54 protein-coding genes (1 of these 54 running past the window's edge) are annotated in these 57,671 nt (G+C 35.6%); 29 read left to right on the top strand and 25 right to left on the bottom strand.

Annotated elements, in window-relative coordinates; genetic code table 11:
* Both LS65_RS01905 and LS65_RS01900 read right to left on the bottom strand, forming a co-directional pair.
* Positions 1 to 636, bottom strand: partial view of a DNA polymerase III subunit gamma/tau gene (locus LS65_RS01905; protein WP_034362935.1) — the start only. It extends 1,128 nt beyond the left edge of the window; 636 of the gene's 1,764 nt are visible here — the first part of the coding sequence; it begins with the start codon at positions 634 to 636; its stop codon lies off the left edge, out of view.
* Between the two features lie 72 nt (positions 637 to 708).
* The gene (locus tag LS65_RS01900) at positions 709 to 1,332 is read right to left on the bottom strand and encodes a trimeric intracellular cation channel family protein (RefSeq protein WP_034362936.1); all 624 of its coding nucleotides are present in this window, start codon (positions 1,330 to 1,332) and stop codon (positions 709 to 711) included.
* A gap of 152 nt (positions 1,333 to 1,484) precedes the next feature.
* On the opposite strand from LS65_RS01900, the gene flgG reads away from it, so the two are divergent.
* Positions 1,485 to 2,273 carry a flagellar basal-body rod protein FlgG gene (gene flgG, locus LS65_RS01895; protein WP_034362937.1) on the top strand — a complete coding sequence of 263 codons (789 nt, stop codon included), beginning with the start codon at positions 1,485 to 1,487 and terminating at the stop codon, positions 2,271 to 2,273.
* Positions 2,274 to 2,280: 7 nt separating this feature from the next.
* Here the strand turns inward: flgG and LS65_RS01890 are convergent, their stop codons facing one another.
* The 8 genes from LS65_RS01890 to rpsB all read right to left on the bottom strand — a co-directional run bounded on the left by LS65_RS01890 (position 2,281) and on the right by rpsB (position 10,111).
* Complete coding sequence (locus LS65_RS01890; protein WP_034362938.1) at positions 2,281 to 3,501, bottom strand: GDSL-type esterase/lipase family protein; 1,221 nt, start codon at positions 3,499 to 3,501, stop codon at positions 2,281 to 2,283.
* Between the two features lie 20 nt (positions 3,502 to 3,521).
* Positions 3,522 to 4,784 (bottom strand): SGNH/GDSL hydrolase family protein, encoded by a 1,263-nt coding sequence (locus tag LS65_RS01885; protein ID WP_034362939.1) that lies wholly within the window; start codon positions 4,782 to 4,784, stop codon positions 3,522 to 3,524.
* Entirely contained in the window at positions 4,784 to 6,196 is a 1,413-nt protein-coding gene (locus LS65_RS01880; protein ID WP_034362940.1) for an MBOAT family O-acyltransferase, read from the bottom strand. Before LS65_RS01880 ends, LS65_RS01885 begins: the two co-directional genes overlap by 1 nt.
* Positions 6,197 to 6,256: 60 nt before the next feature.
* Positions 6,257 to 6,829 (bottom strand): DedA family protein, encoded by a 573-nt coding sequence (locus tag LS65_RS01875; RefSeq protein ID WP_034362941.1) that lies wholly within the window; start codon positions 6,827 to 6,829, stop codon positions 6,257 to 6,259.
* Between the two features lie 89 nt (positions 6,830 to 6,918).
* Positions 6,919 to 7,560: an ABC transporter ATP-binding protein gene (locus LS65_RS01870; RefSeq protein WP_201274310.1), complete on the bottom strand. Its 642-nt coding sequence runs from the start codon at positions 7,558 to 7,560 to the stop codon at positions 6,919 to 6,921.
* Between the two features lie 148 nt (positions 7,561 to 7,708).
* A complete protein-coding gene (locus LS65_RS01865; RefSeq protein ID WP_138129738.1) occupies positions 7,709 to 8,236 on the bottom strand; it encodes a hypothetical protein in 528 nt (175 codons plus the stop codon).
* A 5-nt stretch (positions 8,237 to 8,241) separates the two neighbouring features.
* Entirely contained in the window at positions 8,242 to 9,309 is a 1,068-nt protein-coding gene (gene tsf, locus LS65_RS01860; RefSeq protein WP_034362944.1) for a translation elongation factor Ts, read from the bottom strand.
* A gap of 1 nt (position 9,310) precedes the next feature.
* A complete protein-coding gene (gene rpsB / locus LS65_RS01855; protein WP_034362945.1) occupies positions 9,311 to 10,111 on the bottom strand; it encodes a 30S ribosomal protein S2 in 801 nt (266 codons plus the stop codon).
* A gap of 383 nt (positions 10,112 to 10,494) precedes the next feature.
* On the opposite strand from rpsB, the gene flhF reads away from it, so the two are divergent.
* From flhF to fliY, 6 genes are read left to right on the top strand one after another with little or no spacing between them, the layout of a single operon-like run.
* Positions 10,495 to 11,982, top strand: a complete 1,488-nt coding sequence (flhF, locus tag LS65_RS01850) for a flagellar biosynthesis GTPase FlhF (RefSeq protein WP_034362947.1) — start codon at positions 10,495 to 10,497, stop codon at positions 11,980 to 11,982.
* A gap of 30 nt (positions 11,983 to 12,012) precedes the next feature.
* Positions 12,013 to 12,882 (top strand): MinD/ParA family protein, encoded by an 870-nt coding sequence (locus LS65_RS01845; RefSeq protein WP_201274309.1) that lies wholly within the window; start codon positions 12,013 to 12,015, stop codon positions 12,880 to 12,882.
* A gap of 18 nt (positions 12,883 to 12,900) precedes the next feature.
* Positions 12,901 to 13,248 carry a membrane protein gene (locus tag LS65_RS01840; protein ID WP_034362950.1) on the top strand — a complete coding sequence of 116 codons (348 nt, stop codon included), beginning with the start codon at positions 12,901 to 12,903 and terminating at the stop codon, positions 13,246 to 13,248.
* Between the two features lie 9 nt (positions 13,249 to 13,257).
* The gene (locus LS65_RS01835; protein ID WP_034362952.1) at positions 13,258 to 13,965 is read left to right on the top strand and encodes an RNA polymerase sigma factor FliA; all 708 of its coding nucleotides are present in this window, start codon (positions 13,258 to 13,260) and stop codon (positions 13,963 to 13,965) included.
* Positions 13,958 to 15,022, top strand: coding sequence for a flagellar motor switch protein FliM (gene fliM, locus LS65_RS01830; RefSeq protein WP_034362954.1), 1,065 nt, complete (start codon positions 13,958 to 13,960; stop codon positions 15,020 to 15,022). Before LS65_RS01835 ends, fliM begins: the two co-directional genes overlap by 8 nt.
* Positions 15,019 to 15,855 carry a flagellar motor switch protein FliY gene (gene fliY, locus LS65_RS01825; RefSeq protein ID WP_034362956.1) on the top strand — a complete coding sequence of 279 codons (837 nt, stop codon included), beginning with the start codon at positions 15,019 to 15,021 and terminating at the stop codon, positions 15,853 to 15,855. The genes fliM and fliY overlap by 4 nt, the downstream gene beginning before the upstream one ends.
* A gap of 76 nt (positions 15,856 to 15,931) precedes the next feature.
* Here fliY and LS65_RS01820 read toward each other — a convergent pair whose 3' ends face one another.
* Positions 15,932 to 16,135 carry a YgaP family membrane protein gene (locus LS65_RS01820; protein ID WP_034362958.1) on the bottom strand — a complete coding sequence of 68 codons (204 nt, stop codon included), beginning with the start codon at positions 16,133 to 16,135 and terminating at the stop codon, positions 15,932 to 15,934.
* A 98-nt stretch (positions 16,136 to 16,233) separates the two neighbouring features.
* Here LS65_RS01820 and LS65_RS01815 point away from each other — a divergent pair, with 98 nt between their 5' ends.
* The 3 genes from LS65_RS01815 to LS65_RS01805 all read left to right on the top strand — a co-directional run bounded on the left by LS65_RS01815 (position 16,234) and on the right by LS65_RS01805 (position 18,751).
* Positions 16,234 to 16,857: a Crp/Fnr family transcriptional regulator gene (locus tag LS65_RS01815; protein ID WP_052061140.1), complete on the top strand. Its 624-nt coding sequence runs from the start codon at positions 16,234 to 16,236 to the stop codon at positions 16,855 to 16,857.
* Positions 16,858 to 17,338: 481 nt separating this feature from the next.
* Positions 17,339 to 18,079, top strand: coding sequence for a hypothetical protein (locus LS65_RS01810; protein ID WP_034362962.1), 741 nt, complete (start codon positions 17,339 to 17,341; stop codon positions 18,077 to 18,079).
* Positions 18,080 to 18,175: 96 nt separating this feature from the next.
* Positions 18,176 to 18,751, top strand: a complete 576-nt coding sequence (locus tag LS65_RS01805) for a hypothetical protein (protein WP_034362963.1) — start codon at positions 18,176 to 18,178, stop codon at positions 18,749 to 18,751.
* Here LS65_RS01805 and ccoS read toward each other — a convergent pair.
* Positions 18,748 to 19,935: a cbb3-type cytochrome oxidase assembly protein CcoS gene (ccoS, locus tag LS65_RS01800; RefSeq protein WP_084707958.1), complete on the bottom strand. Its 1,188-nt coding sequence runs from the start codon at positions 19,933 to 19,935 to the stop codon at positions 18,748 to 18,750. The genes LS65_RS01805 and ccoS overlap by 4 nt on opposite strands.
* A 164-nt stretch (positions 19,936 to 20,099) precedes the next feature.
* Here ccoS and LS65_RS01795 point away from each other — a divergent pair, with 164 nt between their 5' ends.
* The 3 genes from LS65_RS01795 to LS65_RS01785 all read left to right on the top strand — a co-directional run bounded on the left by LS65_RS01795 (position 20,100) and on the right by LS65_RS01785 (position 25,252).
* On the top strand, positions 20,100 to 21,773 hold the full coding sequence (locus LS65_RS01795; RefSeq protein WP_138129737.1) for a methyl-accepting chemotaxis protein: 1,674 nt from the start codon (positions 20,100 to 20,102) through the stop codon (positions 21,771 to 21,773).
* A 59-nt stretch (positions 21,774 to 21,832) separates the two neighbouring features.
* Positions 21,833 to 22,444, top strand: coding sequence for an ATP-dependent dethiobiotin synthetase BioD (bioD, locus tag LS65_RS01790; protein WP_034361438.1), 612 nt, complete (start codon positions 21,833 to 21,835; stop codon positions 22,442 to 22,444).
* Between the two features lie 231 nt (positions 22,445 to 22,675).
* Complete coding sequence (locus LS65_RS01785; RefSeq protein WP_034361436.1) at positions 22,676 to 25,252, top strand: ATP-dependent Clp protease ATP-binding subunit; 2,577 nt, start codon at positions 22,676 to 22,678, stop codon at positions 25,250 to 25,252.
* 86 nt (positions 25,253 to 25,338) lie between these two features.
* Here the strand turns inward: LS65_RS01785 and LS65_RS01780 are convergent, their stop codons facing one another.
* Positions 25,339 to 26,655 carry an adenosylmethionine--8-amino-7-oxononanoate transaminase gene (locus LS65_RS01780; protein ID WP_034361434.1) on the bottom strand — a complete coding sequence of 439 codons (1,317 nt, stop codon included), beginning with the start codon at positions 26,653 to 26,655 and terminating at the stop codon, positions 25,339 to 25,341.
* A gap of 81 nt (positions 26,656 to 26,736) precedes the next feature.
* Between LS65_RS01780 and LS65_RS01775 the strand changes: the two genes are divergently transcribed.
* From LS65_RS01775 to LS65_RS01765, 3 genes are read left to right on the top strand one after another with little or no spacing between them, the layout of a single operon-like run.
* Positions 26,737 to 27,879, top strand: coding sequence for an aminotransferase class I/II-fold pyridoxal phosphate-dependent enzyme (locus tag LS65_RS01775; RefSeq protein ID WP_034361432.1), 1,143 nt, complete (start codon positions 26,737 to 26,739; stop codon positions 27,877 to 27,879).
* Positions 27,876 to 28,556 carry a pimeloyl-ACP methyl esterase BioG family protein gene (locus tag LS65_RS01770; protein ID WP_034361430.1) on the top strand — a complete coding sequence of 227 codons (681 nt, stop codon included), beginning with the start codon at positions 27,876 to 27,878 and terminating at the stop codon, positions 28,554 to 28,556. The genes LS65_RS01775 and LS65_RS01770 overlap by 4 nt, the downstream gene beginning before the upstream one ends.
* A complete protein-coding gene (locus LS65_RS01765) occupies positions 28,544 to 29,266 on the top strand; it encodes a methyltransferase domain-containing protein (protein WP_034361429.1) in 723 nt (240 codons plus the stop codon). Before LS65_RS01770 ends, LS65_RS01765 begins: the two co-directional genes overlap by 13 nt.
* A 10-nt stretch (positions 29,267 to 29,276) precedes the next feature.
* Here the strand turns inward: LS65_RS01765 and LS65_RS01760 are convergent, their stop codons facing one another.
* Together LS65_RS01760 and glyS are read right to left on the bottom strand one after the other, a co-directional pair.
* The gene (locus tag LS65_RS01760; protein WP_034361428.1) at positions 29,277 to 30,398 is read right to left on the bottom strand and encodes an ABC transporter permease; all 1,122 of its coding nucleotides are present in this window, start codon (positions 30,396 to 30,398) and stop codon (positions 29,277 to 29,279) included.
* Entirely contained in the window at positions 30,395 to 32,470 is a 2,076-nt protein-coding gene (gene glyS / locus LS65_RS01755) for a glycine--tRNA ligase subunit beta (RefSeq protein WP_236096588.1), read from the bottom strand. The genes LS65_RS01760 and glyS overlap by 4 nt, the downstream gene beginning before the upstream one ends.
* A gap of 104 nt (positions 32,471 to 32,574) precedes the next feature.
* Between glyS and LS65_RS01750 the strand changes: the two genes are divergently transcribed.
* Positions 32,575 to 33,297 (top strand): hypothetical protein, encoded by a 723-nt coding sequence (locus LS65_RS01750; RefSeq protein ID WP_034361427.1) that lies wholly within the window; start codon positions 32,575 to 32,577, stop codon positions 33,295 to 33,297.
* A gap of 27 nt (positions 33,298 to 33,324) precedes the next feature.
* Here the strand turns inward: LS65_RS01750 and LS65_RS01745 are convergent, their stop codons facing one another.
* The 8 genes from LS65_RS01745 to hemH form a co-directional block, all read right to left on the bottom strand.
* Complete coding sequence (locus LS65_RS01745) at positions 33,325 to 34,035, bottom strand: di-trans,poly-cis-decaprenylcistransferase (protein ID WP_034361425.1); 711 nt, start codon at positions 34,033 to 34,035, stop codon at positions 33,325 to 33,327.
* Positions 34,032 to 34,508, bottom strand: a complete 477-nt coding sequence (locus LS65_RS01740; protein WP_034361424.1) for an acyltransferase — start codon at positions 34,506 to 34,508, stop codon at positions 34,032 to 34,034. The genes LS65_RS01745 and LS65_RS01740 overlap by 4 nt, the downstream gene beginning before the upstream one ends.
* Before the next feature lies 1 nt (position 34,509).
* Positions 34,510 to 36,201, bottom strand: a complete 1,692-nt coding sequence (locus LS65_RS01735; protein WP_052061045.1) for an N-6 DNA methylase — start codon at positions 36,199 to 36,201, stop codon at positions 34,510 to 34,512.
* A 27-nt stretch (positions 36,202 to 36,228) separates the two neighbouring features.
* Positions 36,229 to 37,059, bottom strand: coding sequence for a flagellar hook-basal body protein (locus LS65_RS01730; RefSeq protein ID WP_034361423.1), 831 nt, complete (start codon positions 37,057 to 37,059; stop codon positions 36,229 to 36,231).
* A 65-nt stretch (positions 37,060 to 37,124) separates the two neighbouring features.
* Entirely contained in the window at positions 37,125 to 39,170 is a 2,046-nt protein-coding gene (locus tag LS65_RS01725) for a hypothetical protein (protein ID WP_034361422.1), read from the bottom strand.
* A gap of 26 nt (positions 39,171 to 39,196) precedes the next feature.
* The gene (ccsA, locus tag LS65_RS01720) at positions 39,197 to 42,010 is read right to left on the bottom strand and encodes a cytochrome c biogenesis protein CcsA (RefSeq protein ID WP_034362042.1); all 2,814 of its coding nucleotides are present in this window, start codon (positions 42,008 to 42,010) and stop codon (positions 39,197 to 39,199) included.
* A gap of 6 nt (positions 42,011 to 42,016) precedes the next feature.
* A complete protein-coding gene (locus tag LS65_RS01715) occupies positions 42,017 to 42,652 on the bottom strand; it encodes a SoxW family protein (protein ID WP_034361420.1) in 636 nt (211 codons plus the stop codon).
* Positions 42,653 to 42,664: 12 nt separating this feature from the next.
* Positions 42,665 to 43,687, bottom strand: coding sequence for a ferrochelatase (hemH, locus tag LS65_RS01710; protein WP_084707893.1), 1,023 nt, complete (start codon positions 43,685 to 43,687; stop codon positions 42,665 to 42,667).
* 16 nt (positions 43,688 to 43,703) lie between these two features.
* On the opposite strand from hemH, the gene LS65_RS01705 reads away from it, so the two are divergent.
* The 6 genes from LS65_RS01705 (at position 43,704) to LS65_RS01680 (ending at position 50,579) form a co-directional block, all read left to right on the top strand.
* The gene (locus LS65_RS01705) at positions 43,704 to 44,132 is read left to right on the top strand and encodes a hypothetical protein (RefSeq protein WP_034361418.1); all 429 of its coding nucleotides are present in this window, start codon (positions 43,704 to 43,706) and stop codon (positions 44,130 to 44,132) included.
* Positions 44,133 to 44,855 carry a 16S rRNA (uracil(1498)-N(3))-methyltransferase gene (locus tag LS65_RS01700; RefSeq protein WP_034361416.1) on the top strand — a complete coding sequence of 241 codons (723 nt, stop codon included), beginning with the start codon at positions 44,133 to 44,135 and terminating at the stop codon, positions 44,853 to 44,855. It begins immediately after the preceding gene.
* Positions 44,856 to 44,871: 16 nt separating this feature from the next.
* Complete coding sequence (locus tag LS65_RS01695; protein WP_034361414.1) at positions 44,872 to 45,720, top strand: prephenate dehydrogenase; 849 nt, start codon at positions 44,872 to 44,874, stop codon at positions 45,718 to 45,720.
* Positions 45,721 to 45,917: 197 nt separating this feature from the next.
* Positions 45,918 to 48,155: an outer membrane protein assembly factor BamA gene (gene bamA / locus LS65_RS01690; protein WP_034361413.1), complete on the top strand. Its 2,238-nt coding sequence runs from the start codon at positions 45,918 to 45,920 to the stop codon at positions 48,153 to 48,155.
* Positions 48,156 to 48,171: 16 nt separating this feature from the next.
* Complete coding sequence (locus LS65_RS01685) at positions 48,172 to 49,248, top strand: dehypoxanthine futalosine cyclase (RefSeq protein WP_034361411.1); 1,077 nt, start codon at positions 48,172 to 48,174, stop codon at positions 49,246 to 49,248.
* Positions 49,245 to 50,579: a M16 family metallopeptidase gene (locus tag LS65_RS01680; protein ID WP_236096587.1), complete on the top strand. Its 1,335-nt coding sequence runs from the start codon at positions 49,245 to 49,247 to the stop codon at positions 50,577 to 50,579. Before LS65_RS01685 ends, LS65_RS01680 begins: the two co-directional genes overlap by 4 nt.
* Positions 50,580 to 50,651: 72 nt before the next feature.
* Here the strand turns inward: LS65_RS01680 and LS65_RS01675 are convergent, their stop codons facing one another.
* Together LS65_RS01675 and LS65_RS01670 are read right to left on the bottom strand one after the other, a co-directional pair.
* The gene (locus tag LS65_RS01675; RefSeq protein ID WP_034361409.1) at positions 50,652 to 51,635 is read right to left on the bottom strand and encodes a Gfo/Idh/MocA family protein; all 984 of its coding nucleotides are present in this window, start codon (positions 51,633 to 51,635) and stop codon (positions 50,652 to 50,654) included.
* A 77-nt stretch (positions 51,636 to 51,712) separates the two neighbouring features.
* Positions 51,713 to 52,090 (bottom strand): hypothetical protein, encoded by a 378-nt coding sequence (locus LS65_RS01670; protein ID WP_034361407.1) that lies wholly within the window; start codon positions 52,088 to 52,090, stop codon positions 51,713 to 51,715.
* A gap of 286 nt (positions 52,091 to 52,376) precedes the next feature.
* Here LS65_RS01670 and LS65_RS01665 point away from each other — a divergent pair, with 286 nt between their 5' ends.
* From LS65_RS01665 to LS65_RS01640, 6 genes are all read left to right on the top strand, one after another.
* Entirely contained in the window at positions 52,377 to 52,928 is a 552-nt protein-coding gene (locus tag LS65_RS01665) for a hypothetical protein (RefSeq protein WP_034361406.1), read from the top strand.
* Between the two features lie 128 nt (positions 52,929 to 53,056).
* Positions 53,057 to 53,764, top strand: a complete 708-nt coding sequence (locus tag LS65_RS01660; RefSeq protein ID WP_236096586.1) for an indole-3-glycerol phosphate synthase — start codon at positions 53,057 to 53,059, stop codon at positions 53,762 to 53,764.
* A 55-nt stretch (positions 53,765 to 53,819) separates the two neighbouring features.
* A complete protein-coding gene (locus LS65_RS01655; protein WP_034361402.1) occupies positions 53,820 to 54,071 on the top strand; it encodes a YfhL family 4Fe-4S dicluster ferredoxin in 252 nt (83 codons plus the stop codon).
* Complete coding sequence (locus LS65_RS01650) at positions 54,071 to 55,543, top strand: Ppx/GppA phosphatase family protein (RefSeq protein WP_034361400.1); 1,473 nt, start codon at positions 54,071 to 54,073, stop codon at positions 55,541 to 55,543. Before LS65_RS01655 ends, LS65_RS01650 begins: the two co-directional genes overlap by 1 nt.
* A 27-nt stretch (positions 55,544 to 55,570) precedes the next feature.
* Positions 55,571 to 56,608: a lipopolysaccharide heptosyltransferase I gene (gene waaC / locus LS65_RS01645; protein ID WP_034361399.1), complete on the top strand. Its 1,038-nt coding sequence runs from the start codon at positions 55,571 to 55,573 to the stop codon at positions 56,606 to 56,608.
* Positions 56,609 to 56,661: 53 nt separating this feature from the next.
* Positions 56,662 to 57,576, top strand: a complete 915-nt coding sequence (locus LS65_RS01640) for a lipid A biosynthesis lauroyl acyltransferase (RefSeq protein ID WP_201274301.1) — start codon at positions 56,662 to 56,664, stop codon at positions 57,574 to 57,576.
* Positions 57,577 to 57,671 lie beyond the last annotated feature (95 nt).

Genomic DNA, 57,671 nt, shown 5'->3' with positions numbered 1-57,671 from the left:
TCCCGCACCACTACGCGCAATAATATCAAGTGCTTGCACTTCATAGCTTACATTTTCTTTATTTAAAATATTGCTGATATGCTCCACAACAAGCCTATGGGGGATTTGTTTGAATCGAAAGTGCTGTGTGCGACTTAAAATTGTCGCAGGGAGTTTGAGCGGGTCTGTGGTTGCAAGGATAAATTTTACAAACTCTGGCGGTTCTTCAAGCGTTTTAAGCAAAGCATTAAAAGCTTCTTTGCTCAACATATGCACCTCATCGATGATAAAAATTTTGTATCGTGCAAAGCTTGGGCTATATTTTGTTTGTTCAATAACTCGTTTAATATCATCAATTCCTCTTGAGCTTGCAGCGTCCATTTCGATAATATCCATATGTCTATTTTGCAAGGCTTCTACACAACTTGCACAGGTTCCACAGGGTGTGCTTGTTGGTCCAGATTCACATTGCAGTGCGCGAGCAAAGATTCTTGCAGAACTTGTTTTTCCACTTCCACGCAATCCACTAAAAAGATAAGCGTGTGAGAGATGTTTAGAATCTAATGCCAAAGAGAGTGTTTGAGAAATCGCATTTTGTCCTACTAAATCACTAAAGCAAGTAGGGCGATACTTTAAGGCTAAGGCAGTAGAACTCATCATCTATCCTCACAAAACAAACTTGAAGTTATATTGTATAAAAAAAATCTAAAAACTTGCATATAAAAAAGCCTACTCTTTCTTGTCTTCTTCATAATTAAATACAGGCAAGGAGAGTTTATAAAAAATTGCCAAAAGCCTTGCACTCACACCAATAACTAAGGTAATAAGTGTTACAAGCATAATATCTAAATGTGCATATTCAAGTAAGACATAATAGAGAGCACCAGAAAGCAGAGCAATGCCAGCATAAATTTCTTTTTGAAAGACAAGAGGGATTCGCATACATAAAATATCGCGTAAAATGCCCCCAAACACTCCTGTAATCACTGCTGAACTTACAGCGATAATGAATCCATAGCCTTTATCAAGAGCCACTTGTGCGCCTAAAATGCTAAAAACAACTAAGCCTATGGCATCAAGAGTTAAAAAGACATTTTCACTTCGTGCAACTACGCGGGGCACTCGTGTTGTGAGGAGAGCAGCTATACAAATAAGCACAACATATTGAGGATGAGCCACCCAAGTAAGCGGATAATGCTCAAGCAAAATATCTCGGATTGAACCCCCACCAATGGCAGTAACAAGTGCAATAAATATCACGCCAAAGAGGTCCATTTTATGCTTACCAGCAGCAAGCGCACCTGTCATTCCTTCAGCAGTAATAGCAATGATATAGAGCATAGTGAGGAGCATTTGTATCCTTAAAGATTTTAATATATAAAATACAAAGGGATATTTTAGCCATTATGAACTTATAGAATCTATAAAATTGAAGTTATGGAATTAGTTTTGCTTGAATATGTCTAAATACGCACATTGCGGATTCTATTTACAAAGGATAAAGAATGATGAGAGCTCTTTATACTGCCACTACGGGTATGTTAGGGCAGCAACTTCAAATTGACAATACCTCCAACAATATTGCTAATGTCAATACCACAGGCTATAAAAAGCAGAGAGCAGAATTTGCAGATTTGTTTTATCAAGTTTTGCAATATGCAGGAACAAGCACGAGTGAAACGACTATATCTCCTACGGGCATTGAAGTAGGTATTGGTGTGCGTCCTGTGGCAATACAAAAGATGTTTTCTCAAGGACACCCAAAAGAAACCGAAAATAATCTTGACATTGCTATTACTGGCAATGGATTCTTTCAAATTGAGCTTCCTGATGGTAATATCGCCTATACGCGTGCAGGAAGTTTTAAGCTAGATAATAATGGTAATGTTGTCAATGCAGAGGGTTATCGTCTTATCCCAGAGCTTACAATTCCAGAGGGTGCTACACAAATTAATATTGGCACAGATGGCACGGTGAGTGTAATTGAGGGCAATCAAACAGAGGTTAATGTATTAGGGCAGATTGAAATAGTCAATTTCATTAATCCTGCAGGGCTTCATTCTTTAGGTGATAATTTGTTTATTAATACAAATGCTTCAGGCGATCCTGTGGCTGGTGTGCCTGGACTTGATGGATTTGGGCAGTTGAGACAAGGATTCTTAGAATTAAGCAATGTGAAACTTGTAGAAGAAATGACAGACCTTATCACCGGTCAAAGGGCTTATGAGGCAAGTTCTAAGACAATTCAAACTGCAGATTCTATGTTGCAGACGGTGAATGGATTAAAACGATAGTTTGAATCTACTTAAGTTTTTGTAACTCATAATAGAGTTTATCCGCAATAAGTTTGTAGCCATTTGGGAGTAAATGCACATCAGGTTTTGCAAGATTTGCTTTCTCCCATTGCGCTTTTCCTCCGCTTTCTTGTATAAAATCTTCCATATTAAAGAGTAGCGCGTGTTTTTCTTCAGCAAGTTTAGCAATAGCAAGTTGTGTAGGCTTGGCATTTTTAGTTATCTTATATACAGCCTTTTTGCGTTTTGTAGCATTTGAGACTTTTTTTACCACAGGGGGTGGGGTGAGGAGCAAGATACTTGCTTGAGGATTTGCTTCCCTAATGTTGTCAATTAAATTACCATAATTTTTTAAAAAGTTTTTTTCATCAAAATTATCAAAAAGTGCATCATTTGAGCCATAGCATAAAATATACAAATCTGCTGGGAGAATACGCATTTGTTGCAGAGCTAGTTCTTTATTCCATTTAAGCCACAAATCAGAACGCGCACCATTAATGCCAAGATTTTCGATAATATTATGTTTATCTTTTTCTTTAGTAATAAAGAATCCTCCAAAAAGCACCTCTTCATTGAGGGCATTAATTGTTATTGGAAATTGCAAATTAAGTGTAAGAATCTGCCATACATTTGGACGCTTAGCATTAATGAGAAATTTTTGATTTGTGCTATCTTCAACAAGAATTACCTTGCCTTTGTTTGGGGATTTAAAGATGATTTGGCTTATAGCTGCTTCACCATTATTTTTAGGTGTGAGCGTGATATACGCAGGTAATGCCGTAGGCTTTGCCACCACACCACCTAGTGGATATTCATCAAGTTCGCTATGGCGAGAGTTGAGAATTGTAAAATTTGTGCTTTCATATTTGAGCGCGATATGTTGGTGATAGCTAGGATAGAGTGGATAGACAAAGCCAAAAGTGTAGTTTTGAAAAAATAAGCCCCGCAATCTGTGTGAGAGAAAATCCCCTGCAATATGAGAATCTCCCAATATTCTAATGACAAGATTCTCTTTTGTGTGAAGTTTAGCAATAAGTGCAGCAGAGGTTTGCTCTTGAAAATTTTTGATACCACTTGTAGATTCTAAAAGTTTCTTACTCTCTATTGGAATCTGTGTATTATTTTTGGGACTACTTAAGGCAATACCTATATTTTTTAGTGGATAATCCATACCTTGCATACAGATAAGCCCTAAACATAAAATGATATATACAATAAAAACTCTCATAGCACTTATTCTATCTCCATTTATTGATGTGTTGTCTCTTGTTTTGGCAATACTTCAAGGGCATTAAGAAAGATGTTTGCCATTATCTGATAACCAAGTGCTGTAAAATGCACGCCATCATCAATACGCACTTGCACACTTTTGCCCTTTTTGTTTTTGATAAAGGCAGAATAATGCCCTCCTTGCGTTACAATACCATTGCTTTGCAAGAAAAGTTCCCCATTTTCTCTCACTTTGCGCTCATAGAGGCTATTAAGATAAATGATTTTCTCATTGAGTGATTTTTCTCGCACCGAAGGAACTTCATACCATACCACGCGTGCGCCGTGAGATTGAGCAATACTTAGAATCTCCTCTATGCGCTGGAGATAAATCTCTTCCCATTTTGCACTTTTAAAGGCAATATTTTTTTTCATAGTCCAAGGGTCGTTTGCACCTAAAAGCACAACTACAAGCTCGATATTATCGTGTGTAGTAAATACCTCCTCAATTGCTTTTGCCCAATCAAAATAATTTTTATAAGTTAAACCTGTGCTATGTTTGCTAAGATTAATGCCGTGTAAATGCACTTTTTTGAAAGTCTTAAGAATATATGGAGCTACACCTTGCATCATAGAATCCCCCACAAGTAAAACAGATGAGTTTTCATCAATGTGAATGCGCGGATTCCTGATAGTGCGAACAGGTGTATAGCTTTCAACGATAGGCTTTTCTTCAATATTTTGCTCTGCTATGGTGTTTGTGTTGGAATTTTCTTCTTGATAGGTAAGTGCTTGATGATGTGTTTTTTCTGTATTGTGAGCAAAGAAAGAATGCGTATTTTCATCTATTGTTTGGATTTCTTGTTCTTTGTTTTGCTCACTTTGAAATAATGTGTCTGTTGGGTATTGCTGTGTAGGGGTTTTGTTGGCATAAGCTTGTGAATCTGTATGGTGGGCAAAGGGTGTAGAATCTTGTGAGGGCGTTATATTGTGAGTATTTATGGATACTTTTTCTAAAGATTTTTTACTAGAGGCTATGCCTAGAATCTCAAGCGTTTGATTGGTAAGAGAGAGTGAAAGATTTTCGAGGTAAGCCATACTTTCATCGGTAAAGCGGAAAAGAACATTATCCTGAAGCATTGTCTCTTGATAAATTGTGCCGAAAAATCTTGTGAATGCGTGGGGAGATTCTGTAAAGTTATGATATTGTTGCTCTACATAGGTAAGGATTGAGCTGTGTAAAATAATAATCAGCTGCAAAAGCGTAAAAAATATGATAAATACAAATTTTGCTTGTTGCATTAGAAACTCGCATAAATAAAGTGAGGTATGCCAGAAGGCATTATAACAATAAGCAAGGTAAGTATGAGGCTCAAAACAAAAGGTTTAATAAACCAAGGGATAAAGCTTAGAACTTTTTGTGTGAGATTTATACTATTGCGCATAAGTGGGTAGCTTATAAAGCATATAAAAAATGCACCTAGAAGCCACCAAGTGTATGTGGGCACAGGAGATTCAAATCCTTGGTAAAAGGCGATGAAAAAACTACTGACTTCGTTAAGCGAGTGGTAATAAAAAAATATCCAGCAAAAACTCACAAAAAGAAAAGTAAAAAATGCACCAAAAAAAGGAAAATCTTGCAAGTCAAACTCTATGAGTTTAAGTATATTGAGCCAAATAATTCCTAGTCCGTGTAAAAGTCCCCAAAGAAGAAATGTCCAAGTATTGCCGTGCCATAATCCAGAAAGTCCAAAGGCAATAAGCACAAAAAGTTGCGTATAGAAAAATCCTTTTTTATTTCCACCAAGAGGAATATAGATATAATCGCGTATAAATGTTGAAAGGCTTATATGCCACCTATTCCAAAAATCTTTAAGATTCTTCGCCATATAAGGCATATTAAAGTTTGGTGGTAAAGTGAATCCTAGCATAAGTCCAAACGCGCATACAAGATTCACATAGCCACTAAAATCACAATATAATTGCCAACTATATGCAAAGGTAGCACTCAAGAGTTCAAGGGAGTGGTATTCAAAAGGTGCATCAAGAATGGGTGTGGCGTAATTACCTAAGTAGTTTGCAATGATTGTTTTTTTCACAAGCCCAAAAAGAAGTAGGGCGATGATGAGGTCAATTGAGCCAAATGTGCGCTTTGCGTGATATTGTGTGAAAAAATATTGACTTCTCATAATAGGACCAGCAATAAATGTAACAAAAAACGAGAGATAAGTTGCTAGAGCAAAGAATCCTTCAAGCGCAGGATTACTCTCTTCATAATATTTGTCTTGCACAAGTTCTTTTGTGTTTTCATATACAGAACGCAAATAAGTAATAGATGCAAAAGTATAAAAGCTAATGCCTAAGGGAAAAATAATATCTATTTCAAGAAAATCAAGCCCTAAAAGCACAAGGAGTGTATCAAATTCATCTTTGATATGGGCATAGTATTTAAAAAAACACAAAAACAAAACTGCAAAAAGCACACAGGCTAAAAATATAAAATGTGAGCGCACACTATCAATAAAAAGAGCAAGAACATACACGAAACAAGTATAAATAAACACAATCAGCGCAAAATAAGGGCTAAAAAGGTAAATAATAAAATAATTAAAAGCTAAGAGAGCGAGATTTTGCGCTTTAGATGAGGGGACTAACCAATAAAGAATAAAAAACAAAAGCAATATTACGCTAAACTCAATGGAAAAAAAACTCATTACATTCCTTGTGCAGTGTAAAAAAGTGTGTATTATAGCACAAAATGAAATGTAGAGATTCTACAAAGTTTTTTTGGCTTTTTTTGATACTTGTGCGATGATGATATATAAAATCACACCAAAACACAAAAATGCAAAAGGCATTATGTAAGGGTGTGCATTTATTTTCTCAAGAAATAAAATGACACCATTGCTTGCATAATGTCCGCATATACCTACAATAATTGCCCAAATGGCACAAGCAATAGCATTGAGTATAAAAAATATTTTTAAGTCAAAACGACTGAATCCAATCGCTAAAGGCACAATCGTCTTAATACCATAGAGGTATTTGCTGAAAAAAATAAGCAAAGAACCATATTTTTTAAGCCATATTTGAGAGAGTGCAATTTTGCGTTTATGGCTAGAAAGATAAGCCATAATATCATTTTTTTGATACCGTGCAAGATACGCTAAGGCAGAGCTTCCAATCATATTGCCTACACCTGCAACAAAAATTGCTATGAATAAATCCATTTTACCTAGTGCGCTCATTACTCCAGCTGTAATGAGTCCCACATATCCACCACCTAGAGAATAGAGGAATAAAAGGATATAGCCCCATTGTTCAAGTGAATCTATAATATCTTGCATCATTTTCCTTTGCGGATAGTGTTTTGCTTTGCCTAAGATTTTAGCATAATTATAATAATAAATCTCAAATGTGTTTTTGAAGTTATCGTTTAAGATACCTCGTGTAAAGCATTATCATATAAGCGGTAGATTTTGCTACAAGAATTAGCTATTTCTTGGTCGTGTGTGGCAAGTATAAGTGCAGCATTATGTGTGCGGATATATGAAAAAAGCACTTCCATTACTTGCAAGGCTGTTTGTTTATCAAGATTTCCTGTTGGCTCATCTGCAAAAATGATTTTTGGTTTTTTTGTGAGCACACGCGCAATAGAAAGCCGCTGTTGTTGTCCTCCGCTTAACTCACCTATTTGCTGATGAATAACCTTATCTATACCAAAAGATTCTAAAAGTGCATTGTCTATACGCTCACCAGAAAGTATTGAAGCAACCTTGAGGTTTTCTATACCGCTAAATCCTCGAAACAAATAATGCGCTTGAAATACGATGCCAATGTGTAATCGGCGTAATAAAAGCTGCTCTTTGCTACTTAAGGAATAAATATCATCTTTATCAAGCAGACTCACACGACCACTTTTGGGTGGAAGAAGTGTGGAGAGATTATTAAGAATCGTGGATTTGCCACTTCCACTTACGCCTAAGATTGCTATACTTTCTCCTTCGCATATTTGGAGATTTACTTGTGTATAAAGCATAGTTTCAAAGCTATGAGAGAGATTATATGCACAAAGCAGAGGATTCATTGTTATCCTTTATTTGAAATAATGATTATTATGCCATAGCATATAAAACATACTTTGATTTATTGATGTAATGTTTTGTTGTGCGTATTTGTGGATTCTATATATTCTTAGGTATTTATAGTTTAACGCGCACTTGTTGTCATACCTCTAAGCTTAAAATTTGCCACCCACGAATATTGAAAAATGTAGGATGCCAATAACCCTCAATACCAAATCGATGAGAATCTTGCCCACTAAAGCCATATTCATAGCGAAATTTTGCTCCAAAAAATTGCGGGAAGTTTTTACCAACACCACCAAAGGAGAGTTTGCCAAAATCAAAGGCAATATGCTTTTGTGAATAATGATGAGAGGTCATAGAATCTTCATTGAATACAAATCCATATTCTGTGCCAAAAGTATTTACGAGTATGCTTAGTTTTGAAAATGCTCCGCCAGATGTTGTTGTGTTTAGTTTTTTATCAAAAGCCTTAGGATAGTAAAATCTCTCATCAAAGAGAAAATCACCTAGCCCATAAGAGCTATACTCGTATTCTTTGTCGTTATTTTGCGAATCTTCTGAATCTAATGCAGGTATGTTTGGGGGCGAAAGTGGCGTAGATTCTCCATAGGCACTTGTATAGAAGCATACAAGGAGAATCTGCCCGATGATAGCCACCCGCCTCATGCAGATTATTGCATCTGTGCAGCAACTTCAGCAGCAAAATCTTCAACTTTTTTCTCAATGCCCTCGCCTAATTCAAAGCGGATATACTCGACAATCTCTATTTCATCGCCGAGTTCTTTGCCCTTAGATTCTAAAACTTGAGCAATTGTCTTTTTATCGTCCATTACATAAAATTGCCCTAAAAGTGTCATTCTTTGGTCGAGCAATGTGCTATCAGCGATAAATCGCTCCATTTGTCCGGGCAAAATTTTATCCCAAATTGCCTCTGGTTTTTTCTGTGCTTTTAGCTCTTCCCTTAGTTTTTGCTCTTGTGCTTTAAGTACAGATTCACTAAGTTCGCTGCGGCTGATGTATTGTGGAATCTTATGCAGTGGCTTACCAAGTCTTTTGCACTCTTCATTTTCTTTTTGCAATTCAGCAATGATAGCAACTTTTTCTTTTTGGATAAAGTCATTATCAAGTTCTGTGTAGCTTAGCACCTGTGGTTTCATTGCAGCAGCGTGCATACAGAGATTTTTTGCAAGTTCTACACATGCATTTTTTGAGCTATCTTTACTAAATTTCATAGCAATAAGCACACCTACGCGTCCATTTGAATGCACATAACCATTGACAATGCCATTGCCCTTTGATTCTATGCTTGCAATGCGGCGCACTACAATATTTTCACCAATTTTTGCAATATTTTGTTGCAAATATTCTTCAAACTTCACACCATCAATACTCATCGTTTGAAGAGATTCTGTGCTAGAGAGCGTATGGTCATACACGATTTTTGCAGTCTGTGCCACAAGGTCTTTAAATGTATCATTTTTAGCGACAAAATCTGTTTCAGAGTTAATCTCAATAATGCTCGCTTTGCTAAAATCACTCGCTACTTCTACGCTCACAATGCCTTCGCTTGCTACCCTATCAGCTTTTTTAGCTGCTTTGCTTAAGCCTTTCTCACGGAGATATTCTACTGCTTTTTCAAGATTGCCTTCTGTTTCTACAAGAGCCTTTTTGCAATCCATCATACCTGCATCTGTCATTTCTCGAAGTTGTTTTACAAGCTGTGCCGGAATATCTGCCATTTTATGCCTCCTCTTGATTCTTCATTTGTGCAGCAACTTCAGCAGTTACTTCGTCAAGAACCTCTTGTTTTTCTGCGTCTGTTATAGGAGCAATTTGTTCCCCTTGTTCATTTTGTTCGTCTTTATTTTCTGCTCGTCCTTCCAAAATTGCCTCACTGATTTCTTTACAGAAAAGTTGAATCGAGCGAATTGCATCATCGTTTCCCGGAATAGGATAATCTACCATATCTGGGTCGCAATTTGTATCAAGTGGTGCAACTACTGGAATGCCAAGCCGTCTTGCCTCTGCTACGGCGATTTTTTCTTTTGCTGCATCAATGACAAAAATCATATCAGGAGCTTTTTTCATATGTCGCACACCACCGAGATATTTATCAAGTTTTTCTTTTTTACGTTGTAGCATTAGCTTTTCTTTTTTTGTAAGCAAATCAATTTGCCCACTACTCTCCATCTCTTCAATTACTTCAAGCCTACGAACCGATTTTTTAATCGTGCTAAAATTTGTTAGCATTCCACCAAGCCATCGATAATTGACATAAGGTGCATTGACAGATTCCGCATATTGTTTAAGTGTTTCACTTGCTTGTTTTTTTGTGCCTACAAACATAATAACTTTGCCCTCACTTGCCGCTTCTTTAACAACATTGTATGTGTAGCGAAAATATCGCAAAGTTTTTTGTAGGTCGATGATATGAATATTTTTTCTTGCACCAAAAATGAATCTTTGCATTTTTGGATTCCAACGACGTGTTTGGTGTCCAAAATGCACACCGCATTCGAGTAAATCTTTCATTGTTACCATAAGTGTCTCCTTAGAATTGTGGTTTGTCCTCCATACCCCTTAACAAAACCCTAGCATAGTATTTAGGGTTTGCAACCAAAGCATAAGGATTGGTATGTGTGAATTTGTATAGCATATTTCTAGAGTTATTTATAGAACTTCCATCCCTGTGTAAATCTAAAAAATGTTGCAAACAAAGGGCGCAATTTTAGCCTTATTTCTCTAAAGTTTTGCTTATAAATTATGAGTTTTTCTTTAATGCTAGGAATCTTTTGCAAATTACCTATTAAAATTACTCTTTGTATCAAATTCTCATCAAGAGATAGCATAAATTAAACTTTTTATTAAGCCCTAAAAAGTTACAATAAAACTTTAGTTTGTAAATTTCTAAAGAGGCGGATAGAATGGCAAAAAAACTTCATACTTTTATGGGTGATACTCCAGCTCAAGCTCTTAAAAAGGCACAGGAGAGTTTTGGAAGCGATGTTTTGCTCGTAGAAAATAAAGAAATACGTAAAAAATCACTTACGCAATCGGGTTTATATGAGATTGTTGTTGCTGTTGATGATGATACACAATCCTCAAATTCTCAAGTAGAAAATATGGAGCAAAAGCAAGATTCGGTAGAATCTGCGCCAAATAGTGTGCAAAAAAGACTTGATGAAATTGCAGAGAAAAAAATGGCAAAAAGGCGTAAAGAAGCACAACAACCAAAAATTTACGATGAGGTAACACTTCAACTCTCTGATGCGGTCAAACAAATCTCACAAATTGCCAATGTGCCGAGCAATATGCCTGAAAACCCTAAGATTCAATCTCCTGCCCCTCGTTCTTATCCTATTGCCCCATCTCCAACTAACAACGCACAAATGTTAAAGGTCAATACAAATATGAATGATAATATTGATGAACGCGTGAATGAGCGGATTCAAAGTTTGCAACAAACGCGTATTGCGCAAAATATTAATGAGAAGATTGAATTAAAAAATATTAAAAATGAGCTTGATGAGCTTAATGATAGAATGAAAATCATTCAAAATATGCTATGGGAAGAAAAGGGACCAAAAAATGATGGCTTAAATATTCCCCAAGAGTTTGCAGAAATTTATAGAATTGCTAAAGCTAGCGGTATGAAAAAAGAACATCTTGATACGATTATGCAGCTTTCTTTAGAGCTTATGCCTTTAAAAATGCGTTCAAATTCTACAACAATTAAACGTTATTTTCGTGAGGTGCTGCGTAAAATGATTTATTGTCGAGGTGAGAATCTCCAGCACAATACAAAAAAAGTCTTAATGCTTGTAGGACCTACGGGAGTAGGCAAAACCACAACCTTAGCAAAACTTGCTGCGCGTTATTCTTTGATGATGAATGCACGCTATCGTGTAGGTGTGATTACTCTTGACACCTATCGTTTGGCAGCAGTAGATCAGCTTATGGCATATGCGCGTATGATGAAGCTAAGTATTGACACAGTGGTAGAGCCAGAAGAATTTGATAAATCAATAGATTCTCTTAAGCATTGTGATTATATTCTTGTTGATACAGCAGGACATTCACAACACGATCGTAAAAAACTCCAAACACTCAAAAGTTATCTTAATAGTGATTATAAAATCGATATAAGCCTTGTGTTATCGGTAAATACTAAGTATGAAGATTTGCGTGATACATATAATGCTTTTAGCGAACTTGACATTGATACTTTAATTTTTAGCAAACTTGATGAAAGCCGTTATTTTGGGAATCTATTTTCACTCGTGTATGAGACAAAAAAGCCTATTTCTTACCTTTCTATTGGGCAGGGAGTGCCTAATGATTTGGTATTAGCAGGAAATGATTATTTGGTAGATTGCTTACTTGATGGATTTAGACCACCAGAAACAAAGTAGTTGTATAAGTGTTTAAAGAGGCATAAAATGATACAAAATCAAGCCCACGAGCTTCAATCTCTGATCCAAAGTCAAGATAAACGTAATTTTAGCGCGACAAAGTTTATTGCTATCACTTCGGGTAAAGGAGGCGTGGGGAAGTCTAATATAAGCGCAAATCTTGCCTATTGTTTATGGAAATACAAAAAAAGAGTAGCTGTTTTTGACGCGGATATTGGACTAGCTAATCTTGATTTAATTTTTGGTATTAGGTCGCAAAAAAATATTCTTCACGCTTTACGAGGAGAAGCAAGCTTTCAAGAAATTATTTATCCTATTGAAGAAGGTCTATATCTTATACCAGGTGATAATGGTGAGGAGATTCTAAAATATGCCAATAGTGGAGTATTTGAACGATTCCTTGATGAGAGTGATATTTTAAATGATATAGATTATATCATTATCGATACAGGAGCAGGGATTGGTGGTGTTACACAAGATTTTTTAAATGCAAGTGATATGGTGGTGGTGGTAACTATGCCCGATCCTTCAGCCCTTACTGATGCGTATGCTACCATTAAGCTTAATAGCAAGATTCGTAATGATATTTTTATGATTCTTAATATGGTAAAAAATGCCAAAGAAGCACAACTTGTTTTTGAGCGCATTGTGGGTTTAGCACATAAAAATATCCCTTCATTGCATTTACATTCACTTGGTTTTATTGAGCAGAGCCAAGTTATAGCAAAAGCTGTGCGCGCGCGTGAGATTGTTGTAAAAGCAGAACCCTTAAGTGCGGTAAGTGGGCAGATTGAAACTATTGCTAAAAATATTCTCGCTCATTTGGAACAAAATATGCTTATCTCACCTCAAAAGCAGCATTTTGCCGATTTCTTTAGGCGAGTGTTTGGCTATTTATAGGGTGTAGGAAGGCAAGATATGAAACCAGATAATTATATGAGTTTTAGCATTGTGGCAGGCTTTTTTATTGGACTTGCTTTTTCTATTAGCAAGTTTGATGAACCAGAAATTATGGTGCTATGGACGATTATTACGACAATGGGTGTGTATCTCATCGTAGCGGTAAGTGTATCGCTATATTTTTGGTTTTTAGATTTTGAACGTTCAAAATTGAAGAAAAACAAACTTGAAAATATTTTAGAATATTATCGTCTTGAATTTGATAAGCGCGAGAAAGAATCAACTAAGATTCGTAACTTCATTAGGAGTATAGAATCTGATGATGAAGAAATACAAACACATCAAAATAATCAAAATGCAAGCTAGGGGGAGAGTGTGAAGAGTATTAATCAAAGCAAGGGATATAATCAAACACTTAAATATGCGCAAGATGAGCTTGCTTTGCAGTATCTCCCAGCAGTGAAAGCTATGGCATTTCGGTTAAAAGAGCGTTTGCCAAGCTCAATTGAAATGGCAGATCTTGTATCCATTGGCACAGAGGAACTTATAAAGCTTGCTCGTAGATATGATAGTAGCCTTAATGATTCCTTTTGGGGTTTTGCTAAGACACGCGTGAATGGTGCGATGCTTGATTATTTGCGTAGTCTTGATGTGCTTTCTCGTGCTAATCGTAAGCTTGTAAAAAGCATTGATTATGAAGTGTCGAAATACTTCAATGAGCATCAAGAAGAGCCAACTGATGAATATCTTGCAAAAGTTCTTAATGAAGACATTGTAAAAATAAAAGAAGCACGTGTAGCCTCTGATATATATGCTCTTGTGCCAATTGATGAGCAATATAATGCCATTTGTGCCGAAAATGTCGTAGAAGATGTGCAAAAAGAGGAGCTTATGGAGATTATCCATACTATCCTTAAAAAGCTAAGCAAAAGGGAACAAATGGTGATTCAGCTCTACTACTTTGAGGAGCTTAGTTTAAAAGAAATTAGCGAGATTTTAGATATTACAGAATCTCGCATTTCGCAGATTTCAAAGGAAGTGATTAAAAAAATTCGACAAGGACTAGGAGATATAAATGGCTGATATATTAAGTCAAGAAGAGATTGACGCCCTCTTAGAGGTTGTCGATGATGATGATGGCGATACCTCAAGTGTTGATGAGCAGGATTTAATCCACCAAAAACAAGTTACGCTTTATGACTTTAAGCGTCCAAATCGTGTGAGTAAAGAGCAACTCCGTGCTTTTAAATCAATTCACGATAAAATGGCAAGAAGTTTATCTTCACAAGTATCAGCTGTTATGCGAAGTATTGTGGAGATTCAGCTTCATAGTGTCGATCAAATGACTTATGGTGAATTTTTGATGAGTTTGCCCTCTCCTACGAGCTTTAATATTTTCTCAATGAAACCCTTAGAGGGTGCAGCAATTTTAGAGATTAATCCAAGCATTGCCTTTCCAATGATTGATAGACTTTTGGGTGGAAAAGGCGATCCTTATGAAAGCTCAAGAGAATTTAGTGATATTGAAGTGAATCTTCTTGACACGCTTTTACGACAGATTATGCAGAATCTTAAAGAAGCGTGGAGTTCTATTACAGAGATTTTTCCAAGTGTTGATGCTAAAGAATCTAGCCCCAATGTTGTGCAAATTGTGGCACAAAATGAAATTGTTATTATGGTGGTAATGGAGATTATCATCGGGCATAGTAGTGGTATGATGAGTATTTGTTATCCTGTTATCTCACTTGAGAGTGTGCTCTCACGTTTGGCAAGTCGTGATTTGATGTTGAGCGATACAAGTTCTAAAAAAAGCCGTAACAAAGAGCTCCAAGCACTTGTAGCTGGAGCAAATGTTGTTGTTAATGGTTATTTGGGGGATACTACACTTACGCTTAAAGAAATTTTAGATTTGCGAGTGGGTGATATTATGCGGCTTGATACGGTGGCTGATGATACTATAATTGTTGCTGTTGATGGGCGTGAAAAATTCCTAGCGACAATTGGTTTGCAACGTTACCGCAAAACATTACAAATTAAAGAGGTAATCAAAACTGAAAAAGATCAAGTTAAAGAAGTCCTTGAAATGCTTGAATCGCAGCGAAAAAATAAAATTGCTGATATTAGTGAGGAGGGAGAATGAAAGCCTTTATAGATTTAATTATCGCAGAGACTATTGCTACACTTGAAGGATTAATGGGAAAGACACCCAGTGTAACACATACAAGTGATGGTGATATAAGTCTTGAAAATCTCCCTGCACCTTATTCTATCAGCTATATTGCTGCAAGCGGTGATGGAAATGGTGAGCTTGCGATGATTATCCCTGTGGCAATGGGAACAGCTCTCGCAGATATGATGTTAGGTGGCGATGGTGAAGCTAAAAATGAGATGAGTGATGATGATTTAGATGCGGTAAAAGAAATTGCTTCTAATATTTTTGGTGCTATTTCCACCTCACTCAATGCACAAAAAGAATTGCCAAAACTTAATTTTAGTTGCACAAATATTGAATTTATCACACAAGATGTGGATTTATCGCGTTTTAATAAAGCCTATGTGTTTAATTTCTCACTTGATTCTATTCAGACAACTTTTACAATTCTAGCCAATGCAAGTTTTACGGCATTGTTTGAACAAGGTGTTCAAACACAAACTTCAAGCCCAGAAACTGCCCCTGCCCAAGCAAATCCAGCACTCTCACCCACAGAATTTAAAAATATTAATATGATTTTAGATGTGCGCTTGAATGTTAAGGTGCGTATCGGACAAAAAAGAATGCTTCTTAAAGATGTTATCGCAATGGATATTGGGAGCGTGATAGAGCTTAATCAGCTTGCAAATGACCCGCTTGAGATTCTTGTAGATGATAAAGTCATTGCTAAAGGTGAAGTTGTTATCGTTGATGGAAACTTTGGGATTCAAATCACAGATATCGGCACAAAACGAGACAGGCTAGAACAGTTGAGAGGATAGTTTAACTAAGTTCAAGCACACACTAATATAAAAGTAAGTGAGAGAGTAGGCTTATCAAAAATAAGCCTTATCAAATTTATTCTTTTTCTTTTTTAAAGATAGAGCAGTTTTTAAGCGGACAAGCTTGTTTGTTTGTCCATACTCTCAAAGGGCAGACACCAAATACACCTGTAAGCAAAGGTATAAGCCCTAAAAGTCCCCATAAAGATTCAAAATAAAATCCAATGCCAAAAATAGCAAAAGCAATCACGATTCGGATTATTCGTTCTGTCATTTTCATATAAACTCCTTTTTGAAAAGTAATGATGAAGTATAGAATACAAAAATAAGAATGTCTGTGATAAAATCACATTTTGATTATTAATGCAAGGAGGGTAAGTGAGCAAAGAGCCGCTTAAAGTTATTTTTGCCCCGCTAGGCTTAGCACAGCAAGATATTGAAAGCATAGTCCAACAAGCATATTTTAAAAGTTTTGCGCCAAATACACTTATTAATCAAAATGAGAATTGCTTGGGCTTTATTTATGTGTTTTCAGGGGCTTTACGCGCTTATATTATGAGTGAGAATACCAAAGAAATTACACTTTTTACTCTGAAGGAGAATGATTATTGTCTTCTTTGCTCGCATTGTGCGTTGCGTTCTATACATTATGATATTTTACTTGAAAGCAGTCAAAACACAGAAGTGCTTATTGTGCCTCATCAGTTATTTTCTAGGCTTAAAGATACTTATCCTGCGCTTTCAAATTTCACACTCACGCTTATTTCTAAGCGACTAAGCCAAACCATATCCACACTTGAGCAAGCATTATTTAAGCCGCTTGTTGAAAGAATCCGTGAGTTTTTGTATAAAAATGCGCATAATGGGGAGATTCTCATAAGCCACGAAGAAATTGCTAATCATCTAGGGAGTTCGCGTGAAGTCGTCTCACGAATTCTCAAAGAAATGGAAAAACGCGGTGAAATCAAATGTGCATATAAAAAAATTATTTTGTGTTCTTAATAGGAGGGAGAAAATGAAATTGCTAGGAATTTTTGTAATATTTGGGTGTTTGTAGGTGTAAATAGTTATGGATCTTCTATAAAAAGTCAAATCCAAGAGATTAAACAATGGCAAAAGCAAAATGCCCTCTATCCTAAAGATATTTTTTTTCAATCTCTAATAAAGCATACGATGAAAACAAAAGTTGGAAAGAAGGTAAACTCGCTTATTGTGGATTGTTTTTAGAGAGTGATTTAGATGATAAGGCGATTTTAAAGAAACTTCAAGGTATAGAAAGATTGGTATTTGACGAAGAATGCCCAATAGATAGTCTCCCCGATGCTATTAGGCTTTTAGAAAATCTTAAAGGACTACGCATACAAAAGCCAATCTTAAAGCTTTAAATCCTCATATTTTTTCTTTAAAATATTTTCAAGATTTAGATGTAGCGCATAATGAGATTACAGAGATTCCTCAAAATATTTGTGAAGCAAGGAATCTAATGGATTTAGAACTCTCGCATAATAAAATTTCTACTTTACCCTCTTGTTTATTTAACCAAAGAAAAAGCCCTCTTTATATGATTGAATGGGATATTAATCCCGGAAAGGGTAAACTTCCCACATCTCCTAGACCTCTTTACCTCAAAATTAATCATAATAAACTCACATCTTTGCCCCTAGATTTAGCAAAAATTGATTATGTGAATTACGAAGGCAATAAGATTGTTTATCCTAAAGATTTCAATTTAAGCGAAGATAAGAGCTTGAGGCTATTTGATAATATAGCATTTTGGGATAGAGATTTTAGACTAGCCAATGATAACAAAGAAGCTAATGAAAATAATTCCCAAATATGCCTAAGCCAGATTGAATACTTTCTATGGTGTCTAAGGCGCACCTTATATGCCGAAGAGACATATTATCTTACACGCATTGTGCCAAAAAAATCTCCAAAGAATGAAGCGATTTTTGATGTATATGGTATCGCGGGTTTTTTAAATTCACAAGAAAGGATTATTGTGCGGTTGATTTTTGATAATCAAGATATATCACAGGCAAGAGCTGTCCTTTTTATTGATTTGAGGTATGAAGAATCACAATCCAAACTTGTTTTTAGCTTGAAAAATGACATATCATTGCCTGATTTTCCTAAAAATTTATTACAAGATGTGCTTAGGGTTTATGAAAGTGCTAAGCCTTGCAAGCCGCCTTATGATACAAGATGGAGTGTTGATAATTAATTTTTGTAACATACGCTTTACTTTTTAACAAAAAAAAAACGAAATTTTTACAAACAAATGTATTAGAATGCAGAAATTTGTTCTTTGGGGGTGGCTATGAATCTTAAAGATATGCAGAGGAGAGAAATTGAATCTTTAAAGAAAATTGGTTTATATTCTAGTGTAAGCTTAAGCACAATGCAAAAAATATGCAAATATGTATCGGCTATCATTGTGTTTGTGTATCTTGTTTTTGTTCAGGTGAAAACACCTTTTCTTTCATATACTTTTATTAATGTATTTACAGGAGCGGGTTTTGCTTTTTACCTCTTTAAAAAAGACTATTTTAAAGTTGGGTTGCTTACGTTCTATATCACTTTTGGCGGTATATGCCTTCTTGGTGTGCTCTTTTATCAAGGAATTTTTGGAATAGAACATTTTAAATTACAAGAAATACTTGAAATTATCGCATCAAATAATGAGGATCTGCACTCTCCTTATCAAGCAGGTTTGTTGATGACTTGGAGTTTTGTGCCGCCACTCCTTTTTACACTATTAGCAGCCTTAAGCGTCTTTATGCAGCGATTTGAAAGCAAACTCCCTGCTTTATTTTTGCTCTATTTACTTCTTTTGCCTTTTGTATGGTTAATTGGCTGTGTAATTGTGGGTGTATTTATAATTGATAATATTTAATTCTTTGCTCTTTTTGCAATCTCTTTAACAATATCATACCCATATTTGATAGCAGCAGCGATTGAACCACCATTTTTAAGCGCAATATCCCCCGCTACAAAGATATTTTTCACACTGCTTTCCCACAAGGAAGAGCAAAGCGGCACACCCTTTTCATCTGTGGCAATAGAGCATTTTTTCAAAAAATCAATAGGTGAAGCACCACCAATAGCATAAATCACCCTATCAAATACATCTTTACTCCCATCGCTAAAATGCACTCCTACCTTTCCGTTATCATCGCTTAGCTCTGTAATATCAATACCAAGCTTTGTGTGAAGTGAGCCATTTGCAATCACATCTTTAAGTGCAGCTGCATTTGTATCATTAATGCGTGAAAACTCACTTCGGCGATAATTAAGTGTTACGCTCCCTCCATTTTCAGCACTTTGAGCTAAATCATACGCATATTCCACAGCAGAGTTTCCTCCACCTACAACGAGAATCTTTTCATTTTTTTGCGCATCATTGGCATTGAAATTAATATATTTACGAATTGTTGGTGGCAAAGCATAGCTTGGTTTATTGGGTTGTCCCATTTTCCCTATACAGATAACGACAAAACGCGCCTTATAGCTACGATTATCTGTTGTAGTAATCACAAAGCCTTCACTCTCTTTGCAAGGCACAACAGATTCCACATCGCTTTGATAAGTTACTTCAACAGGAGAGAGAATCTCATCAAAAAGTGCTAATGTGCTTTCTCTATCGCCATCTTTAAAGTCAATCTTTCCTTCCAATTGCACAACTTGCCCTTTGTAGTCCTTATCCACGCGTTTGCCTTCTTTGTAAAACTTGCGAATACTCATATTATGAGTCTCACCTTTTTCAAGCACAACCACATTTAAATGCTCTGCTAAAGATTCCACTGCTGCGCTAATGCCAGCAGGACCACAACCAATTACACCTACATCATAGATTTTATCCATATTGTCTCCTTTATTTTTTGCAATAAGTGGGGTATGTTTTTTGTTAGTTTTTGCTGCAAGATTCAAATCTTCCACAGAATCAAAAAGCACACCCTGCATCATTTTATTTGCATCATCAAATTGTCCATTTTTTAAGCCCCATATAAAGGCAAGTAATCCAAACAATCCAAGTATCAAAGATACCCCGAGCATAATAGCGATCATTTCAGTGTTCATAAAATGCCTCTATAAAATATTTAACATAAAGTATATGGGATCTAGCAATTTTAACACATTTTGCTAAGCAAAATTAAACAAAGATTTGCGTTAAATAAATATTTGCCAAAAAAGGGTTACAATCTTATTTTTATCTCAATATTAATAAAGGAGAGGACATAAATATGTCAAATCAAACACAACATATAGTTAAACCAAAGAAAAAAATCGGTGTGGGGCTTATGCTAGGCATTGGTTTTGGTATTTTAATTTTGTCTTCGTGTATTATTGTTTTTATGAGTCTTACTCGTGTAGGTAGCATTAGTGAATCTCTTCATCGTATTAACGATATAAATGCTCTTGCTCAACGTTACGCGATTAATTTTCGCGGTAGTGTGCATGATAGGGCTATTGCCATTCGTGATGTAGTGTTGATTGATAATGAAGACAAAAAGGGATTACAAGACCTTTTGGAGCAGATTAATACATTGGAGCAATTTTACAAAGAAGCAGAAGACAATATGAGGGAAACTTTTGTTAAAACAAATTTGCTTAGCCAAGAAGAGCTAGGGATATTGCACGCTATTGAAGAAACACAGGCTAAAAGTATTCCTTTGATTGTGCAAATTACACAAGCCAAACTTGCAGGAGATTCTCAAAAAGCCCTTACGCTACTCAAAACACTTTCTCCTTATTTTACACAATGGTTAAAAGAAATTAACCAATTTATTGATTATCAAGAAAACGAGAATACAGAGCTTACTTTAAACCTAAGGACTAGAGTGGATCAGTTTAGAATCGAGCTTTTTGTTCTTTTAGGATTTAGCATTGTTTTTGGTATTATTATTGCAGTTATTATTGTCCGCACATTGCGTAAATTACTTGGTGGTGAGCCTTACACTGCTTCAAATATTGTAACAAAAATTGCAAATGGTAATCTCACTGACTCTGTGGGATATAAAGGCGAGGATTCAATGTTGGCTTCTATTGCAATGATGCAGCATAAACTTAAAGAAATTGTGGAGTTTATCATACACTCTTCAAATAAAATTAGTGATGCTGCTATGCAAGTGGCGAATACTTCACACAAGGCTCAAGATGCTGCCCATACACAAATGAAAAGTTCAAGTGACATAACAGATAAGATAGGACAAATGAATCAATCTGTCATTGAGGTGTCAAATATTGCTAAACAAACAGAAGAAAATTCTATAAAGAGTGTGGAAGTTTCTACAAAAGGTGTAGAAATTATTAATATCACAGCTCACGAAATTGGCAAAATTACAGAAATGATTAGCTCTTCAGCAGATAAGATTCGTAGCTTACAGCAACAATCTGTGGAGATTGGCGGAAGTGCCGAGTTGATTGCAGAAATTGCTGACCAAACAAACTTACTTGCTCTTAATGCAGCTATTGAAGCAGCAAGAGCAGGAGAACACGGAAGAGGATTTGCTGTTGTTGCAGATGAAGTCCGAAAACTTGCAGAGAGAACTGCTTCTACAACGACAGAAATTGCAAATATGATTACGCTTATTCAAGAAAATATAGGCTCTTCTGTTAGCTCAATAGAGGCTATTGTGCCACAAATTGATAAAGGACAAAAACTCATTTTAGATTCTGTGCAAACACTCGAAGAGATTCAATCTCAAGCCCAAGATTCTCTCCAAAAAGCCAAAGTGGTAGCTTCTTCTTCAAGTAAGCAGGAGGATACGATGGAAAGTATTTCACAAGATATGCAAGATATTGTAACTCTTTCACAAGAAACACGCACTGCCTTAGAAAATGCAGCTCATACAATTGATGAACTTCAACATATCTCTGATTCGCTCAAAAACTATATGGCATACTTTAAAATATAAGAAAGTCCCCAATTTATGAGAATCTAGCTGTGGATTCTCATAAATTTTAAGGAACATATATGCAAATTTATGTGCTTGGTGTGCATACAGACACAGGTAAGACGCATTTTAGCGCAGCATTTTGTAAGGCTTTTTCTTATGATTATTTTAAACTCATTCAGGCAGGAATGCCAACTGATAGTAATTTTGTGAAGACATTAAGCCCTACAACACATATATTTGAATCTGGCATATTTTTACAAACTCCCGCCTCTCCTCACCTTGCCAAAAAATTAGAACACTTACATTATAAAGCTTTTGATATTACTTTGCCCCAAAGCAAAAACCTTCTTATAGAAACTGCGGGTGGGCTTTTTACACCTATTGATGAAACTTATACGATGATTGATTATGTGCAAAGATTCAAACGCCCTTGCTTCTTAGTAGCAAAGTATTATCTTGGTGTGATTAATCATATTTTACTTTCACTCGAAGCTTTAAAGCAAAGGCAGATTCCAATCCTTGCTTTGCTTTTAATGGGTGAAGAAGATATTTTAATCGATGAGTTTATCACCTCATACACAGGAGTGAGAATCTTCCATTTGCCTTTTTTTACACCTCAAGACTTTGAGGCAAAAAGTCAGCACCTTAAAACTCAAATGCAGGAATTTATGCAAAACTCATCTTGTTGATAAAGTTTTGCACTATGCAAAGATTCTAAGCCAAATCTCAAATATCATCTATTTAAACATTGCAAAACTTAATAAGGCATTATGGCTAAGATTCAAATATGCTGTATTGCACGATGAATGTATGCTAACATTGCTAAAATCATAAAACTTATAAGTTATTTTATAAATAAACTTGACAATAAATGACTAAACTTATATAATGCTATTCCTATAAAATTTAAGGAGTTTATTATGAATTTATTTGAAAAATTAACAAATCAAATGAAAGAAGCACTTGATAGCGCAGCTTCACTTGCCTTGCATTCTCAAAATCAAGAAATTACCCCTGCACACATATATTGGGCACTTTTGAGTAATTATCAATCTGTGCTGAATCAGGCTCTTAATAAAATGAATATCCAAAAAGAAGCCATCGAACTTCAAGCAAGAAGTGAGGTTGATAAGCTTCCTAAAAGCTCAAATGTTGCAAAAGAGAATCTAAGTCTTAGCAAAGAACTCACCTCTGCTCTTAATTTTGCTCAAGGTGAGGCAACTAAAAATGGCGATAGTTTTATTGCGGTAGATATGTTTTTGATTGCTAATCTTAAAGAGAATGCTTTTGTAGCTATATTTAAGCCTTTTATGGATATTACAGAGTTAAAAAAGACATTGCTTAGTTTAAGGGGAGAATCTAAAATAGAAACTCAAAGTGGTGATGATAATTTAGAAGCTTTAAGCAAATTTGGTATTGATTTGACACAAAAAGCATTAGAAAACACCCTTGACCCTGTTATAGGACGCGATGATGAAGTAAATGCGATGATGCAGATTCTCATACGCAAGAGCAAAAATAATCCTATTTTGCTTGGTGAGCCAGGTGTGGGCAAAACTGCTGTCGTGGAGGGACTAGCCCAAAGAATTGTGGCAAAATCTGTCCCTATAAGCTTACAAAATAAAAAATTAATTGCCCTTGATATGAGCGCACTTATTGCCGGAGCAAAGTATCGTGGGGAATTTGAAGAGCGACTAAAAAATGTTGTTGATGAAGTAAAAAAAGCTGGAAATGTGATTTTATTTATTGATGAGATTCACACTATTGTGGGTGCAGGAGCGAGTGAGGGTAGTATGGACGCGGCAAATATCCTTAAACCTGCCCTTGCACGAGGTGAGATTCATACTATTGGGGCAACTACATTAAAAGAATATCGCAAATATTTTGAAAAAGATGCCGCACTTACAAGACGTTTTCAACCTATTAGTGTGAATGAGCCAAGCATTAATGAAGCATTGCAAATTTTGCGTGGGATTAAACCAAATTTAGAAGCTCACCATAATGTAAGCATTACAGATAGCGCACTTGTAGCTGCAGCAAAGCTTTCAAGTCGTTATATTACTGATAGATTCTTGCCCGATAAGGCAATTGATTTAATTGATGAGGCAGCAGCAGAATTAAAAATGCAAATAGAATCTGAACCTTTGGAGCTTAGTAAAATTAAAAAACATATTGCGAATTTACAAGTAGAGAAACAAGCTTTAAATATGGAAAAAAACAATGTCAATGATGTGCGTATAGGGGAGATTGATAAAGAGCTAGAGAATTTGCGTGAAGAGAGAGTGGCGTTGGAGGGGAAATTTGAGCAAGAAAAACAAGTTTTTACAAACATAGCATCGCTTAAATCAAATCTAGATAGTTTGAAAAGAGAATCTGAACTTGCCAAAAGAAGCGGGGATTATAATAAGGCTGCAGAAATTGACTATGGCAAGATTCCACAGATTGAGGCACAAGAGAAAGCGTTGCAAGAGCAATGGGAGGATATGCAAAAAAATGGCACTTTATTAAAAAATGCTGTTACACAAGAGAGTATTGCCGGAGTAGTTAGTCGCTGGAGTGGGATTCCGATTAAAAAAATGCTCCAAAGTCAAAAGGAGCGCATTTTAGGTATAGAATCTGAGCTAGAAAAAAGTGTAGTAGGACAAGATGATGCGATTAAAGCGATTGCTCGGGCGATTAAACGCAACAAGGCAGGATTAAGTGATGCGAATAAGCCTATCGGGAGCTTTTTATTTTTAGGACCAACAGGCGTTGGTAAAACACAATGTGCAAAAACTTTGGCAGAATTTTTATTTGATAGTGCCAAAAGTCTCGTGCGCATTGATATGAGCGAATATATGGAAAAACACGCAGTAAGTAGGCTCGTGGGTGCGCCTCCGGGCTATGTAGGCTATGAAGAAGGTGGAGTGCTGACCGAAGCTATAAGGAGAAAGCCTTATAGTATTGTGCTTTTTGATGAAGTTGAAAAGGCGCATCCTGATGTGTTTAATATCCTCTTGCAAGTGCTTGATGATGGGCGACTGACTGATAGCAAAGGTGTTGTTGTAGATTTTAGTAATACGATTATCATTTTAACAAGCAATATTGCAAGCGATAAGATTATAGAGATTGAGGATAAGCAAGAGAGACAAAAAGCTGTTAAAGAGGCGTTAAAAATGTATTTTAAACCAGAATTTTTAAATCGCCTTGATGATGTGGTGGTATTTAATCCATTAGGGTTAGAGGATATTACAAAAATTGTAGATATTATGTTTGAATCTTTAGCAAAAAGGGCACAGGAGAGAGGCATAAGCATTTCTTTAAGCAAAGAAGCAAAAGAGCATATAGCAGCAGTTGGTTTTGATAGTATCTATGGTGCGCGTCCGCTGAAAAGGGCATTATATGAGGAGATTGAGGATAGATTAGCAGATTTAATTTTACGCGATGAAGTAAGAGAGGGAAATAAAGTGCATTTTGTATTTAAAAATGATAGCATTAGCACAGAGATAGAAAAATGATATATTTTATAGAATCTAATGTATTAGATTCTATAATTTTTAAGTTTCAATGTTAAAAGTGTAAATTGAGAATCTAACCTAAAGTGCTAAAATTCCCTAAAAATCTCCTCTAAACTTTCACGCACATAGCGTATTTGCTGCTGCGTAATAATATAAGGGGGCATAAAGTAGATTGTATTGCCAAGAGGTCTTAAAAGTAAGCTTTTTTGCAAAGCCTTTTGAAATACCCAAAGCCCAGCGCGCTCTCGTTTTTGGCTTAGAATATCAAAGGCATAAACCATACCCTTTTGCCTAAAATTGCCTAAAAATGCAAATTGCTTTAAAGATTCAAACTCTTTAGCAATATACGCACTTAGGGTGCGATTTTTTTCTATAATATTATCTTTTTCAAAAATATCAAGCACTGCATTTGCTGCTGCACAGGCTAAAGCATTGCCTGTATATGAATGAGAATGTAAAAATGCCCTTTGAGTTTCATATTCTGCATAAAAAGCATTATAAATTTCATCATTTGTTACTACCACAGATAAGGGCAAGAATCCGCCAGTAATGCCTTTTGAGAGACAGATAAAGTCAGGTTTTTCTTCGCATTGCTCCATTGCAAAGAGTGTGCCACTACGCCCAAAACCCACAGCAATTTCATCAAAAATTATTTGCACGCCAAATGCACGACAAAGTTTTATGGCTTCATCGATAAATTGTGTGCTATACATATTCATATTTCCCGCACATTGAATAAGTGGCTCAAGGATAAAGGCGCAAATATGCTCCCCTTGCGCGTTAAGAATTTGCTCTAGAGATTCTAATTCTTTGTGAAAATGAGCATTTTCAAAATCACTCACACTCTCTTGTGTATTTGCTATTGGCACAGGAGTAATGAGACAATCTAGTAGTAGTGGCTCATAAGTGCGTTTATAGAGTGCTACATCACCCACACTCAAAGCCCCAAGAGTTTCGCCGTGATAAGAATTGCTTAAAGATAAGAATTTGTTGCGCTTTTGTCCGAGATTAAGATGATAATGAAAACTCATCTTTAGGGCTACTTCAATTGCGCTTGAGCCATTATCCGCATAGAAGCATTTATTGAATCTTCCTCCCAAAAGAGCGCAAAGTCTTTGCGAGAGTGTAATAATTTGCTCGTGTGAAAAACCTGCTAAAATGATATGGGCTAATTCATCAACTTGTGATTTTATCGCACTTGCAATATGCCCATTACAATGCCCGAAAAGATTTACCCACCAAGAACTGACACAATCCATATATTTTGCACCATCAAAATCATAAAGATACATACCATTTGCTTTTTTTATAGGGATTAATGGCACATTTTCGTGATCTTTCATTTGCGTGCAGGGGTGCCAAATATGTGCTAAATCAAGTGATTTAAAATAGGCATTATTCATTTACTTTCCTTTATATAAGGGTGCTAAGTTTATATGCAGTTGTGCTAAGGTATTATAATACGAAAATATTTAAGGATAATAATGAATCCAGATTCTATACTTTTTGCATTACAAGAGCAAAATAACTTCCGCTCACTTCCCTCACTTCAGCATAGCGGTGTATTTGTATATGAAAATCAGCACAAACTCCTTAATCTTGCGAGTAATGATTATTTAGGCTTAAATGTTAATAGTGCCTTTAAGGAGCAGTTTTTAACATCTGTGCGTTCTCAAGATATGCTTTTTTCAAGTAGTTCCTCCCGACTTTTAAGTGGTAATTTTGATATTTATGAAATATGTGAATCTACGTTGAGTAGCCTGTATAATCGACAAGCCTTGCTTTTTAATAGTGGTTATCACGCTAATATCGCGTGTATTCAGGCTTTGTGTAAGATTCCAAGCACTTTTTTTGTTATTGATCGTTTTGTCCATGCAAGTGTGATTGATGGATTACGTTTGGGTAAAGCACGATTTAAAAGTTTCACTCATAACAATATGCAGGAGTTAGAGCAGATTCTTGATGAGAATACTAAAAAGTTCGAAAATATTATCGTTGTAAGTGAAGGGGTATTTAGTATGGAGGGAGATTTTGCGCCTTTGCAAGAAATTGTGGCGTTAAAAAAGAAATTTAAAAATATGAGAATCTACCTTGATGAAGCCCACAGCGTAGGTATTGTAGGTAAAGGTGGTTTGGGTTTAGCCGCACATCTGCAGTTTGTAGAATCTGTTGATTTTTTACTTTTGACTTTTGGTAAGGCGATTGCTTCAGTTGGCGCGTGTATGCTTTGTTCCACAAAGATGAAAGATTTTTTTATTAATTGTGCGCGTTCATTGATATTTTCCACAGCCCTGCCTCCCATTAATATTGCTTTTAGTCATTTTGTTTTCACAAAACTTGATTCTTTTGATAAAGAGCGCGAATATGTGTCAAGATTATCTGCATATATCAAGCAAAGTTTGCAAAAAAAAGGTTACGAAGTGCTAGGAGAAAATCACATTTTATCTATTCTTTGTGGGGAAAATGCACAGGCATTGGCATTAGCTTCTCAATTAAAAGAGCGTGGTATTTTTGCTCCAGCCATTAAAGAGCCGAGTGTGCCAAAGCGCACAGCAAGAGTGAGATTCTCACTTCATAGTGCCTTGAGCGAAGAACATATAGAATCTATTTTAAAGGCATTTGTATGAAATATGTGTTTTTACACACAAAGGCACAGAGTAAAAAGTGTATTCTATTTTTTGGTGGATTTGGGAGCAGGGCAGAGCATTTTAGGCATTTAAGTGCAGAATGCAATGTGATTATGCTCTATGATTATAGGGATTTTGCACTCCCTCACACTTTTTTACGGGATATGGAGCAGTTTAGTGAAGTTGTTCTTATCGCCTTTTCAATGGGCGTAAGTATCGCGCCATTATTTGTATCTCATTTGCCATTTGTAAAAAAAATAGCCATTAATGGCACAAATATTGGTATTGATAGGGTGTTTGGCATACACCCTGCTATTTTTAAAAAAACCATAGCACATTTTGATATAAACAACTTCCAAAAAGCACTTTTTGGTGAATTATATGAAAGTATTTGCCCCACACAAGTGCAGATAGAATCTATACCAAAAAATGATGAGCTAAAAGAGGAGCTGCAAAGTATTTTTGATTTTCTTTTGCAAAAAAATATATCATCTAAAAAGAATGTGGATTTTCTATATGATAGTGCGCTTTTATCAGAATCTGATGCGATTTTTCCTTATAGTGCCGCTAAAAACTTTTTTATCTCTTTTTGTCCTTTAACACATATCACGATAACGCATAGCCCACATTTTGTATTTTTTGATTTTCACTCGTGGGAGGAGCTGTGCCGTATTTAAAGCGATTTCTTAAAGCAAAAGATACCTATGCACAAAATGCTATCGTGCAAAAATATATGCGTGATAAATTATTAGAGATATTGCACGCACAGCATAGAGTGGATTTTAAATATATTTTTGAATTTGGAGCGGGTAATGGCGAATTTACCGCGCTTTTACGCAAGAGATTAGAGTTTGAATCCTATATATGTAATGATATTAATGACTATAAAGTGCATTTTGATGATACGCGAATGCGCTATGAATGTTTTGATATGAAAGAACTTTTAAAACAAAAAATATGTGAAATGCAATTTGAACTTATCGTATCAAACGCCACTTTGCAATGGCTTGATTTTGAGCAAACGCTTTGTGATATAAGCAAAATTCTCTCTCCTAATGGCTATTGTCTTCTAAGCACATTTGGAGAGCAAAACTGCTATGAGATAAAAGCTATTACGCATTATGGTTTGAGCTATCTTTCCCTTGAGTGTATGCGAGAGATTCTCACAAAGCATTTTACGATTCTATTGCTCGAAGAAGAAATTATGAATCTAAGTTTTCCTACATCACTTGATGTGTTTAGGCATTTGCGCTTAAGCGGAGTAAATGCCTTAAGCCAAAATGGATTTATTGGCAAAAATATGCTTTGTGAATATGAAGATAGATTCAAGAATCATCTTACTTATCACCCAATTTATATGCTTTTACGCCATAAAGAGAATCTTTAAATTTAAGCCCTTACCACCGCAATGTTTTTTTATAAATCATCAGCACACTTGCAATAATATACAGAATGCCTAAAAAACATAAATTTATAAAATATTCCCACACACTGCCAAAACTTGCTCCCATTTGGTTGAGTTGCAAAAGCCCATTAATGCCGTGGTATGCGGGTAAAAAGCTTACAAAATAATGTGCCCAAGGTGCAATTTGAGCCTCTGGCCACATAAAACCAAGCAAAAAAACAATCGGCATAGAGGCAAGCATAATGATTTGTGTTGAAAGGGCACGTTTGGGTAAAATACTACCAAAAAATACGCCAAATGCAGCAGTTGATAGAATGAAAGCAATACTAAAAAGCCAAAAATCGAGGATATGCGCTCCTATATTTACCCCATAAAATTCATAGGCAAAGCCAAAATAAAAGGCAAAAAGCACCACATAAATGCAAAAAAAGACCATTATTTTAGAAAGAACTAAAAGTAGCGGATTTGCCCTTGAGTAATAATTTCTTACACCTTGTGAGAATTGTTGATTCTGTGTGCCACCTATGATACCTGCTCCTGCGATGAGTGTTTGATGAAGGATAAAAATAAGTATAGGGGCAAGAGTGTAATTAATATAACCCATTGAAGGATTAAAAAGCGGTATGAGCTTAGGTTCTAGAATCTCGTGTTCGTGAGTTTGAAATTTGGTTTTGAGGTGAGTGTTAAAGGCTTCAATACATTCTGTGCTGGCATTAGCGATTGCTCCATAGATAAGTAAATATGAGGCATTTGCCATAATTGCCACAACTGGTGGAATATGCTGATAGAGATGTTTTTCAAAATCGTGAGGAATAGTGATAAGCCCGTAAATGCGATGAGATTCTATAAGGTCCTGCACTCTTTCTATACTGCTTAAAACTTCTACAATTTCTAAATGTGGAGAAGCTCTTATAAAGGAGATAAATTCCCGAGATGAGTTGGTTTTATCATAATCAACAATAGCAATTTTTTGTGCATTTACGATGTCCTCATAATAAGGCGTAGGATACAAAAAGAGATAAAAAAGTGAACCACCAAAGATAATAATCATCGCAGATACGGAAGTAAAAATATTTTTTGCTTCTAAGATAAAGGTAGAAAAAAATGTTTTCACAATGTGATATCCTTAATGTCGCCAATGCGTAAAAATTCATTATACACTTCTAAAATAAGCATTTTACGATTTGTTTGAAGCGTGATATTTGAATCATTAACAAGCACAGATTCAAAAAAGCATTCAAGCGGAGATTTAAGGGCAAAAAGTGCCTCTATATGCTCTTGTGTGTTATTAAAAGTAGAATTTTTGATTGTTTGTAGCGCATTATAAAGAGACTTTTCTTCCTCTAAAGCAAAGAGACTTGTATCAATAGGAGCAGATTGCATATTCTCATCTAAAATATTCGCTACCCTTTTAAAAAGGCGCACCAAGGCTTCCTTATCGCTTTTTTCAAAAAATGAACTTAAACTTTGTGTATTGGAAATGATAGTGTTGAGATTACGCATTTTATGATTATCTACACGTGCATTAAGCACACAGCGCACAAGTGAAGGATTGACTTTAAGGAATCCTTCAAGCCGCTCTAAAAAGAAAGATTCTATATGATTTAAATCGCTTGGCTTATAACCTGCTGCTTGATAGATTCTAGGCATATCTATGCGTAAATCAAAATCGAGATTATATTGTGCGATAATTTTTAGCACACCATTTGCCGCGCGCCTTAGAGCAAATGGGTCTTTTGAACCAGTGGGGATTTTCTGAATACTGAAAAGGGCAAAAATATTATCAAGCTTTACACTTAGGGCAACAATCGCACTTAAAATATGGCTAGGCAAAGCAGAATCTTCACCTGTGGGGAGATACTGCTCCTTAATACTTAAGGCAACAAGCGGGTGCATACCAAATTTTTGTGCATAGTAATAACCCATAATGCCCTGCAATTCTGTAAATTCATATACCATTTGCGTGAGTAAATCCGCCTTTGCATAAGTGATAGCATTATCTAAAATTTCTTTTGCTTCACTTAAGGGCAAAGTGAGTTGATTTGCAAAAGATTCTAAAAGGATATGTGCGATAATATTTTCTCGCTTAGATTTATCAAGTAAAGAACCTAGTCCTTCCACAAATAGAATTTGTGAGAGTTGCTCTGGAGCAAAACCATTTTTTATATCATTTTCATAGAAAAACACCGCATCACTCAATCGCGCTTTAAGCACCTTTTGATTGCCTTGCACGATAGGGGTAAGATTTTGGGCAGTGCTGTTTGCTACAAGCACAAATCCATTATGTAAGGTATCGTTTGCGTAAGTAGCAAAGTAGCGTTGGTTTTCTTTCATTGAAGTAATAATGACTTCAGGAGGCAAACGTAAAAAGTCTTTTTCAAAGCTCCCAAAAGCTGCGTGTGGGTATTCTGTAATCGCTACAATCTCATCAAGCAAGGAAGCGTCTATTTCTACTTTGATATGATGTGTGGATTCTATATGTGAGATTTGCTCTATAATCATTGCTTTGCGCTCATTTTGATTGACAATGATTTTACCATTTTTGAGAATTTCAAAATATGCTTGAGGAGAATTTACCAACACAGGGGCAAAACTCACATCTCTGTGTATATAGGTTTGTGCTTTGCTTTGAATATCAAATGCACTCATTTGGACGCTTTGCTCTCCTAAAAGTATGCAAATATTGCGCACTGGTCGGATAAAAGATTGTTTTGTGTTACCCCATAACATACTTTTTCCAAAATGCAATGAATGTAACCATTGTGTGAGTATATCGCCAAGCAAGGTGCTTGTAGGCACACCTTTTTTCGTGTAGGCATAATAGAGAACTTCTTTATTATCCTTGTGCTTTGTTTGCAAGGGTGTATCAACGCTTAAACCATTTTTCTTATAAAAGCTTTCACCAGCTTTGCTTAAACCTTGTGTTTTATCACCATTATTAAAAGCAATGCTAAGTGGAGGACCATAAGATTCTATAAGTGTGTCTTGCGTGGTTGTAGGAAAATTTTCTTCATAAAGCACGAGGCGGCGAGGAGTATAGTAAAATGTGGGTGTGGAGCTAATGCCAAAATCCTGCGCACTTTTTTGCCATTTTTCTTGTATATGTGGCAATTCTTTGAGTAGGGGAATAGCAGGAAGCTCTTCAGTGAGAATCTCAATAAGCAAAGGTAAATATGGTATTTTCAAGAATATTCCTTTAAAATTTAGATATGATTGTGTGATTGTAACGCAGAGTTATTAAAAAGTTATTTATATAATGCAAGATTTGAGGATTTATAAGGGAGCAGAGAGTGAGAATCTTTATCTATTGTATTGCTATGATGTTTTGCTGTATAGCTTTACCTGTATTTGCCTTGCCACTTTATAAGATTGAGGGTAAATGTGTGCAACCTAAGGATTTTAACAAAAACCAAAAGCAAGTGATTTTAAAAGCTTTTAAATATGGTGCAAAAAGTGGCTTTGGTTACACGATGGCAGCTATTGCGTGGAAAGAATCTTGTGCTGGAGAATATCGTGTGAATTTTGCTGACCCATCTGCTGGGATTTATCACGCTCATATACCGGGAATTATCAAAAAGCATAAACAAAAAGATACAAACTTTATGCGCAATATGGTGGGAGAGCTTCTTATGCGTGATGATGATTTTGCCTCACAAAGTGCGCTTGAAGAGTTAAAATATTGGCATAAAGTGCGTAAGGGGAATTGGTATGAGGTGATTAAATCTTATAATAAGGGCTTTAGCTGGGAAAAGGATAGGGAGCGCAATAAAATGGCACAGGAGTATTTTGAAGATGTTTTTGCGCGCGTGAAAGTCTTGCAAGATTACATTCCTAAAATAAGTGCGGGCACTGCGAAACTTGCAAAAAAAGACTATGCGCTTGATTTTGTAAAACACACACAATTACAAACGCAAAACTTGCAGATAAAAAATACAATAATTCACAAAAAAGACACGCATAAAAAGCAAAATACCACACAAACACAAGAGAAATTCATCATCTTAGAAGAATAATAATATGAATCTTGCTAAGGCAAGATTCTAATTTAAAGCCCCAAATCGTCTTTTACGTTGCAAAAAATCTTTGAGCATACAATCAAGCTCATCTGTTGTAAAATCTGGCCAAAGTGTAGGTGTAAAAAAGAATTCAGCATAGCTTGATTGCCAAAGCAAAAAGTTTGATATGCGGCTTTCCCCACCTGTGCGGATAAGCATATCAACTTCAGGTAAAGTTGCGGTATCAAGATTAGCATTAATGAGTGCAATCATTTTTTGAGGAGTGAGCGTTAAAATATCTTCTTGGTTTAATGTGTGGGTAATTTTAATAAAAGTGCGTGCAATTTCATCGTGCGAACCATAATTGAGAGCTAGAATTTGCGTGAGATTTGTATGATTTTGTGTGCTATGCTCCAGTTCAAAAATTGCATTCTGAAGAGATTTGTTAAAAACACTTATATCGCCAATAGCACGAAACTTAATACTATTTTTCATATATACAGATTTTTCATCGTGTAAATATTTTTCCAAAAGGCGCATAAGAAAATCAACCTCCACTTTGGGACGTTTCCAATTCTCTGTTGAAAAGGCATAGAGTGTAAGAAAAGGAATATGTTGCGAAGCACACCATTGTGTTACATCACGCACAATTTTTGCGCCTTCTTTGTGTCCTTGTGTGCGCTTTTTACCTTGATTTTGTGCCCAACGACCATTGCCGTCCATTATAATAGCGATATGTTGAGGATTTTTGTTCATTGCTTTTCTTGTGTGCTAGATTCTAAAGGGCGTAAAAAGCGTGCCGGATTGCCAACATAGAATCCACTTTGTGTAATATCTTTTGTAACAACTGCTCCAGCACCAATAACAACATCATCGCAAATGGATACAGGCAAAATTGTTGCATTTGAACCAATACACACGCGATTTCCGATATGTGTGGATTCCCACATACTTTTACAAGGTGCGGGTGTGCCATTTGTGAATCTATCATTTACAAACATTACGCTATGTCCAATAAAGCAGTCTTCCCCGATATGCACAGCAGAGCAGATAAAACTATGAGACTGAACACGTGTGCGTTTGCCTATAATCACATCACATTGAATCTCGCAAAATGGTCCTACAAATACATCATCACTTAAGGTGCAACCATAAAGATTGCTCGGGTGGATAAGCATTACATTTGCTCCTGCCTTTACATTGACTACTTGAGATTCTATAATTTTCATTTTAACCTCTTAGTTTTTGTAGTTTATCTTGTAAAGATTTAAGCTCCAAAGCATAGTTTTGTATTTTGTCAAAAGTCTCTTGTGAATGAAGTGTGAAATCATTAGGAATGGGGAGCTGCTCCAAATCAAGAATATTAAGATTCCCAAGAGCGCGTTCATAGAGTGTTGCAAGCATATTTTGCCCTTGTGTGGAGAAAAGGTAGCAGTAAATTCCTATAGCTATTTGCGGATTTGGTGCGCGCACGATGATAATACCTGCATTTGCTACGACTTTGTATTGTTCTATGGCTGGGCTTAGGATTGTAAATTTAGGCGTGGTGCCTCGAATAGAAATAGCAATATCATAGGGTTTTAGACTATATTTATGAATCTTATGAATATCACCCTTAAAACGTTGTGTGGAAAATTCATAACAGAATCCAAAATCTGTAAAATCAGCAATTCCCAAATCAAAATATGCAATTTTTTCATCTTTATTACCACCATATACGCGCTGCCCTCGAAAAATATTTACATCAAGTGCAGAGAGTGGCGTATGGTTTTGTGTCGTAGTAGTTTGTTTTTTGACATAGGCTGCCACGCTCAAATCGTGAGGATTAACTTGATGAAGCGGAGTAAAAGCAGAATGCTCACCTATGCGTTTATGATGATAAATATCAAGAATCTCATCAAGATTAATAATACGATTATATTTGCCATCTTTTTGATAGAAATGTGGCGAGTTGGCATTAATGTGCAAAATGCCGTGATTATGCTGCGAAAGCACAATGATTGAAAAATCATAAGTTTGGTGTGGAAAAATATTTTTTGGAAGCTCGATGATAGCTTCTATAAGCTTTTCTTCACATAATCTCTCACGCAATCTACCTTCAAGTGAAGATTTAAGCAAGGTTTGTGTGCGTAAGATAAATACACCTTTATCTTTAAGATAAAAAAGAGAATGTATAAGAAAAAGTAATTCAGGATAGGTTTTTATTAAAGATTCATAGGTTGCAAATCGTTTATCTTCTTTTAAAAATTGTGTCCCTATATGGCTATCAAGTGGTGGATTACAGATGATTTTATCAAATTTTTGGTCTTTAAATTGCTCATTTGTGAGGATATTATTCAAAAGTAAATGCTTAGAATCTAAATCAATAATTTTACAAATAATCTTTGCAATGCGTGCTAGAGAGGATTCTAATTCTTCGCCATAAAGCTCAAATTGATGGGTGGTGTTTGCGATGGCAAAGAACAAGCTTCCCATACCATAGCAGGGATTATACACGCTTTGGTGTTGTTTAATATCAAGTAATCCTACAAGGAGTTCATTCACTTCAAGTGGTGTAGAATAAGAGAATAGCTTGTGCGTAGTCTTTTTTTGTGTAATGATATGTAAAAATTCTTCAATTGTGCGATTTGAGGCATCATTTGCAAAAATTACTTTAAGAATCTTAAGGAGGTTAGAGTGAGGATTAGGTGGAATATATAAATCTTCACCTAAACCATTTTTAAGAGTATCGGCGCATTCATCATAAATAGGCTTGCGTTTTGTGGCAAGAGTAATAAGGGATTCTATAAATGCAGGGGAATGTCGTTTAAGCCAAAACATTTCAAGCATAATTGCTATGGAATCAAGCATATCCGCGTGATAGCATTTTATATATTCAAAGCAATTAAGTAACTCTTTCATACCTTGAGTATGTCCTTGCATTCTGTTATCCTTGTTTAAAATAGTATTTTAAGCACGCACAGCAAGTTTAGTAATGGCTTCTGTGTTAAGATCGTCCATATGGCTTTTCATCACTTTAGAATACATATCTACAAGGCGATTTGTTTCAATGAGTGAAGTCATTTCGCGCACAGCATTGACATTACTTTTTTCAACAAAGCCTTGTGCAACAATGCTATTTTGCACGATTTCTCGTTCATCTTTTCTTTCTTTTGGGTATTCATAGAGATTTTTTCCTACTTTTTTGAGATAACGCGGATTCTCAAATCCTACTATTGCAAGTGCGCCAATATTAATTTGTTCGCCAATAGCATCATTGTTAAGATTACGCAAATAGAGATTGCCTGATGTGTCAGATTCAATATGAAGCCCTGCAGAAACGCGGATACCCTCTTGTGAATCTATGCCATCGCGGCTTAACACTAAATATCCTTCTTTATTAACAAGATAACCATCGCTATTAAGATTAAAGTTGCCATCACGCGTATAACGGATACCATCTGGCGTTTGTATTACAAAAAACGCATTTTCTCTCTGTAAGGCAAAATCAAGTGGATTATCTGTTTGAGTGAGATTGCCTACACTTCTGTCTGTATATTCTTCACTAATAATAGGCACACGATTCATTGTGCGGTTAAGAAATTTAGCGGCTTTGCGTGTATGGTCTTCTATGGGAAGCTGTTCTTTGTGCGTTTCATAAAGGCGCAAATAATCCCCAATAACAACATCATCGCGTTTGAATCCTGTAGTATTGAGATTTGCCAAATTATTTGAGATGAGGTCAAGGCGGTTGAATTGCGTTACCATACCGCCTGTGGTGTTGTAATATCCACTTTGCATAAAATCCCTTTATATATCAAGTATATAAAGTATAAAAGCAAAAGATATTCCTCTAAGTCTTGCCTCTACTTAAAGATATTATTAAGGAGCTTTTGTGCGCCCTCTTTAACCTTGTCATCTTTTATGTATTTATCCATAGCCTTTTGCGCACCTTTGGTAATAGCCTTACCTGCTTCGGCTTTAATCAAATCATTTGCATCAATTGTAATTGTGGGTGAAGCAAGTTGATTACGAGCTTTGAGGTAGATGTATTTATCTTTGATTTGGAACTTCATATCGGTATTGATTGTGCCTTTATCCATATCGATATTTGCCCCTTGTGCAGCAATGATTGTATTGGCACTTTTTAGCCCAATATCTGCTGTGATAAGATTCTTGTTAATCTCTGCATTAATTCCTGCATTTTCATAAGTCTCTTTTGTGATGTCTGTATTGAGATATTTTTGCACAAGTTCTGTTATTTGATTAGGCATAAGCTTACCATTGCTGATGACAGCTTTAAGTGTGCCTTTTTCACTCAAAGTATTGTAGTGTAAGTTTCCATTCATATCTGAACTAAAAACTTCAGGGAGTTGCGCCATTTTAAAGAGTTTTAATGTATTCACATCTTTGAGTGAAGCGGCAAGGTCGTTATTATCAAGCACCGCATCTATATTGCCTCCAATAGATTGTGTGTGAAAATCTGCATACAGAGAATCTGTAAGTTTGGCTACGCCTGTGGCTTTGAAATCTCCTGCAAGCTCTATCCCTGTAAGAAATTTGAGTTTTTTGAGATTAGGAATTGTGGCAACATAAGGCACTTGAAAAGCAAATTCATTAAGATTAATTGTAGTTTTTTGGAGATTAAGTTTGGCAATATCAGAATCTAAGGTTGAGTTAGCTTCGCCTATACCCTTATCAATATCTATTGCAGATTTAAGTGTGAAGTTTGTATTAGGCATATCCATATCCATTTCTTGCTTTATTACAGCATTGTTTGTTATGCCAGAGAGTGTGAGTGTTGTTTGGGTAGAAATGCCCTTATCTAAATCATTTACGACAGAATCAAGATTAAGATTCATATTGGCATAGCGAGGCATATAAATCATCCATAAAAGTGTGTCAAGGCGAAGATTTTTAATATGGGCTTGTGCAGATTCTGGTGATAAATCTTTAAGCGTAGCCTTATAAAGAGTATCCGAACTTGCAATATCCGAGCTGCCATCAACATTAAGGAGTTTCATATCTCCAGTTACTTTACCTTTTGTATTGAAACTACCGCGTATAGGCATACCTGCTAATGGTGTGAAGGCAGAGAGGTCATTAAGATTTATTGCATAGGTAGTTTGTGTTGCGAGAGTATTAATGAGTGTTTCCCCTTGTGAGTGAATATTGCCGATATTAGAATTAAAATTAAAATCGTGGTTAAGTTTGTTCATATCAAAAAGAGCATTAAGTGTAATGACAAAAGTTGTCTTTGGCACATCTACTTCAAAATCTTTTTTTATAAGCACACTATCTACTAAGCCTTGAGTGATATTTAAAAGTGCATTTCCATTAAAATTCATATCTGCATCACCTTTAATATCGGCTTCAAGATTAAGCGCACCATTTGCATAGGGCTTCATACCTGCCATAGCAAGAATTTCTTTTATTTGTAAATCTTTGATATGAGCAATGATTGAAGTAGGTGTATAATCTTGTAAAAGCACAGCAATATCAGTAAAGGATTTTGCAATATCACTTGTTGTATTGATTTCAAGATGATTAAGCGCACCTTTTGCAGTAGTATTTATGATAAATCCTCCTTGCAAAGGTGTATCTACAAGTTCTCCTAAAACAGATATATCTTTTGCATCAACTTTAAATATCAAATCAAGTGTTTGTGAGAAAAGCGAGAAGTCGCCATTAAGCGTAATAAGAATCTTATCGCTATGCGTGATAAGCACATCTATACTTGAAAATCCCAGCTTAAAAGTTTGTATATCAAGCTTAATCGGGGCGTATTGATCTACTTGAGATTGTGCAATCTTTTTCACTAAAGCATTTCCCGGAGGAGTGAAAAGCACTCCTATAACAAGTAACAACACGACACAAATAATCCCAAGAAACCATAACAAAAACTTTTTCATTAAACCACTCCTTTTTTTGAAATAAGTTACGAAATACGCGGCATATCAAGCTGTCTATTTCTACTTGCCAGAATAATAAGCACAAAAATGCCAAGAATCATAAGGATAAACCATAATGGCATAGGCACAGCTTCTCCTGCAGCATAGCTATGCATACCTGTAAGATATAAATTAACACCAAAATATGTCATCAACACAGAGAAAAAGCCTATCACAGAGGCGGTTGTCAATACAAATGGCATATTGCGCGCGCATACAAAGCGTAAATGGAGAATAATAGCATATACACCAATGCTAATAAGCGACCAAGTCTCTTTAGAATCCCAACCCCAATATCTTCCCCAAGATTCATTAGCCCAAATGCCGCCTAAGAAATTACCTACAAGAAGTAAAAATAACCCAAGTATCATTGACATTTCATTCAGTGCGACAAGTGAGAGAATAGAATTTGTAATATTATCTTTTGATGCAGCTTTTAATGGAATCTTTGGGCTTCTTAAAATAAACATAATAAGTGTGATAAGTCCGAGCATAAAGCATAATCCCAAGAATCCATAACTTGCAGTGATAACAGAGACGTGAATATTAAGCCAATAGGATTTAAGCACAGGGACAAGATTACCAATTTGTGGGTCCATATCACCAAGATGTGCTACAAAGAGTGTGATACCTGCCAATAAGCTTGAAGCGCATAATGCTAGGTTTGAGCGTCTAAAAAATACTACTCCAGAGAAAATTGCTGCCCACGCAATATAAAGCATAGATTCATACGCATTGCTCCACGGAGCGTGTTCGCTCACATACCACCGCAATCCTAGAGCGAAAGTATGTAAAATAAAAAGTCCAAGCAAAAGGACATAGAATGTTTTATGAATAAGAGGACGAGTAGGTGTATTTTTAAGAATCCCTACAAGCACAATAATAAAAAGCACAATACTTATAAGAATATAGGGAAAAATAAGCTGATAAAATGGATTATAAACATTGAGCCAAATTTCAGAATCTACCTTTGCAGGTGAAACAAGTAAGGAAGCACCATTGTCTTGTTGAAACGTGCGAATATTTTGCACTGCATTTATTGCTTCTTGCCAATTATTTGTCTCTATTCCTTGTTGCATACCTTGTGTAAGTATTTTATAAATATCTATAAGTTCTTTTGTCTTTTTTATATCACCTTGAGCTATGGCACTACTAATAGCATCAATTGGAGTGAGCCATTGATTATTGGGAGATTTATTATCAGGAAATATTCTTAGCACTTGCCCAGTATAGATAAGAAAAGCGTAATTAATACGTTCATCTACGCTTATGACATCTTTTTCAAAAGTATTGCGTGAAGCGGGGTTTTTAAGATTCGCAGATTCTACATAGTTTTGGAGAATATATTGACCTTGTGGTGTAAAAACATCAATATAGGCAAGATATTTTTGATTCTCATCTAATCCTAGAATCTGTCTTAGTTTCGGGCTTTTAGTAGCTATCATTTGGATACTTTGCCATTCTTGTGGATAAAAAAGCATACCTAAGAAAACTTGTGAAGGATTTAGTCCTTGAAATGTTCTTTTTTGTGTAAGTTTATGGATATATTCATCAGTAAGGGTATGCAAAGGTTTTGTGCGCCCACCAAAATCTTGAACAAGGATTCTATCAAATTCATCAACAAGACTTGTAGTATTCTTTAATGATTTTATCATAGAAGGAATATCTTGTAATGGCATTTCATCTTTGGGTGAGAAATCTGTTTGTGCTTGAGCTGAGTAAGTCATTTGAGGAGAGAGCAAAGTAAAGAGCGCACCACAAAGGACAAAAGATAAAAATTTTTGTGTTTTTAAGAATCTACCAAGTGTGGCAAAGCGTCCATTTTTATCAAAAAGTAGCCAAATTACACCAAGTATAAGCATAGCATAGCCTATGTATGTTGGTATTTTGCCTGGGTCATTATTGACAGAGAGAATTGAGCCTTTTTCATCAGGGTGATAGGAGCTTTGAAAAAAGCGATAACCACCATAATCAAGCACATTATTCATAAAGATTCTAAAAGGCAAGGGAGGGTTTTCTCCATCAAGCACTTCTACTTCTGAAGCATACGAGGCGGGAGAGTTTGAACCCGGGTATCGCTCAAGCTCAAAATGATTAAGCTTTATGCTAAAGGGGAGAGCAATCCTATCTGCTCCCCACGCAAGAAATATCGTATAATCTTCAATTATAACCATACTAATATTTTCTCTTGTAGGTGCGTTATTCCCATCACGCATAATGAATGTTTTCTCATTTTTTCCTAAAAAATCAATACTCGCATAGAGCATAACACGATTAGACATATCTACTTTTGCTACAAATTCTTCTGTATGCAATGTCAAAGGTTTGTCAAAGAATTTGAAATGTTGATTAATTTTGCGATTGACTTTTTCATCAATATAAGTAGGAATTCTTACAGATTCTACATTACCTTGAGGATTTTTAACCTGAATAAAAATATAATTTTCATTGGTGCTAATGGTATTTGCGCTTTCACCTTCTCTTAAATTCATTATGCCCTCAAATCCATAATAACGAGTAATACCTGCACCAATGATAATAACGATAAAAGAAGCGTGCAGGAGCAATGAAGCATATTTTTTTCTCTGCCACGCTTTTGAAGTAATAAAACAGCCAATGAGACAAGCTACAAGCCATAAATGTAATATCTCAAACCAAAATGCGTCATATACCCATAAGCGAGCTGCAAGTGTGCCGTCATATTTTTCAATAAATGTTGCTATGGCACAAGCTATGGCATATATACCCATAAGCAAAAGAACCATTTTCATTGAACAAAAAAGTGTTTTAATTATATTCATCATTTTTCACTCCTTCATAAAATCCATAAAAGCATTTCTAAGAGATTCATTAATTTCAAGCGAAATTGTATCTTTGTCTTTTCCTTTCCATTTTTGACTTTGCATATATTCTAAAAGAGCAAGAATCTCATTGCTTGGAATATAACCGGGTAATTCATAAATAACTTCTCCTGTGGGAGTAAGAAATATAAGTGTAGGAGTAGGACGCATAGGAGATTTGACATAAGTTTCCATAAGTGTAGAGGTTGAGAGTGTAGATTCTGGTGTATTTTGAAATTGCAATAAGTGATTTTTTGCGTAACTCACATTTATATAATAAGGCAAAAAATGCGACTTAAGAGTATTTTGAAGAGATTTGCTATTTTTAATATCATCTTTAATTTTATCGCAATATCCGCAACGATTTTTACCAAAAATAAGTAAAGTGATTTTACTCTCTTGCCCTTGAATAGTTTTTGTATCTAAAAAAACATCTTCTAAGCCCGCATAACTTTCTTTATCGATGTCCTCTGCTTCTTGTATGTATTGAGAGGTTAATTTTTTACCTTGTGAGATTCCTACATCACTTTCTTCACTGCAAGCAGAGAAAAAAGTCATTATCAAAATACTTCCACATATTGTATATATTTTTAATATCTTCATTCATTTATCTCCTTAATTTTTAATATTTTCTTCAAGTATTGTAATAATGCTCTTTGCAAATTTTTCATCATCATTAAAACATTTACACACACGATAATCTGGAACTCCCAATGATTTTGCAAGGTTTGCGTAAAGAATCTTAAGCTCATATTCTGTTTCGGAATTATCAAGTGTAAAAGAAAGTGGATAGATAATAAGTTTATGATTTTTGTATTTATGAATGCTTTGTTCCGTGCTAGGCTCTAGCCATTTCATCTTGCCAACTTTAGATTGATAGCTTAGAGCGATTTTTTTAAATACAATGCCTTTTTGCATAAGAGCAGATTCTAAAGCAGCCTTATTTTCATTACATTGTTTTTCATAAGGGTCTCCCTCATCTATACGCGATTGTGGCAAGCTATGGGCAGAGAGCAGAAGCACAAATTCGCTTGGGTTATCTTCACCTAAACATTCTTTAATGCGCTCTACAATACAATCAATATAATGTGTATGTGTGTGATAATGAGAAATTTCTTGCAAATGTGGCTTAAAGGCAAGTTGATTGAGTGCGGCTTTAGCATCAAGCAAAGAAGAATGAATGGTAGAAAAGCAAAATTGCGGATACAGGCTAAAGAGGATAATAGATTCTATATTTTGCCTTTGTAAATCTTGTAACACATCATAGGCAAAAGGTGGCGTATAGCGCATTGCATAAGTATAAAGTCGCTTAGAATCAATCTCATTAAGTTTATTGACAAGATTAAAAGTATGAGCAATAAGGGGTGATTTGCCACCGATAAGGGCATAATTTTTTTTTGTATCTTCCACGCGCTTATGGGTGATAAAGCTTGCCAACATTTTGCGGACGAAGTTGTTTTTTATACCAAGTATGAGGGGGTCATTAAACATATTTTTTAAAAAACTTTCCACTTCAAAAATACTATTTGGTGCGCCCATATTAAGTAAGATAACAGCCTGTGATTTGATAGAGAATCCTTTTTGTTTAAACTTTAGGTTAAAAATTTTAAGTGATAATAAACTACTAAAGTTAATCATTAATCAAGGAGAAAATATGCAGGAATTTGATTCTTTAACCTTGCAAGAAACTTTTATGAGTCTTTTACTTTATCATAAGATTTTTGCTTATTTTTTCGCGCTTCCTTTTGTTTTGAATCTCATCGTCCTCTTTTTTGGCTCACATAATCTTGTGGCGATGAATAAAAAAATATGGTTTATCGCACCTATTACATTTTTTTTGCTTTCAGTAGCAGTATTAAGCGGTGTGAATCTATGGGTTTTTGGGCATATTGCTCTAAATCTCAAGCTCATTGCAATGATTACATTTTGTATTTTTGTGTTTGTGGGAGAGATATTTCGTATAAAGATTCTAAAAGTTGCAAGACGCACAAACCTAGCCGCAATGCAAAGCTACATAAGATTCTGCAAAATCCTTTACATACTTGATTTGGTATTTTTTGCCGCAATTTTATGGTTTATGTAAATGCAGTTTTTGTATCATCAAGATGGCGGAGAATCTTTACTCACCATTAAGGAAGAAGATTTCAATTATCTTTTTAGGGTGCGGAGACTTGCACTTGGCGATACTATAAAAATACGCAATTTGCGCGATTCGTTCCTTTATACTTATGTCGTAGAGGAAGTGCAAAAAAAACACGCTATTTTGTCCTTGTATCAAAATGAGCAAAGTATCAGCACATCAAACTTGTCGCAAAAAGCAGCATTATCCTTGCATTTATTGTGGGCAATAATTGAACCAAAAATTATTGAAAAAACACTCCCTATGCTCAATGAGCTTAATGTGGCACGTATTAGCTTTTTTTATGCACAATTTTCTCAAGCACAATTTAAACCTTCTCTTGAAAGAATGCACAAGATTCTTATCCAATCTTGTCAGCAATGCGGACGTGATACTCTTATGAATCTTGAAGTGCATAGAAGTTTTGATGATATATGCAAACTATATGCGCCTTTTTATGCCTTTGATTTTGGTGGGGAGGATATAAGTTGCTTTCAGCATAAAGATACTCAAAGCACAGAGCAGAGCATACGAATAATAGTAGGACCAGAGGGTGGTTTTAGCTCACAAGAGAGGGAACAATTTGGTGGAATCCTTACCTTAAACAATGGGACGATTTTGCGTAGTGAGAGTGCGTGTGTTTTCCTTGCAAGTGCGACAAGGCTATGGCAGAGTAAAGAAAGTTAAAAATGAAGGAGTGTAAATGAAAATAGGTATTATAGGGCTTGGGCTTATAGGTGGTTCTATGGGTTTGGCATTAAAAAATGTAGAGAGTATTCAAGAGAGGCATATTAGTAGAATCTTAGGCTATGATAATAATCCCCTGCACGCGCAGCAAGCTTTGAATCTTGGACTTGTCGATGAATGTGTAGAGCTAAATGAGATATGGCAATGTGATGTGATATTTTTAAGTGTGCCCGTAGATGGGATAGTAGAGATTATTTCAAACCTTCAACCTAAGGATATAGATGAAAATACTACAATTATTGATGTAGGTGGGGCAAAAGTGCAGATTCTCGCAAGCATTCCCAAGTGGTTGAGGCAAAACTTTGTCGGCGCACACCCTATGTGTGGAACAGAGTTTTTTGGACCAAAGGCAGCTTTTAGCGAGTTATATAAAAATGGCATTGTGATTCTTACTGATGTGGAACAAAGTGGGGTATATCAAGTTGAAGTGGCAAAGGATATTTTTATCGGTATTGGTATGAAGATTCTCAAAATGTCATCTGTGGAACACGATAAACATATCGCACTTATTTCGCATATGCCACATATTATAAGCTATGCTTTGGCAAATGCCACACTTGCTCAAGAAGACCCTCAAACAATCTTAGCATTAGTTGGGGGTGGTTTTCGTTCAATGAGTAGAATCTCTAAGAGCTCTCCATTAATGTGGAAAGATGTGTTTAAGCACAATAAGCATAATGTGCTTCAAGCAATGGCATATTTTCAAGAAAAGTTTGATGAAGCAAGAAACTTATTGGAAAATGATGATTGGGAGGGCTTAGAGGCATTTATGGCACACGCCAATACATTGCATAAATTTTTATAGAGAGTATAAGGCAGAGGGTTAGAATCTTGTAGAGATATATTTAAGTATAGAAGCATATAAGATTGTGTATAGAGTTAAGGTAAATATTGTGCCTTTTGAGATGCGTGGCTTAATATTGTGTCTGCAAGTTATGGTATTGTTAAAAAGTTTTAATATAATCGCGTTTTTAATTATTGATACGAGATTTAAGGGATTTAATGAAAAAAATCTTTCTTTGTGTGCTTTTGTGTCTTAATGTGATATGGGCTAAAGAGATTAGTGCAGTGAGATACGAAGGCTTAAATGCTATTTCAAATGTGCTTGCTGATGAAATTGTAGGCATTAAAATAGGTGAAAATCTTAATGTCGCAAAAGTAGATAAAGCAATCGTAGCACTTTATTCACAAGGATACTTTGAAGATATTTATGCAGATTTTGATAGCAATGGTGTTTTAACTTTTTATTTTACACAAAAGCCAAAAATCGCGAGTGTGGAGATTAAAGGCTATGGGAGTGAGCAGGAAAAAGAAACATTATATTCGCAAATTGGTATTAAAAAAGGGGATAGTTATGATGAGACAAAGCTTTCTCGTGCTAAGGTAGTGATACGCACAATTTTAGAATATCAAGGCTATTATGGCACGGTGGTAGAGACTGATATGACTAAGGTTGGTAATGATGGTGCGTATGCTATTACTTTTAATGTAAATCGTGGTGAAAATATCATTATTAAAAATGCTATGTATGATGGGCGTAAAAAACTTAAAGTAAAAGAAGTAGAGGAATTAAGTGCAAATAGACAAAAGCAATTTATGGGTTGGCTATGGGGACGCAATGATGGCAAACTCAAACTTGCAGATTTAGAATATGACCACGCGAGAATCCAAGATGTCTATATGCGTAAAGGTTATTTAGATGCAAACGTATCCCAAGCATTTTTAGATGCAAACTTTAATGATTATAGCGCAAATTTATATTATAAAATTACAGAGGGTGAGCGTTATAAGGTATCTGGAGTAAAAATTATTTTACAAGTTCCGGTGATTGAAGAAGAAGAATTACGCAAGATTCTTAAAATTAAAAAGGAACAATATTTTAATATAGAAGATGTGCGTGAAGATGTGGAGAAACTCCGCCAGAAAATTGCTGATTTGGGCTATGCTTTTGCAAGGGTTAGTCCGGATTTGGATAAAGATGTCGCAAATGCAGAAGTGAAAGTGCTTTACCTCATACAAGTAGGGCAAAAAGTAAAAATTAATGATGTGCTTATTTCGGGTAATTCTCGCACTGCAGATAGAATTATACGGAGGGAGATTCTCTTAGCTCCGGGCGATACTTATAAATTTTCTTCTCTCAAAGAATCTGAAAACGCTTTAAGGCGACTTGGCTATTTTGGTAAAGTGCAGATTAATGAGCGGCGTGTAAGTGAAGATTCTATGGATTTGCTTGTCAATGTTGAAGAAACGCGAACAGGTGAGTTGATGTTTGGTTTAGGCTATGGAAGTTATGATAAGCTTATGGTAAATGCTTCTATTAGAGAGCGGAATCTTTTCGGGACAGGGCAGAGTGGGCAGCTTTATGCGGATTGGAGTTATCGCCGACAATTAGTCAATCTCACATTAAGCAATCCTCGTGTGCTGGATTCTAAGTATAGCACTTCTTTAAGTGTATTTCACTCGTTATATTGGAATTGGGATTATAGAGAAAAAACTACAGGGGCTACAATTACTGGAGGAAGATTACTTACTCATACTTTACGTGCTTCACTTGGTTATACGCTTTCTACTACACGGGTCGTAGATTTTTATGATGCAAACTTGGAACAAATCTATAAAACTTATCTTACTATTGATAGACCGATTAAATCTGCCATTAGCCCGAGTCTTTATTTTGACAACACAGATGATTACTATTTTCCTAAAAATGGTGCAATTATCTCGGCATATGTAGAATATGCAGGGCTTGGTGGAGATGAAAAATATACAAAAGTGTATGGCAAAATGGCACTTTATTATCACCTTAAATCACTGCTTGGGATTGACTTGATTGCGCGGTATAAGACACAGGCAGGGGCGATTATAGAAAATGGTTATGTGCCTATTACCTCTAAATTTTATATGGGGGGGATTTCAAGTGTGAGGGGTTATCAGGTAAGCTCACTCACACCAAGAGACCCAAGTGGGAGGATTCGTGTTGGTGGGAATTATATGATGACACATTCTGTGGAGCTAAGCTATGGAATCTTAGAAAAAGCACAAATGCGCGTAGCTTTTTTTGCAGATTATGGAATGATTGGGGTTGAAAGTCTTTCCGAGACTACTCGTGCCTCTTGGGGAGCGGCAATAGAGTGGATAAGCCCTATGGGACCTATTGTGCTTGTATTCCCACAACCTATCAATCCGCAACCTGGTGATAGGACATCTCGTTTTGAATTTACAATGGGGACAAGATTCTAAATTAAAGGAGACAAGAATGAGTGAATTACCACAATATATAGATAAAAAACGCGTGAGTGATGAAGAGATTTTACATTTAATGAAAAATGCCTCTTTGCGTGAGTTGGGAATAATGGCAAATACGATAAAAGCGCGTTTGCACCCTGAAAATATTACTACTTTTGTCATTGATAGAAATATTAATTACACAAATATTTGCTGGGTGGATTGTAAATTTTGTGCCTTTAAGCGCAAAGTTGGTGAAGATGGCGTGTATATTTTGAGTTTTGAAGAGATTGATAAAAAAATTGATGAGCTTTTAGCCATTGGAGGGACACAGATTCTCTTTCAAGGAGGTGTGCATCCAAAGCTTAAAATAGAATGGTATGAAGACCTTGTCTCGCATATCGCGCAAAAATATCCTATGATTACCATTCACGGCTTTTCGGCAATTGAAGTCAATTATATTGCAAAGATTTCTAAAATCTCAATTCCTGAAGTGCTTCAAAGGCTTCAAAAAGCAGGATTATCCTCTATTCCGGGTGCTGGAGCTGAAATTTTAAGTGATAGGGTAAGAGATGTAATAGCACCAAAGAAACTTGATACACAGGAATGGCTAGAAGTGCATAGAGAGGCGCATAGAATTGGTATGAAAAGCACGGCTACGATGATGTTTGGCAGTGTGGAAAATGATGAAGATATAGTTGCGCATTGGCGTGTTTTGCGTGAATTACAAGATGAATTTGGCGGATTTAGAGCATTTATTTTGTGGAGCTTTCAGCCGGATAATACACCTTTGCAAAAAGAAATGCCCCATATTCACAAGGCTTCTTCAAATCGATACTTGCGTCTTTTAGCGTGCAGTAGAATCTATCTTGATAATTTTAAAAATATCCAAAGTAGCTGGGTTACACAAGGCTCATATATTGGGCAACTTGCATTACTTTTTGGAGCAAATGATTTAGGAAGCACGATGATGGAGGAAAATGTCGTATCAAGTGCGGGTGTGTGTAACTCTATGAATGCACAAGAAATGATTACGCTTATTAAGGATATTAGTGGCATACCTGCTAAACGCAATACAGCGTATGAGATTTTGGAGCAATATGAATGAGAATTGTAAGTAAATGGGTAGTGATTTTTATGCTATGTATAGGAGGCAATATGAGCGCACAAGATAAGCACACAGGGCATATAGATTCAAAAAGCACAGCACAAACTTCCGTAAAAGTAGATTTTATAGAAATAAACAAAGTGCAAGTGCCATTTATCTTTGAAAAGAGCAAGAATCTACCGGTAGGGAGCGTTCAGCTTGTATTTGTAGGGGGGAGTGCAGATACCAATATTGCTGGACTTGCAAAAGTGAGTGCGAAGATTCTTAATGAAGGCACAAGAGAGTTAGGAAATGTGGCATTTGCAAATAGACTAGAGAGTAAGGCGATTAGACTATATGCAAATGCAGGACTGCAAACTTTAGGTTTTGATATGTCTTATTTGAAAGAATTTGAAGATGAGAGCTTTTCACTCCTAGCAATGCTTTTAAAAGATCCAAATCTCACGCAACAAAGTCTTGATAAAATTAAAACATTGACCTTAAGTCAAATAGCTCGTAATGAAAGTGATTTTGATGATGTAGCAGAAGAAAATCTCAATAAGATTCTCTTTAAAAATACGCCACTTGCTATTCCTCTGCTTGGCGAGAAAGCAAGTATAGAATCTATCACGCTTAAAGATGCGGAAGCATTTTTAGCAAAAAACCTTGTGCTTCATCGCCTTATTATCATCGCTGGAGGCGATATACAAGAAGAAAAGCTAAGAGCAAATCTTATAAACACATTGCAATCTTTACCACTTGGGGAAGCAAAACAAAGATTACAACTTAAGGCTTCAAAAGAGATAGATTCTATTATTGTGAAAAAGCCAACAGAACAGGCTTTTATCTACTTTGGCGCACCTTTTGATGTGGTGGATAAAGAAAAAAATTATATCGCTAAAGTGATGAGTTTTATACTCGGAGGTAGTGGTTTTGGTTCGCGTATAATGGAGGAAGTGCGTGTAAAAAGAGGACTTGCTTATTCTGCTTCTTTATCCATAAGTGTGGGTGGCGTAGCAGATTATGCAAGCGGACATTTGCAGACAAAACTTGAAAACAAAGATGAAGCGATACAAGTTGTCAAAGAAGTGTTGAATGATTTTATCACAAATGGTGCGACACAAGAGGAGCTTGATGCAGCTAAGGCATTTTTGCAAGGCAGTGAGCCATTGCGTGAGGAGAGATTATCTCAAAGGCTAAATGCGACATTTATAAATTATTTTAGAGGGCTACCTTTAGATTATCATAAACAAGAATTGCAACGCATTGGTGATTTAAGTCTTGAAGAGCTGAATAGCTACATCAAATCACATAAAGAAATACTGCAAATGAGTTTTAGCATAGTAGAGTAGATTTTTTGAATCTTGGCATAGCTCAAATTTTAACATAGGGTAGGATATTCATATAGGTGAAACAAAGCAATCTTAAGATTGTGAATTTTGAATCATCTCAATAGCTTTAATCACCCTTAACACGTGGGCTTTATCATTTTTAGATTCTATATTTTTGTTAAGAATAAGTTCCGCAAAATGTGCTATGGAATTATCAAGAGGCATACTTTGTGGTAAAGTAGGGCTAAACTGCTCTCCTAGTTTGTATTCAATCATTTTTTTATAGAGGCTATTTGTATCAAAGGTATCCTTTATCACAACACCAGTGTCAAAAATTGTAATTTTATCGTGTTTAGTTTCATCATAAATTGCACTCTTTTTGCTTCCTCCGATAATCATCTCACGCACTTTAATGGGACTTAGCCACGAGAGATTAAGGGTAATAATAATGCCAGATTCTAGTCGTATATTGATATTGGCAAGAGCATCATTAGGATAGTCAAGATATTTCGCGCTAAATGTGGAAACCTCTTTAATATGAAGTCCAACAAGGTAATCGATAATACTTAAATCGTGTATTGCTAAATCCCAAACCACATCGACATTACTTTGAAATAATCCCAAATTAATGCGCCTTGCGTTGATATAGACGATTTCACCAAAACTTGAAATATGCTCTTTGAGATAAGCTATCGCAGGGGAGTGTAAAAATATATGGTCGCAGTAAAGTTTTACATTATGCGAATCTGCTAAATCATACAAGGTTTTAGCTTGTGCGCTTTGTGTGGTGAGGGGTTTTTCTACAAATGTATGCTTAGCAGATTCTAAAGCAGCTTTAGCTAGGGCAAAATGCGTGTGCGGTGGTGTGATAATAAATACTGCTTGAATATTAGAATCTGCTAAAATTAACTCATAGCTTGCATAAGGAGTAAAGGTGTAGCTTTGGAGAGCTTCATTTTGGGCTTGTTTATCATTATCAAAAATTGTTGTAAGATGAAAATATGGGCTATTGTATAAAGCCTTAGCGACATTGCGTCCCCAGTAGCCATAGCCGATAATAGCGCATTTTATAGGCATTAAACCCCTTTGTAATACCTAATCATAGGAGAAAATAAGGAAGATATTATAGTGAATATTTATTAAAGTTGGGAAACTTATTTGATTTGTGTTTTAAATTTTTTTGTTTTAAAGCTAACAAAGCCACAATGTTTGCAGATAAAATAATCTCTTTCCTCTCCAATTTGAAAAACCTCTGTATGCATATAGCCATTAGAATCTTTTTTTTGCAAAGAGATAGTGTATGCAGAGCGAGTATCTGTATCTACAAATTTTAATCCAAAGCTTTTGCCGCAGTTTTGACAGAGTGTTTTTTGTTTGGTATATAAATACATAAGTAGAGTTATGATAAAAGGCACAGGAGCGAGGATATAAATGAGAGAAGCATCTTGTATGTAAATGCCAACAAATCCCATTACACAAATAAGAATCACAGCCAATAACAACAAGATTCGCTCTTTCGTTTCCTTACGCATAGAATCCTCCAAAAAGTTAATTTATATTTACTTTATCATACAATTTAAAGATCCCAAACTATTTTTATAGTATCCCCCCCCCCCCCTTAAAATTTACTTAAAAAGCTTCTCTTCACATAGATTTTTTAGTATGTTATAATGAAGTAAAAATTTTGACTCAAAATAAAAAATTCACAAACAATATTAAAATATTTAGGATAAGATTAAATGAAAAAGATAATTTTTACTTTTCTCTGCACTCTCTCATTGTGCTTTTGTGATAGCTGCCCTTAGCACAATGGTGTTTATGCAAAACATTTCATCATCACGCACACAAAAAACCTTTTCTTTGTATGCTGATTTAATCCTTGCGCAAAACAAAGCCTACCAAGCCCTGCAAATGCACAAAAAAGCTTTAAGTGATGAGGAATATAACTTTTATAAAAATCATATTGTGCCTCCACTAGATTCCATTAATGAAAATGCCTATCGGACAAAAAGCACAAGTCCCTTTCAAAGTCTAGCTGTTGTAGAATCTCACATACTTTTGTATCTTATGATTTTTATTTTAGGAGCGATGCAAATATTAGTTTCTCTCTCCTTGGACAAAGAAGCAGGTAAAGCAAAAATAGAGAATCTAAGCACTCAAAAGATTTTGAGTATAAAAAATATCCTCAAGTTTTTTATGTTTGGATTCGCTTTGCTTGCGCTCTATCTCGTAGCAATTTTACTTACACATTCAGGACTTCTAGCACAAAGAAATTATCGGCTATATTGGTATTATAAGCATTTCTGTATATCTTGTAGGTTATGGAATGCACTTTTTGAGAAAGTTATAAATCTGATTTTAATCTCTTAAAGTTAGTTTTATAAGAAGTGAAGCATTTTTATTCTACTATAAAATAAAGCAGATTCTTGGAGTGTAGAATTATCAAGGATATGTAAAGTTATGTGTAGAAGATATTTTTGTTTTGCAAGGTGATGATAATGTTTGATATAAATAAAGAGCAGATTCTGTGTGCTAAAGAAAATCTCAAAATGCGCAAATCAATGATTAGTTTTGATACATTGGGGCGGACATTAGCTTATAGTCCTTATATGCCACGCATTGAGCGAGAATTTTTTATTCGGCAAGATTCAAATTCACCAAAAGTCGCCACAAGATTTTGCATTCAAGATGATTTTGATGAGGTTATGTTTTTGAAAGAGGCAAGCGAAATCGAACAAAGTCAGCCTCATAATGTATTGTTACTCGATTTAGGAGCACAATATGTTCATTCAGGTAAAGTTGGGCTAGATTCTAGGTTGGAATCTATCTCTCTTTTGCGCCGGCATAGCACATTGCCTATTATCCACGCTGATATTTTTCTTGATGCCTATCAGATTCTAGAATCTGCTCTTTTTGGCGCAGATACATTATTATTTTCTGCCGCAGCACTTGAGAGTAAGGCACTCAAGGAGTTGCTTCAATTTGCTTGGAGACTTAGTTTTGATGTTTTTGTTGCCGTGCGTGATAAAGATGAGTTAAAAAAAGCTATTTTTAGTGGTGCAAATATGCTTTTTATTCCGCAAGAGAAATTTGGTGAGTTATTAAGCCTTGTGCCAAATTCGCAGGTTATTGCTACAGATTGTTTTGATGAATATGGGGTGGATATGTGGATTTTATCAAAAAATTCTAAGTTAAGTAATAATTAAAGAAGCTTTAGCTAAAAATTTACTTTTTTTTGATTTTCATTTTTCGGGGGTAAGTATGGCTTTAATGATAAACAATGAGTGTATAGCGTGTGATGCGTGTGCTGAAGAATGCCCTAATGGTGCGATTGAAGAGGGTGATCCTACCTATAATATCGACCCTGATATATGCACAGAATGTGTGGGGAGCTATGATGAGCCTAGCTGTTTATCTGTGTGTCCTGTAGATGCGATTGTGCCAGATCCTGACAATATTGAGAGTATTGAAGAGTTAAAGTATAAGTTTGAATTGCTTCAAAGAGGGGAATAATGGCAAAAGTTACCACAGTCATTGATATTGGCTCAAACTCTGCGAGAATGGCAATTTACCGCCGAACTTCGCGTTTTGCCTTTCATTTGATTTATGAAACTAAAAGCAAAGTGCGCATTTCGGAGGGTTGTTATGAATCTGGTGGTGTTTTGGGACAAGTGCCTATGGATAGAGCAATTTGTGCGCTCAAGGAATTTGTCCAAATTGCTAAAGTTCATAAATCTCGTAAAATATTTTGCGTGGCTACTTCTGCTATTCGCGATGCGCCAAATGCAAAAGTGTTGCTTGATAGAGCCAAAAGAGAATGTGGAATTTTGATTAAGGTTATTGATGGCAAGAAAGAAGCACTTTATGGAGGTATAGCTTGTGCTAATCTTTCTCACTATAAAGATGGAATCACAATAGATATAGGAGGGGGAAGCACGGAATGTGCATTAATACAAGATGGTAAGATTATTGATCTTATCTCCCTTGATATAGGGACAATTCGCTTAAAAGAACTTTTTTTTGATAAAAAAGACAATATAAAAGGTGCAATGGCATTTATACAAGAACAATTCAAAAAGATACCATCTCATTTTAAACATGAGCGTGTTTTTGGTGTGGGTGGCACGATACGCGCACTTTCCAAGATGATTATGAAGCATAAAAAATATCCTATTGAGGAGGTGCATGGCTATGAAGTTGATGTCGGGCAGAATCTGAAATTTTTTGAAAAGATTTCGCAGACACCTTTAGATAAACTTTCTGAAATAGGTGTGCCTCCAGATAGAATTGATAATATTCGCAGTGGCTCATTGATATTGCAGATGTTTTTAAAACTTTTTGGTGCCAAAGAGATTGTTACAAGTGGTGTTGGTGTGAGAGAAGGAGTATTTTTAAGTGATTTGTTGCGAGGGCATAGAAATAGCTTTCCTAAGGGTATTAATCCTTCAATCCATTGCATTGAAGATAGGTTTATGCTTGATAAGAAATATGCAGAAATGACTCGTAGAGAATCTCTTAAAATTTTTGATATACTTTTTCCGCTTCACAAGCTTGATGAGCAGTGTAAAAAGCTTCTTCATATTGCTTCATATCTTTCAAGTGTTGGGCGAATTTTGAATTTTTATAATGCAGGACATCACGGCTCTTATTTTTTACTTAATGCCTTGGAGTATGGATTTTCACATACAGAGCGTATGAGTGTTTGCCTACTTGTAGAATATAGTGGAAAAAAAATACCTCAAGATGAAAATATTAGGCATATAAGTGATTTAATGCCCAAACTTTTGAGTTTGCAGTGGCTAAGTTTTATCCTTGCTCTTGCTGAAACGCTTTGTCGCAGTGAGGAGAATATGCAGATTCGCTATGAATACCTTAAACCCAAAACTTTACGAATCTGCACTAATGCAGACTTATATCTTGCTAAGGAAAATATTATTAAGCTTCATAAACCCGAGCCGTTACATATTGAGTTTGCAAAAATGTAATGTGATTATTAGGTTTAGAGGTAAAAGATGAAAATAGCGATTGTGCGACTTTCTAGTCTTGGTGATGTGATAAGCACTGCTGTATTTTTGAAATTAATTAAAGAAGAATTTATAAAAAAATATGGAATGCTTGAGATTACTTTTATCGTGGATTCGTCTTTTAGGCAGATTCTGCAAGATTCTCCATATATTGACACAATATGTGATATACCATTGCGAGAGAGCAAAAAAAATAAAAAGAAGATTCTGGAAATATTTTCTGCATTGCACTCACTTGAGCGATTTGATATGGTGATTGATTTTCAAGGATTGCTAAAGTCTGCCCTTATTGGCAAAATGTTAAAGTCAAATGAGTTTGTGGGTTATAGTAAAAATGGTGCGAGAGAGAAAGCGGCGAGTTTGTTTTATACGCAAAAAGTAGATGTGCCATATAAAGAGCATATCTTAAAGCGACAATATGAGGTATTAAAGGCAATTTTGGGGTTAGAAGATTCTTTTAAACTTGAAATGTTAAGTAATCGTGATGATATTTTATGCCCATCAAATAGGGCAAAAGAAAAGATTGATACATTCATAGAATCTGCAAAGACAAGGATTCTCTTTATCTTAGAAGCTTCAAAACCTGAAAAAGAATATCCGCTTGATTTGTTTTATGAAGTCGCTATGGGCTTAAAGATGTGTGTGAATGATATAAAAATTTATCTTATTTGGGATAAAAAAGAGCGAGAAATTAAAAATCTTGGTCAAAAAGATGAGGTATTTTGTGTGTTGGAAAAACTTAATCTTGATGAAATAAAAGCACTTTTATCAAAGATGAATCTTGTTATTGGTGGGGATACGGGTATTACACATCTTTCTTGGGCGTTAAACGTGCCTGCTATTACGCTCTATGGCAATACACCTCTTAAGCGATTTGTTTTGGGTGGGGATAATTTTATCTCTATATCGCATTTAGATATTGATGATACGATAAAGGGTGATTTTTCAATACAAAAGATAGAGCCAGCGCGCATAATAGAATCTGCCCTTAAACTCCTAGGTAAAAATAAGGAAAGTAGTAAATGAGAGTTGGCTATGTCTTAAGATTCTTTGTAGAGATATATGTATAAGGGTATCGAGTGAATATAGGTATTGCGGTATTTAAAGCTATAACAAATTGTGTGGGATATTCTTTAGCTAAAATGCCTCATTGGCTTTTTTTGGGGCATATTAAAGTCTTAGCGTTACTAATGAGAATCTTTGATAGAAGACGTTTTAAAGATGCTAAGGCAAATTTAGATTTTGTGTATGGCGAGAGTATGAACGAGGTGGATAAAAAGGCTTTAATCCGCACTTGCTATGAAAATTTTGCTTTTGTGCTGCTTGAAACGATACGCGTGCCATTTATTCCATTAGAAGAACATACAAAGCGATTTCATTTTGTAGATGAGGATTATCTCTTACACACTTTGCAAAAAGATAAGGGAGCAGTGGTTATTTCTGCACATTATGGATATTGGGAAGCCATAGCAAACGTATTGCCTCCTCGCTATTCTTGGTGCAATATGGCTTCTTTGGGTCGTTTGACATCATTTGATTTTATTAATCAGATGATTATTGCGCGGCGAGAAGTGCAGAATGTAAAATTTATTGATAAAAAAGGTGCATTTAAGCATTTATTGAAGCTATATAGTGGAAAAAATCCACTTGCTGGAATTTTGGTTGATCAGAACATTTCAGAAAATGAAGGGATATGGATTGAATTTTTTGGCAAGAAGGCGACACATACGACTATTGCTTCTGTAATATCTCGCCGTTTTGGTATGGGTATTGTGCCTGTGATGATTAGTATAGGTGAGAGATATAAGGATTTTGAAGTAAGATTCTATCCGCCTATTTATTGTGAAAAAACCGAAGAAAGCGCAGCAGATATATTACAAGCTACACAAGCTCAAGCAAATGTGATTGAGGCTGCAATAAAAGCCAAACCACAAGATTGGTTTTGGTTTCATAAGCGTTGGAAATCGGCCTACAAAGAAATTTATACCTCTTAAGCCCACTTTAAGTCTTCATTTTGTAGTATTTCACTCCCATTTGATTGAGCTTCTAGTCTCTTCTTGTAGGTTTTAGCTATTTTTATGAGGTTTTG

It is taken from the genome of Helicobacter japonicus (genome assembly GCF_000762845.2).
GTDB lineage: Bacteria > Campylobacterota > Campylobacteria > Campylobacterales > Helicobacteraceae > Helicobacter_C > Helicobacter_C japonicus.
Note: the sequence above shows the minus strand (reverse complement) of the source record. Positions and strands in the feature narration are given on the sequence as shown.

Excerpts from the sequence above, each read along its gene's own strand:
- LS65_RS01900 (WP_034362936.1), bottom strand. The coding sequence starts at position 1,332 with ATGCTCCTCACTATGCTCTATATCATTGCTATTACTGCTGAAGGAATG.
- flgG (WP_034362937.1), top strand. The coding sequence starts at position 1,485 with ATGATGAGAGCTCTTTATACTGCCACTACGGGTATGTTAGGGCAGCAA.
- LS65_RS01890 (WP_034362938.1), bottom strand. The coding sequence starts at position 3,501 with ATGAGAGTTTTTATTGTATATATCATTTTATGTTTAGGGCTTATCTGT.
- LS65_RS01885 (WP_034362939.1), bottom strand. The coding sequence starts at position 4,784 with ATGCAACAAGCAAAATTTGTATTTATCATATTTTTTACGCTTTTGCAG.
- LS65_RS01880 (WP_034362940.1), bottom strand. The coding sequence starts at position 6,196 with ATGAGTTTTTTTTCCATTGAGTTTAGCGTAATATTGCTTTTGTTTTTT.
- LS65_RS01875 (WP_034362941.1), bottom strand. The coding sequence starts at position 6,829 with ATGCAAGATATTATAGATTCACTTGAACAATGGGGCTATATCCTTTTA.
- LS65_RS01865 (WP_138129738.1), bottom strand. The coding sequence starts at position 8,236 with ATGAGGCGGGTGGCTATCATCGGGCAGATTCTCCTTGTATGCTTCTAT.
- tsf (WP_034362944.1), bottom strand. The coding sequence starts at position 9,309 with ATGGCAGATATTCCGGCACAGCTTGTAAAACAACTTCGAGAAATGACA.
- rpsB (WP_034362945.1), bottom strand. The coding sequence starts at position 10,111 with ATGGTAACAATGAAAGATTTACTCGAATGCGGTGTGCATTTTGGACAC.
- flhF (WP_034362947.1), top strand. The coding sequence starts at position 10,495 with ATGGCAAAAAAACTTCATACTTTTATGGGTGATACTCCAGCTCAAGCT.
- LS65_RS01840 (WP_034362950.1), top strand. The coding sequence starts at position 12,901 with ATGAAACCAGATAATTATATGAGTTTTAGCATTGTGGCAGGCTTTTTT.
- fliM (WP_034362954.1), top strand. The coding sequence starts at position 13,958 with ATGGCTGATATATTAAGTCAAGAAGAGATTGACGCCCTCTTAGAGGTT.
- fliY (WP_034362956.1), top strand. The coding sequence starts at position 15,019 with ATGAAAGCCTTTATAGATTTAATTATCGCAGAGACTATTGCTACACTT.
- LS65_RS01820 (WP_034362958.1), bottom strand. The coding sequence starts at position 16,135 with ATGAAAATGACAGAACGAATAATCCGAATCGTGATTGCTTTTGCTATT.
- LS65_RS01810 (WP_034362962.1), top strand. The coding sequence starts at position 17,339 with ATGGATTTAGAACTCTCGCATAATAAAATTTCTACTTTACCCTCTTGT.
- LS65_RS01805 (WP_034362963.1), top strand. The coding sequence starts at position 18,176 with ATGAATCTTAAAGATATGCAGAGGAGAGAAATTGAATCTTTAAAGAAA.
- ccoS (WP_084707958.1), bottom strand. The coding sequence starts at position 19,935 with ATGAACACTGAAATGATCGCTATTATGCTCGGGGTATCTTTGATACTT.
- LS65_RS01795 (WP_138129737.1), top strand. The coding sequence starts at position 20,100 with ATGTCAAATCAAACACAACATATAGTTAAACCAAAGAAAAAAATCGGT.
- bioD (WP_034361438.1), top strand. The coding sequence starts at position 21,833 with ATGCAAATTTATGTGCTTGGTGTGCATACAGACACAGGTAAGACGCAT.
- LS65_RS01785 (WP_034361436.1), top strand. The coding sequence starts at position 22,676 with ATGAATTTATTTGAAAAATTAACAAATCAAATGAAAGAAGCACTTGAT.
- LS65_RS01780 (WP_034361434.1), bottom strand. The coding sequence starts at position 26,655 with ATGAATAATGCCTATTTTAAATCACTTGATTTAGCACATATTTGGCAC.
- LS65_RS01775 (WP_034361432.1), top strand. The coding sequence starts at position 26,737 with ATGAATCCAGATTCTATACTTTTTGCATTACAAGAGCAAAATAACTTC.
- LS65_RS01770 (WP_034361430.1), top strand. The coding sequence starts at position 27,876 with ATGAAATATGTGTTTTTACACACAAAGGCACAGAGTAAAAAGTGTATT.
- LS65_RS01745 (WP_034361425.1), bottom strand. The coding sequence starts at position 34,035 with ATGAACAAAAATCCTCAACATATCGCTATTATAATGGACGGCAATGGT.
- LS65_RS01740 (WP_034361424.1), bottom strand. The coding sequence starts at position 34,508 with ATGAAAATTATAGAATCTCAAGTAGTCAATGTAAAGGCAGGAGCAAAT.
- LS65_RS01735 (WP_052061045.1), bottom strand. The coding sequence starts at position 36,201 with ATGCAAGGACATACTCAAGGTATGAAAGAGTTACTTAATTGCTTTGAA.
- LS65_RS01730 (WP_034361423.1), bottom strand. The coding sequence starts at position 37,059 with ATGCAAAGTGGATATTACAACACCACAGGCGGTATGGTAACGCAATTC.
- LS65_RS01725 (WP_034361422.1), bottom strand. The coding sequence starts at position 39,170 with ATGAAAAAGTTTTTGTTATGGTTTCTTGGGATTATTTGTGTCGTGTTG.
- ccsA (WP_034362042.1), bottom strand. The coding sequence starts at position 42,010 with ATGAATATAATTAAAACACTTTTTTGTTCAATGAAAATGGTTCTTTTG.
- LS65_RS01715 (WP_034361420.1), bottom strand. The coding sequence starts at position 42,652 with ATGAAGATATTAAAAATATATACAATATGTGGAAGTATTTTGATAATG.
- hemH (WP_084707893.1), bottom strand. The coding sequence starts at position 43,687 with ATGATTAACTTTAGTAGTTTATTATCACTTAAAATTTTTAACCTAAAG.
- LS65_RS01705 (WP_034361418.1), top strand. The coding sequence starts at position 43,704 with ATGCAGGAATTTGATTCTTTAACCTTGCAAGAAACTTTTATGAGTCTT.
- LS65_RS01700 (WP_034361416.1), top strand. The coding sequence starts at position 44,133 with ATGCAGTTTTTGTATCATCAAGATGGCGGAGAATCTTTACTCACCATT.
- LS65_RS01695 (WP_034361414.1), top strand. The coding sequence starts at position 44,872 with ATGAAAATAGGTATTATAGGGCTTGGGCTTATAGGTGGTTCTATGGGT.
- bamA (WP_034361413.1), top strand. The coding sequence starts at position 45,918 with ATGAAAAAAATCTTTCTTTGTGTGCTTTTGTGTCTTAATGTGATATGG.
- LS65_RS01685 (WP_034361411.1), top strand. The coding sequence starts at position 48,172 with ATGAGTGAATTACCACAATATATAGATAAAAAACGCGTGAGTGATGAA.
- LS65_RS01680 (WP_236096587.1), top strand. The coding sequence starts at position 49,245 with ATGAGAATTGTAAGTAAATGGGTAGTGATTTTTATGCTATGTATAGGA.
- LS65_RS01675 (WP_034361409.1), bottom strand. The coding sequence starts at position 51,635 with ATGCCTATAAAATGCGCTATTATCGGCTATGGCTACTGGGGACGCAAT.
- LS65_RS01670 (WP_034361407.1), bottom strand. The coding sequence starts at position 52,090 with ATGCGTAAGGAAACGAAAGAGCGAATCTTGTTGTTATTGGCTGTGATT.
- LS65_RS01665 (WP_034361406.1), top strand. The coding sequence starts at position 52,377 with ATGCAAAACATTTCATCATCACGCACACAAAAAACCTTTTCTTTGTAT.
- LS65_RS01660 (WP_236096586.1), top strand. The coding sequence starts at position 53,057 with ATGTTTGATATAAATAAAGAGCAGATTCTGTGTGCTAAAGAAAATCTC.
- LS65_RS01655 (WP_034361402.1), top strand. The coding sequence starts at position 53,820 with ATGGCTTTAATGATAAACAATGAGTGTATAGCGTGTGATGCGTGTGCT.
- LS65_RS01650 (WP_034361400.1), top strand. The coding sequence starts at position 54,071 with ATGGCAAAAGTTACCACAGTCATTGATATTGGCTCAAACTCTGCGAGA.
- waaC (WP_034361399.1), top strand. The coding sequence starts at position 55,571 with ATGAAAATAGCGATTGTGCGACTTTCTAGTCTTGGTGATGTGATAAGC.